Origin of the sequence: Vibrio sp. A1-1 (genome assembly GCF_021728175.1) — a bacterium.
GTDB classification, from domain to species: Bacteria; Pseudomonadota; Gammaproteobacteria; order Enterobacterales; family Vibrionaceae; genus Vibrio; species Vibrio diabolicus.
In genome coordinates, this window is sequence record NZ_JAKKCL010000018.1 from 57,672 (window position 1) to 99,429 (window position 41,758).

45 protein-coding genes, 1 tRNA gene and 1 rRNA gene (1 of these 47 running past the window's edge) are annotated in these 41,758 nt (G+C 44.7%); 22 read left to right on the plus strand and 25 right to left on the minus strand.

What is annotated here, in order from left to right:
• From mgtE to L3V30_RS20400, 11 genes are all read right to left on the minus strand, one after another.
• Window positions 1–673 carry the beginning of a magnesium transporter gene (gene mgtE, locus L3V30_RS20350; RefSeq protein ID WP_006742352.1) on the minus strand. The gene continues 686 nt to the left of window position 1, outside the view, so the window shows 673 of its 1,359 coding nt (coding positions 1–673); the start codon lies at window positions 671–673; its stop codon lies beyond the left edge, outside the window.
• Between the two features lie 148 nt (window positions 674–821).
• Window positions 822–1,097, minus strand: coding sequence for an HPr family phosphocarrier protein (locus L3V30_RS20355; RefSeq protein ID WP_005396244.1), 276 nt, complete (start codon window positions 1,095–1,097; stop codon window positions 822–824).
• 2 nt (window positions 1,098–1,099) lie between these two features.
• Entirely contained in the window at window positions 1,100–1,963 is an 864-nt protein-coding gene (gene rapZ / locus L3V30_RS20360) for an RNase adapter RapZ (RefSeq protein ID WP_006742353.1), read from the minus strand.
• 14 nt (window positions 1,964–1,977) lie between these two features.
• Window positions 1,978–2,424, minus strand: a complete 447-nt coding sequence (gene ptsN / locus L3V30_RS20365) for a PTS IIA-like nitrogen regulatory protein PtsN (protein WP_005381116.1) — start codon at window positions 2,422–2,424, stop codon at window positions 1,978–1,980.
• A 2-nt stretch (window positions 2,425–2,426) separates the two neighbouring features.
• On the minus strand, window positions 2,427–2,714 hold the full coding sequence (hpf, locus tag L3V30_RS20370) for a ribosome hibernation promoting factor (RefSeq protein WP_005381114.1): 288 nt from the start codon (window positions 2,712–2,714) through the stop codon (window positions 2,427–2,429).
• 24 nt (window positions 2,715–2,738) lie between these two features.
• A complete protein-coding gene (locus L3V30_RS20375) occupies window positions 2,739–4,208 on the minus strand; it encodes an RNA polymerase factor sigma-54 (RefSeq protein ID WP_074191853.1) in 1,470 nt (489 codons plus the stop codon).
• Between the two features lie 50 nt (window positions 4,209–4,258).
• Window positions 4,259–4,984 (minus strand): LPS export ABC transporter ATP-binding protein, encoded by a 726-nt coding sequence (gene lptB / locus L3V30_RS20380; protein ID WP_005396240.1) that lies wholly within the window; start codon window positions 4,982–4,984, stop codon window positions 4,259–4,261.
• A 1-nt stretch (window position 4,985) separates the two neighbouring features.
• Window positions 4,986–5,480 (minus strand): lipopolysaccharide transport periplasmic protein LptA, encoded by a 495-nt coding sequence (gene lptA, locus L3V30_RS20385; protein ID WP_005396239.1) that lies wholly within the window; start codon window positions 5,478–5,480, stop codon window positions 4,986–4,988.
• Window positions 5,461–6,024, minus strand: coding sequence for an LPS export ABC transporter periplasmic protein LptC (gene lptC, locus L3V30_RS20390; RefSeq protein WP_005396238.1), 564 nt, complete (start codon window positions 6,022–6,024; stop codon window positions 5,461–5,463). The genes lptA and lptC overlap by 20 nt, the downstream gene beginning before the upstream one ends.
• Window positions 6,025–6,110: 86 nt before the next feature.
• Window positions 6,111–7,082 carry an arabinose-5-phosphate isomerase KdsD gene (gene kdsD / locus L3V30_RS20395; RefSeq protein ID WP_005396237.1) on the minus strand — a complete coding sequence of 324 codons (972 nt, stop codon included), beginning with the start codon at window positions 7,080–7,082 and terminating at the stop codon, window positions 6,111–6,113.
• Between the two features lie 29 nt (window positions 7,083–7,111).
• A complete protein-coding gene (locus L3V30_RS20400; protein WP_005396236.1) occupies window positions 7,112–8,077 on the minus strand; it encodes a calcium/sodium antiporter in 966 nt (321 codons plus the stop codon).
• Between the two features lie 374 nt (window positions 8,078–8,451).
• Here L3V30_RS20400 and mlaF point away from each other — a divergent pair, with 374 nt between their 5' ends.
• The 8 genes from mlaF to L3V30_RS20440 all read left to right on the plus strand — a co-directional run bounded on the left by mlaF (window position 8,452) and on the right by L3V30_RS20440 (window position 13,893).
• Window positions 8,452–9,255 (plus strand): phospholipid ABC transporter ATP-binding protein MlaF, encoded by an 804-nt coding sequence (mlaF, locus tag L3V30_RS20405; protein WP_005396235.1) that lies wholly within the window; start codon window positions 8,452–8,454, stop codon window positions 9,253–9,255.
• The gene (gene mlaE, locus L3V30_RS20410) at window positions 9,245–10,036 is read left to right on the plus strand and encodes a lipid asymmetry maintenance ABC transporter permease subunit MlaE (protein WP_005396234.1); all 792 of its coding nucleotides are present in this window, start codon (window positions 9,245–9,247) and stop codon (window positions 10,034–10,036) included. Before mlaF ends, mlaE begins: the two co-directional genes overlap by 11 nt.
• Before the next feature lie 2 nt (window positions 10,037–10,038).
• Entirely contained in the window at window positions 10,039–10,527 is a 489-nt protein-coding gene (gene mlaD, locus L3V30_RS20415; protein ID WP_012841383.1) for an outer membrane lipid asymmetry maintenance protein MlaD, read from the plus strand.
• A gap of 2 nt (window positions 10,528–10,529) precedes the next feature.
• Complete coding sequence (mlaC, locus tag L3V30_RS20420) at window positions 10,530–11,168, plus strand: phospholipid-binding protein MlaC (protein WP_046873609.1); 639 nt, start codon at window positions 10,530–10,532, stop codon at window positions 11,166–11,168.
• A complete protein-coding gene (locus tag L3V30_RS20425; RefSeq protein WP_005396231.1) occupies window positions 11,168–11,488 on the plus strand; it encodes a lipid asymmetry maintenance protein MlaB in 321 nt (106 codons plus the stop codon). The genes mlaC and L3V30_RS20425 overlap by 1 nt, the downstream gene beginning before the upstream one ends.
• Before the next feature lie 3 nt (window positions 11,489–11,491).
• A complete protein-coding gene (ibaG, locus tag L3V30_RS20430) occupies window positions 11,492–11,746 on the plus strand; it encodes a BolA family iron metabolism protein IbaG (protein ID WP_005396230.1) in 255 nt (84 codons plus the stop codon).
• Between the two features lie 9 nt (window positions 11,747–11,755).
• A complete protein-coding gene (murA, locus tag L3V30_RS20435; protein ID WP_046873610.1) occupies window positions 11,756–13,021 on the plus strand; it encodes a UDP-N-acetylglucosamine 1-carboxyvinyltransferase in 1,266 nt (421 codons plus the stop codon).
• A 146-nt stretch (window positions 13,022–13,167) separates the two neighbouring features.
• Complete coding sequence (locus tag L3V30_RS20440; RefSeq protein WP_005381088.1) at window positions 13,168–13,893, plus strand: 1-acylglycerol-3-phosphate O-acyltransferase; 726 nt, start codon at window positions 13,168–13,170, stop codon at window positions 13,891–13,893.
• Window positions 13,894–13,978: 85 nt separating this feature from the next.
• On the opposite strand, the gene L3V30_RS20445 is transcribed toward L3V30_RS20440, so the two are convergent.
• From L3V30_RS20445 to arcA, 6 genes are all read right to left on the minus strand, one after another.
• Entirely contained in the window at window positions 13,979–14,368 is a 390-nt protein-coding gene (locus L3V30_RS20445; RefSeq protein WP_005381087.1) for a RidA family protein, read from the minus strand.
• Window positions 14,369–14,496: 128 nt separating this feature from the next.
• Window positions 14,497–14,958, minus strand: coding sequence for an aspartate carbamoyltransferase regulatory subunit (gene pyrI, locus L3V30_RS20450; RefSeq protein WP_005381086.1), 462 nt, complete (start codon window positions 14,956–14,958; stop codon window positions 14,497–14,499).
• Window positions 14,959–14,973: 15 nt separating this feature from the next.
• Window positions 14,974–15,903 (minus strand): aspartate carbamoyltransferase, encoded by a 930-nt coding sequence (gene pyrB, locus L3V30_RS20455; RefSeq protein ID WP_005397473.1) that lies wholly within the window; start codon window positions 15,901–15,903, stop codon window positions 14,974–14,976.
• Window positions 15,904–15,990: 87 nt separating this feature from the next.
• The gene (locus L3V30_RS20460) at window positions 15,991–16,086 is read right to left on the minus strand and encodes a hypothetical protein (protein WP_031780631.1); all 96 of its coding nucleotides are present in this window, start codon (window positions 16,084–16,086) and stop codon (window positions 15,991–15,993) included.
• A 99-nt stretch (window positions 16,087–16,185) separates the two neighbouring features.
• The gene (locus tag L3V30_RS20465; protein WP_237309675.1) at window positions 16,186–17,190 is read right to left on the minus strand and encodes an ornithine carbamoyltransferase; all 1,005 of its coding nucleotides are present in this window, start codon (window positions 17,188–17,190) and stop codon (window positions 16,186–16,188) included.
• A gap of 156 nt (window positions 17,191–17,346) precedes the next feature.
• The gene (arcA, locus tag L3V30_RS20470) at window positions 17,347–18,567 is read right to left on the minus strand and encodes an arginine deiminase (protein ID WP_006742359.1); all 1,221 of its coding nucleotides are present in this window, start codon (window positions 18,565–18,567) and stop codon (window positions 17,347–17,349) included.
• Between the two features lie 583 nt (window positions 18,568–19,150).
• Between arcA and rraB the strand changes: the two genes are divergently transcribed.
• Window positions 19,151–19,564, plus strand: a complete 414-nt coding sequence (gene rraB / locus L3V30_RS20475; RefSeq protein WP_005381081.1) for a ribonuclease E inhibitor RraB — start codon at window positions 19,151–19,153, stop codon at window positions 19,562–19,564.
• A 166-nt stretch (window positions 19,565–19,730) separates the two neighbouring features.
• Entirely contained in the window at window positions 19,731–20,531 is an 801-nt protein-coding gene (locus L3V30_RS20480; protein ID WP_237309676.1) for a hypothetical protein, read from the plus strand.
• 19 nt (window positions 20,532–20,550) lie between these two features.
• Here the strand turns inward: L3V30_RS20480 and L3V30_RS20485 are convergent, their stop codons facing one another.
• From L3V30_RS20485 to pepA, 5 genes are all read right to left on the minus strand, one after another.
• Window positions 20,551–21,456 carry a bifunctional helix-turn-helix transcriptional regulator/GNAT family N-acetyltransferase gene (locus L3V30_RS20485; RefSeq protein WP_237309679.1) on the minus strand — a complete coding sequence of 302 codons (906 nt, stop codon included), beginning with the start codon at window positions 21,454–21,456 and terminating at the stop codon, window positions 20,551–20,553.
• A 115-nt stretch (window positions 21,457–21,571) separates the two neighbouring features.
• Window positions 21,572–21,976 (minus strand): DUF2061 domain-containing protein, encoded by a 405-nt coding sequence (locus L3V30_RS20490; protein ID WP_237309681.1) that lies wholly within the window; start codon window positions 21,974–21,976, stop codon window positions 21,572–21,574.
• 202 nt (window positions 21,977–22,178) lie between these two features.
• Window positions 22,179–25,037, minus strand: coding sequence for a valine--tRNA ligase (locus L3V30_RS20495; protein WP_109170275.1), 2,859 nt, complete (start codon window positions 25,035–25,037; stop codon window positions 22,179–22,181).
• 96 nt (window positions 25,038–25,133) lie between these two features.
• A complete protein-coding gene (locus tag L3V30_RS20500; RefSeq protein WP_046873623.1) occupies window positions 25,134–25,583 on the minus strand; it encodes a DNA polymerase III subunit chi in 450 nt (149 codons plus the stop codon).
• A gap of 115 nt (window positions 25,584–25,698) precedes the next feature.
• On the minus strand, window positions 25,699–27,207 hold the full coding sequence (gene pepA, locus L3V30_RS20505) for a leucyl aminopeptidase (RefSeq protein WP_005397459.1): 1,509 nt from the start codon (window positions 27,205–27,207) through the stop codon (window positions 25,699–25,701).
• 200 nt (window positions 27,208–27,407) lie between these two features.
• Between pepA and lptF the strand changes: the two genes are divergently transcribed.
• Window positions 27,408–28,508, plus strand: coding sequence for an LPS export ABC transporter permease LptF (lptF, locus tag L3V30_RS20510; protein WP_006742363.1), 1,101 nt, complete (start codon window positions 27,408–27,410; stop codon window positions 28,506–28,508).
• Between the two features lie 3 nt (window positions 28,509–28,511).
• A complete protein-coding gene (gene lptG / locus L3V30_RS20515) occupies window positions 28,512–29,582 on the plus strand; it encodes an LPS export ABC transporter permease LptG (protein WP_046873614.1) in 1,071 nt (356 codons plus the stop codon).
• An 87-nt stretch (window positions 29,583–29,669) separates the two neighbouring features.
• On the opposite strand, the gene L3V30_RS20520 is transcribed toward lptG, so the two are convergent.
• Together L3V30_RS20520 and L3V30_RS20525 are read right to left on the minus strand one after the other, a co-directional pair.
• Window positions 29,670–30,149, minus strand: coding sequence for an RDD family protein (locus tag L3V30_RS20520; RefSeq protein WP_005397453.1), 480 nt, complete (start codon window positions 30,147–30,149; stop codon window positions 29,670–29,672).
• A 184-nt stretch (window positions 30,150–30,333) separates the two neighbouring features.
• Window positions 30,334–31,602 (minus strand): DUF2254 domain-containing protein, encoded by a 1,269-nt coding sequence (locus tag L3V30_RS20525; protein WP_005397451.1) that lies wholly within the window; start codon window positions 31,600–31,602, stop codon window positions 30,334–30,336.
• A 227-nt stretch (window positions 31,603–31,829) separates the two neighbouring features.
• On the opposite strand from L3V30_RS20525, the gene L3V30_RS20530 reads away from it, so the two are divergent.
• Together L3V30_RS20530 and L3V30_RS20535 are read left to right on the plus strand one after the other, a co-directional pair.
• On the plus strand, window positions 31,830–32,495 hold the full coding sequence (locus L3V30_RS20530) for an SDR family NAD(P)-dependent oxidoreductase (RefSeq protein ID WP_104969819.1): 666 nt from the start codon (window positions 31,830–31,832) through the stop codon (window positions 32,493–32,495).
• Between the two features lie 190 nt (window positions 32,496–32,685).
• A tRNA-Leu gene (locus L3V30_RS20535) sits at window positions 32,686–32,770 on the plus strand.
• A gap of 199 nt (window positions 32,771–32,969) precedes the next feature.
• On the opposite strand, the gene L3V30_RS20540 is transcribed toward L3V30_RS20535, so the two are convergent.
• A complete protein-coding gene (locus tag L3V30_RS20540; RefSeq protein WP_237309683.1) occupies window positions 32,970–34,253 on the minus strand; it encodes a carbohydrate-binding protein in 1,284 nt (427 codons plus the stop codon).
• Between the two features lie 247 nt (window positions 34,254–34,500).
• On the opposite strand from L3V30_RS20540, the gene L3V30_RS20545 reads away from it, so the two are divergent.
• The 8 genes from L3V30_RS20545 to L3V30_RS20580 form a co-directional block, all read left to right on the plus strand.
• Window positions 34,501–34,806 carry a PTS sugar transporter subunit IIB gene (locus L3V30_RS20545; protein ID WP_025767645.1) on the plus strand — a complete coding sequence of 102 codons (306 nt, stop codon included), beginning with the start codon at window positions 34,501–34,503 and terminating at the stop codon, window positions 34,804–34,806.
• Window positions 34,807–34,894: 88 nt separating this feature from the next.
• Window positions 34,895–36,229, plus strand: coding sequence for a PTS sugar transporter subunit IIC (locus tag L3V30_RS20550; protein WP_237309685.1), 1,335 nt, complete (start codon window positions 34,895–34,897; stop codon window positions 36,227–36,229).
• A 51-nt stretch (window positions 36,230–36,280) separates the two neighbouring features.
• Window positions 36,281–36,592: a PTS lactose/cellobiose transporter subunit IIA gene (locus L3V30_RS20555; protein WP_031780628.1), complete on the plus strand. Its 312-nt coding sequence runs from the start codon at window positions 36,281–36,283 to the stop codon at window positions 36,590–36,592.
• 10 nt (window positions 36,593–36,602) lie between these two features.
• Window positions 36,603–37,925 (plus strand): 6-phospho-beta-glucosidase, encoded by a 1,323-nt coding sequence (locus L3V30_RS20560; RefSeq protein WP_005397437.1) that lies wholly within the window; start codon window positions 36,603–36,605, stop codon window positions 37,923–37,925.
• Window positions 37,926–37,943: 18 nt separating this feature from the next.
• Entirely contained in the window at window positions 37,944–38,699 is a 756-nt protein-coding gene (gene chbG / locus L3V30_RS20565) for a chitin disaccharide deacetylase (RefSeq protein ID WP_006742368.1), read from the plus strand.
• Between the two features lie 105 nt (window positions 38,700–38,804).
• Window positions 38,805–39,803, plus strand: coding sequence for a LacI family DNA-binding transcriptional regulator (locus tag L3V30_RS20570; RefSeq protein WP_237309686.1), 999 nt, complete (start codon window positions 38,805–38,807; stop codon window positions 39,801–39,803).
• Window positions 39,804–39,931: 128 nt separating this feature from the next.
• Window positions 39,932–41,185 (plus strand): HD-GYP domain-containing protein, encoded by a 1,254-nt coding sequence (locus L3V30_RS20575; RefSeq protein ID WP_048626864.1) that lies wholly within the window; start codon window positions 39,932–39,934, stop codon window positions 41,183–41,185.
• A gap of 486 nt (window positions 41,186–41,671) precedes the next feature.
• A 16S ribosomal RNA gene (locus L3V30_RS20580) occupies window positions 41,672–41,758 on the plus strand; the annotation flags it as partial.

A 41,758-nucleotide genomic window follows, 5' to 3' on the forward strand; every position in this document is an offset into this window, starting at 1 on the left:
TAGCAACATCTGAATCACTGGTATCGACAGTGATCGCTTCGTCAGCATCTTCCATGATGTCGACAATTTTGACATCAGGCTGGGTCGTGATCAGCAGAGTAATGGGTAGTTCACCAATCAGTTTGCTTTCTTCATCAATGACATAAAGTGCATCCGTTGCTTCGGGTAGTTCACCTTTCATACGCAGATAACGTAAAACCACGTCCACATCTACGTCACCACGAATCGTGATAACGTCGGTGTTCATCAGCCCACCTGCAGTGTCTTCTGGGTAGGACAGGGCGGTTTCGACACGCAGACGGTCAGAGGAGTCCATTTGCGACAGGACTTCGCGTGACAGGTTGTCTGGCAAGCTACGCAGTACATAAGCCACGTCATCGGTATCCATGCCTTCTGTCGCTTCTGCAAGCGCTTCTGGTGCCATTTTGGATACGAGACTATCTTTGACGTCTTCGTTCAGTTCGTCGAGGATTTCACCGTAGTCTTCAGGGTCGGTGAGTTGCCAGAGAACTTCACGGCTTTTGCGTGGAGAGGCTTCTAAAAGGTGAGCTATATCCTCAGGTTCCATGTCCTGTAACTGACGACGAACATGGACGAAGCGGCCATTTTCTAGCGCTTCTGTGACTTCTTGGAGGGCTTGGTGAGCTTGGTCGAATTCAATTTGCTCTGCCATTCATTCCTCCCAATTCCTGATATTTACAATGCGTTGAATAATAACTTAATTCTAGGCGCCTTTTAATAACAACTTATGATACTAAGCAAATTTATTTATTGGCGCAGTCAGGGGAAGGGGAGTGAGAGGTAATAAAAAAGCGAGTAAATTACTCGCCTTCATCAAATTTATCTTCGATTAAGTGGCAAACGGCATCCAGTGCTTCTTCTGCTTGCTCACCCGCAGCGTGGATTGTGACGTACTGTCCTTGAGCAGACTCAAGCATTAATAAACCCATTACGCTGTCTGCTGTGGCGGTTTTGTCTTCTTCATTGTCGATAGTGATGACCGCTTCAAAGCTCTGGGCCAGTTCGACCAGTTTGACGGCTGCGCGAGCATGTAAGCCAAGGCGATTTTGAATCAATACTTTACGACTTAACTCCACAGCTACTCCTTAGTGTTTTTCTCTAGTGAGGTATGGCGAATTTGCACTTGGTGTCCTTTATTGGCGAAGTACTCACCGATTTGCTGAGTTAAGTACACCGAACGGTGTTTACCACCGGTACAACCTATTGCAACGGTCAAATAGCTGCGATTGTTTTTCTCGAGCAGAGGTAACCAATTCTCTATAAAGTTTTCAATTTGGTATTTCAAACTTAACACCGATTGGTGCTGCTCCAAAAATGCGGCGATAGGGGCATCCAAACCCGTAAGTGGGCGCAACGCTGGTTCCCAATGTGGGTTGGGCAAGAAGCGAACGTCGAATACGTAATCGGCATCGGAAGGCAGGCCATATTTGAAGCCAAAAGACTCAAATACCATAACAAGCCCTTTGCGATCTCTGCCTTCAACACGCATACGCACGGTTTCACTCAACTCATGCAAAGATTGTCCACTGCTGTTCAGTACAAGATCGGCATGCGCTTTAAGTGGTGTTAAAATTTCTTTCTCACGCTCGATGGCTTGGTCAAGGGAGAGAGAGGTGCCACCTAAAGATAAAGGGTGGATTCGGCGTGTTTCGCTGTAGCGTTTGAGTAGCGTTTCCTTATTGGCGTCCAAGAAAAGCACGGTCACATCAAGCTCTGTTTTCAACTGCTCCAGTGTACCAGTCAGTTCTTTTAGCTTTTTAGGGATATTGCGAATATCAATGCTTACCGCAACATTCTGCTTGCTGTCAGCAACAGAGTGAACAAATGCGTCCAGCAAATTCACTGGGAGGTTATCAACACAGTAATAACCTAAGTCTTCCAGTACGCGCAGCGCAATACTCTTACCGGCACCTGAGTGCCCGCTAACCACGATTAGTCGCATGATGTCCGTCCTGCTTATTGGTGAATCATGATGTCGTAAAGTTCTTCATCACTCTGAGCATTGCGCAGTAGTTTCAATACTTGCTTATCGCTCAGACGTTCTGCCATAGAGGATAGAGTCTTGAGGTGCTCTTTGCACTGTTCTTCTGGTACAAGGAGCGCAAAAAGAAGGTCGACAGGTCGATTATCAATCGCATCGAATTCAATTGCTTCATCACATTGCAGCAAGACAGCAATAGCCTTGTCGCTCGATTGCATTCTAGCGTGTGGGATCGCAATACCGTTTCCGATACCAGTACTGCCCATTTTCTCTCTGTTGAGCATGCACTCGAACAGTTCGGTAGAATCTTGGCCCGTTTGATCAGCCACGATGCGGCTGATCATTTCAAGGGCGCGTTTTTTACTCGTGCAGTGGACCGCACTCTTGGTGCAGTCCAATGACAGTATTTCGCTCAGTTGCATGATTAATGACTGTTTAGTTTTTCTTTGTGCTTATTGAGTTGGCGAACCAATTTATCTACCAGCGAATCGATCGCGGCATACATATTTTCGTCATCAGCTGATGCGTGGATTTCGCCTTGATTTATATGAAGCGTAGCTTCCGCGATTTGAGTGATTTTTTCAACTTTTAGTACAACATGTACTTGATTGATATGGTCAAAGAACCTTTCGAGCTTCTGAAACTTAGAATTTACATAGTCTTGCATTGAATCGGTAAGATCAACGTGATGGCCTTGAATATTGATTTGCATAGACTTTCCTTTTCAGTTAGTGCCTTATAATAGGCGTTTACGCTGACTTGAAGGGGCAATTCCCAAGGATTCTCGATATTTGGCTATCGTACGTCTCGCGACCTGAATCCCTTGGTCAGCCAGAAGAGCAGCAATCTTGCTATCACTCAATGGCTTAGCAGTATTCTCTGCTGCGACCAGTTTTTTAATGAGTGCGCGAATTGCTGTTGACGAACATTCTCCGCCGTTGTCAGTACTAACATGGCTAGAGAAGAAGTACTTCAATTCAAAAATGCCACGTGGTGTATGCATGAATTTTTGTGTTGTTACACGAGAAATCGTGGATTCATGCATGTCCACTGCCAAGGCTACATCATTTAGTACCATTGGCTTCATGGCTTCCTCACCATACTCGAAGAAATCTTGTTGATGTTCAACAATACATCTTGCAACTTTGAGTAGCGTCTCGTTTCTACTCTCTAAGCTCTTAATTAACCATTTTGCCTCTTGCAAATTGCTGCGGATGTACTGGCTATCCGCGCTATTGCCTTTGCCTAATTGAGCATATTGTTGATTAACTTTTAATTTTGGAACGCTATCTGGGTTGATAGAAACAGTCCATTTGCCGTTGTCTTTAAAAACGGACACATCTGGAATTACGTACTCGGTATCATCCGGTGTGATACGGCTACCGGGACGAGGATCTAATTGCTGGATAAGTTTGAGAACTTCACGGAGATCGGCTTCTTTCAGCTTAGTCTCTTTGATGACGAGCTTGTAATCACGGTTCCCCAGGTGATCAATATGATCCGCAAGAATCATTTTGGCTTCAGCAAGCCACGGTGTGTCTTCTGGGAAAGTCGCTAGCTGTAGCAGTAGGCACTCTTGTAAGTTGCGTGATGCTACACCGAGCGGATCGAACTGCTGAATACGTTTACGAACGGCTTCTACTTCGTCTAACTCAACCTCTTCGTTATCGAAGCTCTCATGAATTTCTTCAGGAGATAGGGTTAGGTAACCGTAGTCGTCAACAGCGTCAATAATCGCTAATGCAATCGTACGATCGGTTTCACTGAATGGTGTCAGGTCAAGCTGCCACATTAGGTAGTCATGCAATGATTCCGTGGTTTCGCCTTGGTAGACGGGCATATCATCATCAAGAGCTAAGCCAGTGCTACCGGTATTCGCGCTGTAGACGTCATCCCAAGTGGTATCGATTTCAAGTTCAGAGCTGATCTCTGACTTCTCAATTACGTCTGAACTGTCTGGAACGTCAATGTCTGCTGGTTCGTTAGCACTGTTGCTATCAGCAGCCTCGACCGCTGATTTATCTTCACCGTTTGCTAGAGGCTCATCTTGGCCTTCTTCAACTTCCAATAATGGGTTTGAATCCAAGGCTTCTTGGATTTCCTGTTGAAGATCGAGTGTCGACAGTTGCAGTAAGCGAATCGCTTGTTGCAACTGTGGCGTCATGGCTAACTGTTGACCTAGCTTGAGTTGTAATGAAGGTTTCATTCAGTGTTACTTACCTTGTAATGCTCAGAATCTTACCGTTCCTAATATAATCATAGACGGAATTGTTCGCCGAGATAAACTTGTTTCACCTGTTCATTATTGAGAACTTCTGCCGGAGTTCCCGATGCAATTAGGTGCCCTTGGCTTACGATATAGGCTTTTTCGCATACGTCCAGTGTTTCACGCACGTTATGGTCAGTGATTAACACTCCGAGGCCGCGATCGCGTAGATGCTCGATGATTTTCTTGATGTCATTAACCGAGATTGGGTCAACACCAGCGAAAGGTTCATCCAACAAAATGAATTGAGGGTTGGCTGCTAAAGCGCGAGCGATCTCCACTCTGCGTCGCTCACCCCCCGATAGTGCCATACCCGCACTGGTTCTGATGTGCTGAATGTGGAATTCTTCCAACAAATCTTCCAGCTTATCTTGGCGCTCTTCACGTGTCATTTCTTGACGAGTTTCGAGTACGGCCATGATGTTATCTTCCACCGACAGCTTACGGAAAATCGACGCTTCTTGCGGAAGGTAGCCAATCCCGAGACGCGAACGACTGTGCATCGGCAGAATACTGATGTCTTTATCATCAATGGTAATGGTGCCCTCATCTCGTGGCACCAAGCCGACAATCATATAAAACGAGGTGGTTTTACCTGCGCCGTTTGGGCCTAGCAGCCCAACAATCTGACCAGATTCAACTTCCAAGCTAACATCGGTTACGACTTTGCGCTTTTTGTAGCTTTTCGCCAAGTTTTTCGCACTCAGTACTGCCATATTAGTTCTCTATCTGATTGGGTTGCAAAATGGTCGTAACGCGCTCTTCCTTAGAGCTATCAGCGACTAGCTTTTGTTTACCAATTTGGTAACGAATCGAAGAACCTTTAATGGTGTTGTTGTCTTGTGCCAGTTGCGCTTGACCTTTCATGGTCAGTTCGTCTGTAGAAATACGGTAATCCAGCTCCACAGCTTGACCACTCAGTGTCTTACCATCGTCCATCAGCTGAGAAAACTTGGCAGGTTTACCAAATGCTTGAATCTGTTTGATGGCTTCGGTTTTAGGATCGCGCGTTACCACGATTCTATCAGCATCGATATTGATGCTACCTTGCTTAAGAGATACATCGCCTTTAAAGATAACCTGGTTACTCTTCATATCCACCTGTTGGGTGTCAGAGTTAATGTAAACCGGTTGTTGAGTATCCGACTTAAGTGCCAGCGCTTGAGGCGCCGCCAATACCAGTGCCAGTAGGCTAAGGTGTAACGGTTTCATATCGACCTTGAACTTCGTCTGTCAGAGTTGCGGTATGCTGCTTTAAGTTGCCTTGCATTGCGCCTCCAGTAGTTTCAAATTGTGGCCCAACCAACATGACCTGTTGATCGGCTTTAAAATCACGATTGGTTAGATTAATGACTAACTTGTCTGTTGCCATGGTATCAAAGCTCGCACCAGGCAGAAGATTTTGCATTAAGACCTTGTCATATAACGTTAAGACTTGGTCTTCATCTAACACGGCTCTTGTGGCCGTCACCTTCCATTCAATGACGCTACCTTCACGGTAAACCATCAAAGTCGGGTTATTAAAAATGGTATCTCCACTCTTAGCATAATGGTCTAAGTTCGTAGAGCGGATGATGTAACTGCGGACACCATCTTCACCATAGGTGATGTTTTCCAGTCCAGTACCACTGAACATGGGCAGTTCAGAATCTGGTGCTACTTGAATTGCGTCGTTGCCTTTTGGGGTCAGTAGGTAATAACCGCACCATGCGACAACGAAGATCAAGAGCAAATAAATAAGGCGAGTAAAACTCATATAATGAAGGCCTATCGTTTAGCTCAGTACTTCCCTGACCATTGCCTTTATTTGTGTAATAAATGATTTAAATGTTTGTGCTGATATTACATCACGCCAGCTTTTAGTAAATCGTGCATGTTCAGTGCACCCACAATTTTTTCGTCTTTACATAAAATCAGAGCGTTAATATTTTTATTCTGCATCAAGTTCAAACCTTCAACCGCTAGCATATCAGGGTGCGCTGTGGTTGGATTTGTCGTCATGACTTCGCCAATCGCGGTCGTATGAATATCAATGCGTTTGTCTAAGGTGCGACGTAAATCACCATCGGTGAATATACCAAGCATAGCATCGTGTTCATCGACGATAGCGGTCATGCCTAGCCCTTTTTCTGAAATTTCAAGCAGGGCATCACGAATCAATGCGTTTGGAGAAACTTTAGGTAACGCTTCTCCAAAGTGCATAATATCAGACAACTTAAGCAGCAGTTTTCTCCCTAACGCGCCACCTGGATGAGACAAGGCAAAATCTTCGGCAGAAAAACCACGCGCTTGAAGTAGGGCTACGGCTAATGCGTCTCCCATTACTAATGTGGCAGTGGTACTGCTGGTCGGTGCCAACCCTAGTGGACAAGCTTCTTGAGGTACCGTGATTTGCAGGTGCAAGTCAGACAGTTTTGCCATATTGGATTCTGGCTTGCCTGTCATGCTAATTATCTTGATGTTCAGGCGTTTTAATACCGGAAATAGAGACAGAATTTCGTTTGACTCACCAGAGTTAGAAATTGCGAGCACAATATCTCCAGGGCTGATCATGCCCAAGTCGCCATGTGCAGCTTCGCCAGGGTGAACGAAAAACGCAGAAGTCCCCGTGCTTGCCAGAGTCGCAGCAATCTTGTTACCAATGTGGCCTGACTTGCCAATACCCATAACGACTACTTTGCCGCTGTTGGAAAGGATCAGTTCGCACGCTTTCTCAAATTGATCATCAAAGTAGGTATCCAGCTCTTGCAGAGCAGCAACTTCGATATCAAGAACTTGTTTAGCAGCAGCGCGAAAATCAAATTGATTGGACATATCAGTTCTCTACTTATTTATCGTGGTAATTAAGCGGCCATGTTTGCGAATAAGTACACTTGATAACCTAGGAAGCATGCAAACAAGATTGCACCTTCAATACGGTTAATACTGCGTGATTTACCCAAACACATCGCGACAAGTAACAGTGAAACGCCTAACATGACCCAGAAGTCACGTCCCATCGCGTACTCACTCAGTACCGATGGATTAATGATGCCAGGAATGCCCATAACGGCCAGAATATTAAACACATTCGAGCCAATAATGTTACCGACGGCCATGTCGTCTTCACCTTTTAAAACACCAGCAAGCGATGCTGCGAGCTCAGGTAGACTAGTACCGATGGCAATGATAGTCAGACCGATGACAAGATCGCTCATGCCAAAATACTTTGCAATAATCACCGCGTTATCCACTAGCATGCTTGCTGCCAAAGGAAGCAGTATCAGGCCAATAACCACCCACATGATCGCTTTAGGGTTGCTGACGCCTTCTGGGATCTCTGACTCTTGGTCATCAAGAAAAACATCACCTGATTTTTGTTCTTTGCGGCTGATCTGCAACATAGCAAATAAAAATGCCCCAAAGAGTACAAACAATAAGACACCTTCATAAAAACCGAGATGGCTATTCCAAAGCAGAATACCGGCGAGTACTGTTACTGCAATCATTAATGGCAGTTCCCGGCGGATGACCGCGGAGCTAATCGACAGAGGCTTGATGAGTGCTGTAATACCTAGGATTAACGCGATGTTCGCGATGTTTGAGCCTAAAACGTTACCCACTGCAGTATCGGTTTTTCCGTCCCAGGCTGCGGTTGCAGAAACCATCATCTCTGGCGCAGAAGAGCCCATCGCAAGGATTGTCATGCCGATGACAAGAGGTGAAATACCGACGTTGCGGGCTATCGCTGCAGAACCAAAAACAAGTTTATCTGCACTCCATACGAGCAAAACAAGACCGACTATAAGCAACGCTACGGCTTCGAGCATGAGAATTCCTAAGTATTAAATAAGTAAAATGAATAACCGCTAATTTTGACCTTTTGCGGCCTAAAATGGAAGATAAACGACGAATAAATTAAAGGTTAGTAACGAAAATGTATGCAAATGTCGTTCATTTAAATCAGCAATTCTTGTCTAGGATTTAAACACTTTGCGCTGATTTGATCGTAATCCACAAAAAATTGCAGGTATATACTCGACTTTATTTAATTGAACAGTGCTTTAAATTCAAAGCCAATGTGCTTATGATTGCAGCCTAATAAATGTACCGACGTTACTTTATTAAACGTGAAACTCAACTCCGTTGTGTGTCTGGTTGATGATGCCGTGAGTTGCAACGCTCCGACAGTAGAAGAGATGATATGTCGAACAACGATTTAGTCACCGTGAACAACCTCACTTTTTCACGGGGAGAGCGCAAGATCTTTGATGGTATTGATCTGCATGTTCCTGAAGGCAAAGTGACGGCCATTATGGGACCATCGGGAATTGGTAAAACAACACTACTGCGTTTAATTGGTGGTCAGTTGTATCCCGAGCAAGGAGAGATCTGGTTTGATGGCGACAATATTCCCTCTCTCTCGCGTAAAAAACTCTACCATGCTCGAAAGAAAATGAGCATGTTGTTTCAATCAGGAGCTTTATTCACTGATTTGAATGTCTTTGATAACGTCGCCTTCCCATTGCGAGAGCATACGAATTTATCTGAAGAGCTGATTCGTACCATGGTGTTGCTTAAGCTTGAAGCCGTCGGTCTACGCGGCGCGGCACAATTGATGCCGAGCGAGCTATCGGGTGGCATGGCTAGACGCGCTGCGTTGGCGCGTGCGATCGCCCTGGATCCTGATTTAATCATGTATGATGAACCATTTGTCGGACAAGACCCAATCACCATGGGTGTCTTGGTTGAGCTCATTAGTAATCTAAATCAAGCGTTAGGTTTAACTTCTATAGTCGTTTCTCACGACGTGCCTGAAGTGATGAGTATTGCCGATTGGGTTTATCTGATGGCCGATGGCAAAATTATCGCTTTTGGCACACCAGAAGAGCTTAATCAGAATCCTGACCCTCGCGTTCAGCAGTTCTTACAAGGTGATGCAGATGGTCCTGTACCGTTTCGCTTCCCTTCTCAAAGTATCGAAAAGGACTTATTTGATGGTCGATAACTTTATGCATTTTGTCGCCTCACTAGGTAGACGAACGCTCTCCATCTGCGGAGCATTTGGTCGTGCGACTTTCATGCTGATTGGGGCACTGTTTACTAAGCCACAACCGCTCAAAAGCTTTCCTCTGCTCGTTAAACAACTTTATTCCGTAGGCGTCCAGTCTCTGGCGATTATCGTCGTATCTGGGTTGTTCATTGGTATGGTCTTGAGCCTACAAGGCTATGTTGTGCTGGTGGATTACGGCGCAGAGGGCAGTTTGGGTCAAATGGTGGCGCTCTCATTGCTACGTGAATTAGGGCCCGTTGTCACTGCACTTCTGTTTGCTGGTCGTGCAGGCTCTGCGTTAACTGCAGAGATAGGTTTGATGAAAGCGACGGAGCAACTCTCTAGCCTTGAAATGATGGCGGTAGATCCTTTGAAAAGAGTGATCGCGCCACGTTTTTGGGCTGGTGCTATTTCAATGCCATTACTGGCTATGATTTTCATGGCGGTGGGTATTTGGGGCGCCCAGCTTGTTGGTGTTGACTGGAAAGGTGTTGACCATGGCAGTTTTTGGTCAGCGATGCAGTCCTCAGTTGAACTAGGACAGGATATTGGTAACAGTATGATCAAGTGCTTTGCGTTTGCAATTACGGTTACTTGGGTCGCTCTATTTAATGGTTATGATGCTATTCCAACTTCGGAAGGGATCAGCCGAGCAACTACGCGCACTGTTGTGCATTCTTCTTTAGCAGTACTAGGACTAGACTTTGTACTGACCGCATTGATGTTTGGGAATTAATCATGCAACAAACACGTAAAACTGAATTATGGGTTGGCAGCTTTGTATTAGCGGGAATTTGCGCGATTCTTGTGATGATTTTTCAAGTTGCTGACGTAAAAAGCATTGGCTCTGGTGATACTTACACCCTCAAAGCTGAGTTCGATAATATTGGTAGTTTAAAAGTTCGCTCGCCAGTAAAAGTGGGTGGGGTTGTGATTGGCCGGGTAAGCAATATTTCGCTTAACCCAGATAACTTATTACCTGTTGTAACTCTATCGATCAATAGCAAATACAATCAATTCCCAGAAACGTCGAGCGTACAAATTTTGACGTCTGGCTTGATTGGTGAGCAATACATTGGTTTAGTACCAGGCTTTGTTTTTGACGATGAAGTCATGCTGGTCGATGGCGATACCATCGAAGACACCAAATCAGCGCTCGTGCTTGAAGACTTAATTGGTCAAGTGCTTTACAGCGTAGGTGGTTCAGACGATTCAAGTAAGGAATAACTATGTTAGCGAGATTATTACTTTCAGTTTGTGCTGTGTTTAGCGCGTTTGGTACAAGTGCAGCAGAAGTGGATAAAACTGAACCTTATAAGATGATGAAGCAAGTGGCTGAAGTCACTTTCGAAAGATTAAAAGCCGAGCAGCCGAAAATCAAACAAGACCCAGATTTACTTAAGGTGATTGTTGAAGAAGAGCTAATGCCTTACGTCAACTACCGCTATGCTGGGCTAAAGCTCCTAGGTCCAAACCTAAAAGGAGCGAAACGTGAGGATGTACTTGAGTTTATCGATGCATTTCGCGCGTATTTAATTGCTTCATATGCACAGGTGCTAACGCAATACAGTGACCAACAAATTGAATTTGGTCCTGAGCCTAGCATTGATGACTCTAAGCGTATCACCAGCATTAAAGTTGATATCATCGATACGCCGCGTCCAAACATCAAGCTTGAGTTCAAATTGCGTAAAGACAACAAATCTGGTGAGTGGGAAGCGTTCGATATGATTGCGGAAGGCATCAGTTTACTCTCTAGCAAACAGTCAGAATGGAATAGCAAAATTCGTCAAGAAGGCATTCTATCTGTCGCGAAAGATCTAGAGAAATTAGCTGCGGAACCGATTCGCTTTGAGGCGAAGAAATAATGGCCCAGACTCCCGCTCAGTGGCAATTAGATCAAAACATTCTTAAGCTAACAGGGGCACTTGATAGAGATACAGTGCCCTCATTGTGGGCGTATGCTCAGCAATGGCAACCAGCTCAAGCTGAGCTGGAATGCTCGTTAAAAGAGATAGAGCGCGTCGACTCTGCAGGAATGGTGATGTTAATCCACTTATTAGAGCATGCAAAAAAGCAAAACTGTCATATAATGCTCAGTTTCGTGCCGGCGCAACTGCGCACTTTGTTTCAACTGAGCAATGTTGAATCTTTAGTGGCCAAACACATACAGAATTATCAGGGGTAAATTGTGGATAGCGCAAAAGTACAACAGTTATTAGAAGAAGCACTAAACCTTCAAGAAGTGCATGTAAAAGGTGAAGGTAGCCACTATGAGGTGGTTGCTGTTGATGCTTGTTTCGATGGAATGAGCCGCGTTAAGAAGCAGCAGTTAATTTATGGTCCTCTGATGGAATACATCCAGCGTAACGACATTCACGCATTATCAATTAAAGCGTTCACACCAGAAGAGTGGGCTCGTGATAAGAAACTGATGTCGCTTTAAGGTTTATTGATGGAAAAGTTTCGAGTTATTGGGTCAGATAAACCACTCGTTGGTGAAGTGACCATTTCCGGTGCAAAAAACGCAGCACTGCCGATTTTATTTGCGTCTATCTTGGCGGAAGAGCCTGTAGAAGTGGCAAACGTGCCACACCTTCGTGATATCGATACAACCATGGAACTGCTTAAGCGTTTAGGCGCGAAAGTAAGCCGTAATGGTTCTGTTCACGTCGATCCAAGTAGCATTACTGAATACTGCGCACCGTATGATTTGGTGAAAACCATGCGTGCTTCTATTTGGGCTTTGGGTCCGCTCGTAGCGCGATTTGGTCAAGGTCAGGTTTCTCTACCTGGCGGTTGTGCTATCGGTGCTCGTCCTGTAGATCTGCATATTTCTGGCCTAGAGCAGCTTGGCGCAACGATTACGCTTGAAGATGGTTACGTTAAAGCTGAGGTTGATGGTCGTCTAAAAGGTGCGCACATCGTGATGGATAAAGTCAGCGTAGGCGCGACGATCACCATCATGTGTGCTGCAGCACTTGCTGAAGGCACTACAACGCTAGACAACGCGGCGCGTGAACCTGAAATTGTAGATACAGCGGATTTCCTAAATAAGCTTGGTGCAAAAATTTCTGGTGCAGGCACAGATACGATCACGATTGAAGGTGTTGAGCGCCTAGGTGGTTGTAAACACAACGTGGTTGCCGACCGTATTGAGACGGGAACATTCCTTGTCGCTGCTGCGGTATCTGGCGGTAAAGTAGTATGTCGTAATACTAACGCTCATTTGCTTGAAGCGGTTTTAGCCAAGCTAGAAGAAGCTGGCGCGCTTGTCGAAACGGGTGAAGATTGGATTTCAGTTGATATGACTGATCGCGAGCTGAAAGCAGTGAGTGTACGTACAGCGCCGCATCCAGGCTTCCCGACCGATATGCAAGCGCAATTTACGCTACTAAACATGATGGCGAAAGGCGGCGGCGTGATCACTGAGACTATCTTTGAAAACCGCTTTATGCACGTACCAGAACTCATGCGTATGGGCGCGAAAGCCGAGATTGAAGGCAACACCGTTATCTGTGGTGATGTTGAGTCATTAAGTGGTGCGCAAGTCATGGCAACCGACCTACGAGCTTCGGCTAGTTTGGTAATTGCGGGCTGTATTGCTAAAGGCGAAACCATCGTTGATCGTATTTACCATATCGACCGCGGTTACGACAAAATCGAAAATAAACTGGCTGCACTTGGCGCAAATATTGAGCGAGTGAGCGAGGCAAGTTAAACTGCACCGCAGGTAACTTGGATATCAAGAGAGCCGAAACCTGAGTTTCGGCTTTTTTATATCACTCTCATGACCATAGTTATCCTTTATGGAAAGAGAGAAATTAATAGCTGTATCTGGCAAAAGCCGGTTCCTGGAGAACAAGAATGATTGCACTGTTACGTGTATTTGCTGTCGCTATCTTTGCGATTGTTATGTTTATTGGTGGTTGTGGTTACTGCCTATTAAGCCCCCGAAACCCTAAGCACGTTTTCACTTTTGGCCGCTTGTTTGCCAAGATGTCTCGTGTATTTGGGATTAAGTTAGAGCTGCGTATCCCTGAAGATGCGTATTCACGCGGCCAACATGTTTACATAGCTAACCACCAAAACAACTGGGACATGTTTACTGTTTCTGCTGCTGTGACTCCGAAAGTTGTGACAGTAGGTAAAAAGAGCTTGGCTTGGATGCCACTGTTTGGTCAGCTTTACTGGCTTACGGGTAACATTCTGATTGACAGAGCGAATCGCTCGAAAGCAAAAGGTACTATCGATCAGGTAGTGAGCAGCATGAAAGAAAGTGATGTTTCGGTGTGGATGTTCCCGGAGGGAACGCGTTCTCGTGGGCGTGGTCTGCTGCCATTCAAAACAGGTGCTTTTCATGCAGCAATTGGAGCAGGCGTGCCAATCATTCCTATCGTATGTAGCTCGACGAATAAAATTAAGCTGAACCGTTGGAACAATGGTCATGTGATTGTTGAAATGCTACCTCCAATCAGCACTGAAGGCTATGGTAAAGAGGGCATTCGCGAGCTAGCGAATATCTGTCGTGAACAGATGAAAGAGAAGCTTGAATCGTTAGATGAAGAAGTCAAACAGCGTAATGCTGCTTAAGTTTTACTGCGATATCATCACGAAAAGACAATAAAAAACGGGTAGCCTGAGCTACCCGTTTTTTTATGTTTGTCAGCAAGTGCAATTATTTGCGAACTGCAATTGCTTCAATCTCGATACCAACATCTTTCGGTAGGCGAGCCACTTCTACACAAGAACGTGCAGGGTAGTTTGCTACGCCGTGCTCATCAAAGAACTTGCCGTAAACTTCGTTCACCGTGCCAAAGTCGTTTAGGTCTTTAACAAAAACCGTTAGCTTCACGATATCTGACACTTTAAGGCCTGAAGATTCAACCACAGCCTTTACGTTTTCTAGAGACTGACGAGCTTGCTCTGCGATATCAGCAGACACTTCACCTGTCGCTGGGTTTACTGGGATTTGGCCTGAAGTAAGAACCATGTTACCTAGATCTACGCCTTGAACGTAAGGACCGATTGCTGCTGGTGCAGATTCAGTGTGAAGTACTTTCGTCATTTGATTTTTCCATCAGTTGTAGGGAATAAAGATTCTCAGTTTGCCTCTAAACCCGTGGTAGGTAAAGAGTAAAATACCCCGGCATTGCGGGGTATTTTAAACGTATCACGCCCAGTCGTACGGTGTGTTTATCGTTCGGTTACGATCTCACGTGAGAACACTTTCTCGCAGTACTTACACTTTAGGCGGATTTCTTGTTTCTTTTCGAATACGCTAAAGCTGCTTTCTACTGGCTCATTGTGAGAAATACAGTTTGAATTTGGGCATTCGAAGACATCATTGATGCGCTCTGGAAGCTCTAACGCGAGCTTTTTCACCACTTCATAGTTTTCGATTTGGTTCACGGTCGCGTGAGGAGCATACAGCGCCAACTTGCTCGCTTGCTCTTCATTAATAAACACATTTTCGATTTTGAGTAGATCTTTATGACCGAGTGCCGATGATGGCAAGTTCAGACCAATCGTAACGCGCTGTGATGAATTGTGCATATCGAACAGTCTTAATACTTTGATGCCGATTTGCGCAGGGATGTGGTCGATGACTGTGCCATTTTTGATTGCTTCTACCTGCAATTGAGTTTCTTTAGCCATGGGTTTTCTCCTCGATTACAGTGTTTCGTTTAGAACAAGCGCCAACAGTGCTTGGCGAGCGTATACGCCATTTTGAGCTTGCTGGAAGAAGTAAGCATGAGGCGTTTTATCAACATCGGTTGTGATTTCATCCACACGTGGTAGTGGGTGGAGTACTTTTAGATTTTCGCGCGCCCCTTCGAGTAATGCAGCTGTCAAAATATACGCCGATTTAATGTGCGCGTACTCCGATTCGTCAAAACGTTCTTTCTGTACTCGTGTCATGTACAGAATATCCAGTTCAGGAATCACGCTCTCCATGTCCGTGTGTAGGCTATATTGAATGCCAGCTTCGTCTAGCTCTTCGCAGATGTAATCTGGCATTGCCAATGCTTCTGGTGCAACAAAGAAGAAGCGGATGTTATTAAACTTCGCTAATGCTTGAGTCAGTGAGTGCACCGTGCGGCCATATTTTAGGTCACCGACGAATGCGACGTTCAAGTTGTCTAGACGACCTTGTGTTTCCGCGATGGTATATAGGTCGAGTAGCGTTTGAGTTGGGTGTTGGTTTGCACCGTCACCAGCGTTGATCACTGGCACGCCATTTGAGAATTCAGAGGCCAAGCGAGCGGCGCCTTCTTGTGGATGGCGCATCACAAAGGCATCGACGTAAGAAGAGATGACCTGTACTGAATCTGCGAGTGTTTCGCCTTTTTTCGCCAGAGAGGTATTACCATCATTATCAAAGCCAATCACGTCACCACCAATGCGTTGAATCGCCGTTTCAAACGATAAACGTGTACGTGTTGATGGTTCAAAGAAACAACTGGCAACGACTTTGTTTTTAATCAGTTCTGGTCGAGGTGCTTTTTTAAGGCTGCCTGCTGTTTCTACGATAAGTTCCAGTTCTTCACGTGAAAGCTCTGGAATAGAGATGATGTGCTTCTGGTAAAGCGAGTTCGCCATGATCTTCTTCCCTATAACATTGATGACTACATCCAAATTGCCGAAAGGAATTTTGGACATAAAAAAACCTCCCCAAATGGGGAGGTTTTAAAATTCAATAGAATTAACGAAAATAACACCACGTAAGCGTAGTCGCTTAGCTAGAGCAAATCGCGTTTTCATGTCGGCAATTAGCTTGGTCATTTCTTAATCCTCAGACAAATTGCCGAGCATTATACGCTTAACTTTCGTGAGCGCAAGCGATTACATCATGGTTTTTAGCGGCTGTTTTGGCTTGCTAGTTTAGCTTCCTAATGTTGCTACCATCACGGCTTTGATAGTGTGCATACGGTTTTCAGCTTCGTCGAATACGATGGAGTATTCTGACTCAAATACCTCTTCTGTTACTTCAAGGCCTTTCATGCCGTATTTTTCAGCGACTTCTTTGCCGACGGTGGTTTCATCATTGTGGAAAGCAGGAAGGCAGTGCATGAATTTCACATGTGGATTACCCGTTTGCTTAATCACGTCCATATTGATTTGATATGGTGTCATTAACGCTACACGTTCATCCCATGCCTCGGCAGACTCACCCATAGACACCCAAACGTCGGTGTATAGGAAATCACAACCTTTCACACCTTCCTCCACGCTTTCAGTTAATGTGATTTTTGCACCAGTTTGCTGCGCGATAGTTTGGCAAGTTGCCACCAGATCTTCTTCAGGCCAGAACGCTTTTGGCGCGACAAGGCGAATATCCATGCCCATTTTAGCAGCACCCACCATGAGCGAGTTGCCCATATTGTTGCGTGCATCGCCTAGGTAAGCGAAGATCATTTCATGCAGCTGTTTACCACGGCCATGCTCTTGCATGGTCAGGAAGTCAGCAAGGATTTGGGTAGGGTGGAACTCATCAGTCAAACCATTCCACACTGGAACACCAGCATAAGTGCCAAGCTCTTCAACAATGGATTGGCCAAAACCGCGGTATTCGATGCCATCATACATGCGGCCAAGTACGCGTGCGGTGTCTTTCATTGATTCTTTATGGCCAATCTGAGAACCAGAAGGGCCGATGTAAGAGACTTGAGCGCCTTGATCAAAAGCTGCGACTTCAAACGCACATCGGGTACGAGTCGAAGATTTCTCAAAGATGAGTGCAATGTTTTTACCTTGAAGTGTCTTCTGCTCTGTTCCTGCATATTTTGCTTTTTTTAGCTCTGCAGACAGTTCGAGCAAGAACTGGATTTCTTTGGTTGAGAAATCCAATAGCTTCAAAAAGTTGCGGTTACGTAAATTGAAAGCCATAGCTCGTCCCTTAGTACGTGTGATTGAATTAATAGAATGCATTAAAACATATAAATGCTTTATTTGTGAATAATTATTTTTTCGTGAAACTAAAAAAGGTTGATGCACTCACATCAACCTTAGTTTTTATTCATTTAATGTAAAAGGACGAATTGGTTATATATCGTCTCGCTCTATCGGACAGCTCATGCAGCGGGCGCCACCACGGCCACGGCCAAGCTCGTTACCTGGGACTGTCAGTACTTTGATACCAGCTTTGTCGTATTTTTCGTTGGTGTATACATTGCGTTCGTAACCAATCACAACGCCCGGTTTTACGGTAAGAACGTTATTGGCGTCATTCCATTGTTCGCGCTCAGCTTCATAACTGTCACCACCCGTGGTAATGATTTTCAGCTGATCTAAGCCAAGAGCAGATTCAATCGCATGTAGGTAGTTATGAGATGCTTCAACATGCATTTCACCATTGCCTTTTGGTGTTAAGCGCCATGTGTCGAGATCTTTGCGCATGATCTCTGGGTAAACAGAGAAAGTGTCCACATCCATATGGGTCATAACGGTGTCTAAATGCATGCATGAACGGTGTTTAGGCAGATCAATCGCAATCACTTCGGTCGCTTGTCCTGCCTTAAACAGGCTCGCTGCAAGGTTTTCTACACCTTGCGCGGTCGTGCGCTCAGACATACCAATAAGCACCGCACCTTTACCGATAACCAACACATCACCGCCTTCGACATTCGCGTTATCGTAATGCAGATCATCATCACCGAAGTATTTGATAAAGTCTTGGCCAGCAAAAATTGGGTGCCAACGATAAATCGCACGTAAGTGGTTTGTTTCACGTTGGCGTGCAGGCATCATCATTGGGTTGAGCGATACACCACCATAAACCCAGCATGAGGTATCACGCGTAAATAGGTGGTTAGGTAGCGGCTCAATAACAAAATCCAGCGGACGCTTCATTTTTGGCAGCATAGAAGATGAGGTGATCGGCAGCTCTGAGTAAGCTAAGCCACCTAAAAAGATGCTGGCAAGGTGTTCATCATCCATTTCTGAAAAATATTGGCGCAGGTCTCGCGCAAAGGTTGGCCCGTAACGAAAGTCAGAAATCTGAGTATCTAGCAGCCACTGTTTTGCTTCTGGAACGGCGAGGGTTTCGACCAGTAAATCGTGGAGGAGAAGCACTTCTACATCTTGATCGCGTAGCGTGCGTGCGAACGCATCGTGCTCTTCACCTGCCGCTTCTACAGCAAGAACATCATCAAACAGTAATTCATGACAGTTTGATGGAGTTAAGTGGGTTAGGGCGCGCTCTGGGCGATTTAATAGAACTCGTCGAAGTTGACCAACTTCTGATCCAACGTACAGCTTGCTCATTTTGTATCCTTACAAATTTTCCAGCCGTTAGTTATGACAAGCTTCCTAGAAAGATGCAAATCACTACACTTTGTCTATATTCTGAGTTTTTGTTATTTTTTAGATTTTAGTTTTGTCTGTTTTGCTGCTTAAGTCTTGGGTTGGGTTTTAATTCTATTTAGTGAAATGTGGAGAGCGTGCGTTTTTATTCTAATTTTCCCATTGAGAAAGAATACATGCATAGTGCATAAAACGTGCATTTTTATTCTAAATTATGCATTATTGAAGTGAATTTATTCGTTATGCTTCTTCGTTTTACACGTGAGTGTATTCAAGAAAGCGCCATAAACACGCACAGAAAGAGAAAATAACCGCATTAAGTGTCAGTTAGGATGTTCTGAATATTAAAAAATGCCATTTTTTGTTAATTTTTTGTTTCTTTGCATGGTCGGTTTAATATTTATATTCAAATAACCGATAAGAATCGCGGTGGTATGATGTTTGTTTGTGGCTTTTCATCGCAATCCATGCCATATTTCACCGGATCAGCATACTCAGTATCGGGTATAGTGTTTCTATCAAGTAACTAATCTGGAGCCAAAACATGTCTCACGAAGATGAATATCTATCAGTAGAAGAATTAATTGAGATTCAAAAGGAAGAGACTCGCGATATCATTGCAGCATTGCTAGAAGATGGCAGCGATCCAGATTCGCTATACGAAATCGAGCACCACCTGTTTGCAGAAGATTTTGACACGCTAGAAAAAGCGGTAGTTGAAGCATTCAAGATGGGCTTTGAAGTGCTTGAAGCGGAAGAAACTGAAGATGAAGATGGCAACAAGTTGCTTTGCTGTGACGCAACCATGGAATCAGCATTAGACGCAGAAGCCATTGATGCGCAAGTTGAAAAACTGATTCACTTGGCAGAAAAATACGACATCATCTACGACGGTTGGGGTACGTACTACGAAGGCGAAGATGCGCTTTACCCTGAAGAAGATGAAGACGACGAGTAATCAGAGCTCACCTCTTTTAGAAAAACCAGCGTTTAACGCTGGTTTTTTTATACCTTGAAAATGGCATCCAACAACAGATGAATGTGGAGGTGATAAATAATTCACATTGAGTTTATAGGGGATTTCTCCCTATAATGCGTGAAAATTGATCTAGCGCAAGGTGTATATGCAACTCTCACTCGCCGGTTTATGGCAAGTCTCTCCACTGACGGACCTCTCGATTCCACAGGATGACATCACTTTTCCCGCCCCTTTAAGTCTAGTCCTGCCTGATGAATTGACGGAGGAAGCGATCCGTCAACAAGAATGGCACCTGATGCATGACATTGAAGTGGATGAGGCGATGATGGCATTTCCTGCAGTGGAAATGGTAATGGGTGGTGTTGATTACCATGCGGAGGTACGTTTGAACGGCGTGGCTGTGTTTGATTGTGATGGCTCGCAAAGTGTGTATAAGAAAGACATTCGCCCATACATGCAAATGGGGCGTAATCGCTTTGAGATATTGTTCCTAGAGGAAGAAGAAGATCTTTTATTCGATGAGGATAAGCCAGAGCTGTGCCCGCTTTCTGAACATCAATATAAGAAAAGTGATGAGCGACTGGGCGTGTGGCAAGAGCCGTACTTGCAGTTTATTCGCAACGTGCGTTTAGAGCGCGTGGCAACCGAGCAAATTTGGCACCATGGTGGCGGGTGTGAATTTAAGGTCGATTTGTATTACCAGACATTTGCGCCAGGACTAGTGTCAGCAGCGGTAAAGTTTAATGGCATGACTTACCATATCCCTATTGATGTCCGAGCGGAGCATGCGAGCGCTTTATTCCAGATTGAAGCGCCAAAGTATGCTGATCTTAATGACCCTGATCCAAATGATCTCTATCAGTTGTCTGTTGAATTGGATGGGCAACGCCAAAACTTCACTGTTGCATTGAGCCAGGAGCTTTGCGTTACCCATGTTGTGCTTTAACGTCTGATAATATTTTTTATTACAGTACCTTAAGCATTACGACTTCACATGCATCATGCCCTGTTTGTCCAAGCGGGGCATCGAGATGCTCAAAGCCTAGCTTTTCATACAAGCCTACCGCCTCTCTTAGACATTCGGTCGTTTCTAAATAGCACTGCTGATACCCAAACTGTTTCGCCAGTTGTAAGCTCAATGCGACGATGCGTTTGGCTAAACCGTGTCCTCGTGTTTGAGGTAAGAAGTACATCTTTTGCAGCTCACACACATTTGGCTCACCAGCTAAAGGGGCAAAGCCACCGCCACCAACGATCTCTCCGCGATGTTCAATGACCCAATAGGCGGCGCCGCATTGATTGTAAACCGAATACATATCATCAAGCGTTGGATCTGCCACACCATAACCTTTGTCTGCGGTTAAGCCGTATTCAGCAGAGACTTTACGAATCACATCTGCGACTTGCGGGTTGTCTGCTTTAGTAAGAGGTCGAAGAACGTATTCCTCAGCCTGACACACTTTTGTTAGCCCTTTTAGGTAAGTCTCTAGACCAAGTTTGAGTTGTTCTTGCTCACAGTCATCAAGTTGTGTAAGCAACTGCTCAAAAAAGCTGTTTTGCTGTTGGTCTAGTTGCGCTAACGCCTGCTGTCCTTGAATTGTGAGCACTACGAGTTGGCTTCGTTTATCTTTCGGGTTTTCGATGCTCTCAACCAAACCTAATTTAATCAAACCAGTAATGGTGCGGCTTGCATTGGACTTGTCGACACTAAGCTGCTGCGCCAGTTGGTTGATGGTCAATGGCTGCAATTGGATTTCACCTAATGCGTGCGCTTGTACCGGGGTAAGAGCGACATCGCCGCATTGTTTATCGAGCATACCAAGCAGTCGGACGGCTTGACGGGAGTAGTGTCGGAGTTGACGAGCGTTCATTATCACTTACCTCTAAAAATAAAGTTGCGCACCGCAATTAAATTAATTGCGGTGCGCAACTTTGTCAATGATAAATGTCATTTGGCTCGTTAGGAGACGTAGTGAGCCTCCATGTTTAAGCGTGGTGATGTAAACAAAACTGCGGTGCTGGAGTTTTTGCTGATGATTTACGCATCCATACTTTCTCGTGGAAGTAGTAAGCCACCGTATTCAAACTCGGCTCTAGCATCGCCATTACGCCGCCGACAAATGCATCACCTGTTAGTAAGTAAACCACGGTAAAAGCGACGCTGAAGTGCACGGTCGCAAAGCTTGCGGTTTTTAATTTGGTCATCCACTGACGAGCTTTAAGTGCTGGGACTTTTGCCCATGCCTTTTCATGAAAGTAGAAGGCTACGGTGTTCACTGAAGGCTCAATCATGGCAATTAAACTACCAATTAAAATGTCGCCTGTGAGTACGTAAGCGACACTAAATGCGATAGTCAAATGCAGTGCTGCGAAAGTTAGTGTCTTTTTCATGATAATTACTCAATCGTGTTTGTTTCGATGAGTTTATTATCGATAATAATTCTCATTAATGCTAATGGATGATGAGTATTGTTGCGATAGGGGAAAGCTATTGATGATGGTTTTTGGTGAAAGATATACAAAAAAGGTTGACCATGATGGCCAACCTTTGGATTCAAAGTGAGAAGTGTTAGTTCTTCTCTTTCACTGAGGCTTAAAGTGCAGCGATCGTTGTCTTCTGCTCTTCTAGCTTAGCTAGTGTCTCTTTGTAGCCTTCAAGCTTCTCACGCTCTTTAGCAACAACCGCTTCAGGTGCTTTCGCTACAAAGCCTTCGTTGCCCAGTTTGCCTTCGATACGCTTGATTTCGCCGTGCGTCTTCTTGATTTCGCCATCTAGACGAGCAAGCTCTGCATCTTTGTCGATCAAACCCGCCATTGGGATCATCAGCTCAGACTTGCCAACCAGTGCCGTTGCACACGCAGGGGTCTCTTCGCCGGCTTCAAGCACGCGTACTGCTTCTAGCTTCGCTAGAGACATCAATACTTGTTTGCTTGCTTCTAGACGAGAGGCGTCTTTCTCATTCGCTGCTTTCAGCATAACGTCTAGAGGCTTGCCAGGGTTGATGTCGTACTCTGCACGTAGGTTGCGGATGCTAGTGATGAACGCTTTCACCCACTCGATGTCGTCTAGCGCTTCTTGGTGGAAGTTCGCTTCGTCGAATTGAGGCAGCGTTTGTAGCATGATTGTCTCGCCCTCAACACCGTCAACTAGTGGCTTGATGCTTTGCCAGATAGTTTCTGTGATGTAAGGAATCACTGGGTGAGCCAGACGTAGCGTCTTCTCAAGTACCGTGATTAGTGTACGGCGAGTACCACGCTGTTGCGCTTCAGTACCTTTCCATAGAACGGGTTTAGTTAGCTCTAGGTACCAGTCACAGAATTGGTTCCAGATGAATTCGTAAAGTGTGTTTGCAGCCATATCTAGACGGAAGTTGTCGATATGGTTGTTGAACGCTTTCGCTGCGAGTTCAAACTGAGACTCGATCCACTTGTCTGCTAGTGAGTACTCGATCTCACCTTCACCAAAACCACAATCTTGCTCTTCTGTGTTCATCATTACGTAACGGCTTGCGTTCCATAGTTTGTTACAGAAGTTACGGTAACCTTCAAGACGCTTCATATCCCAGTTGATATCGCGACCTGTTGATGCCATTGCTGCAAGAGTGAAACGCAGTGCGTCTGTACCGTATGCTTCGATACCGTTTTCAAACGTCTTACGAGTGTTTTTCTCGATCTTCTTCGCTAGCTGAGGCTGCATCATGTTGCCACAACGCTTCTCTACTAGAGACTCTAGGTCGATACCATCGATCATGTCGATTGGGTCAAGTACGTTACCTTTCGACTTCGACATCTTGTCGCCGTTTTCGTCACGGATTAGGCCGGTAACGTAAACTGTCTTAAATGGTACTTGTGGTTTGCCATTTTCGTCTTTCACGAAGTGCATGGTCATCATGATCATGCGCGCAACCCAGAAGAAGATGATGTCGAAACCAGTTACTAGAACGTCTGAAGGGTGGAATACTTTCAGATCGTCAGTTTGCTCTGGCCAACCTTGAGTACCGAACGTCCATAGTGCAGAAGAGAACCATGTATCCAGTACGTCTTCGTCTTGGTGCAGTTCAATGACTGACTCTAGGTTGTTGTTCTTACGAACTTCTTCTTCAGTGCGACCTACGTAAACATTACCTTGGTTGTCGTACCAAGCTGGGATGCGGTGACCCCACCATAGCTGACGAGAGATACACCAGTCTTGAACGTCACGCATCCAAGAGAAGTACATGTTTTCGTATTGCTTAGGAACGAATTGGATGTCGCCGTTTTCTACTGCTTCAACTGCTGTTTTCGCTAGAGGCGCAGTACGTACGTACCATTGGTCAGTTAGCATTGGTTCGATAACCACGCCACCACGGTCGCCGTAAGGAACTTGTAGATCGTGATCTTTTACTTCTTCAAGTAGACCTAGCTCGTCGAATTCAGCAACGATAGCTTTACGAGCGGCAAAACGCTCCATACCGTGGTATTTAGCTGGTAGCTCAGTGCTGTAAGCGTCGCTTGCTTCGCCGTTAGTGTTGAATACTTCTGCTGCGTCGCGGATGTTCGCGTCGAAAGTCAGAATGTTGATCATTGGTAGCTGGTGGCGCTTACCAACTTCGTAGTCGTTGAAGTCGTGCGCAGGTGTGATTTTCACACAGCCAGTACCTTTTTCCATATCTGCGTGCTCATCGCCCACGATTGGGATGCGACGATCAACGATAGGAAGGATGATTTCTTTACCGATAAGATCTTTGTAACGTGGATCTTCTGGGTTAACTGCAACACCCGTATCGCCTAGCATGGTCTCTGGACGAGTCGTTGCAACAACGATGTAGTCTTTGCCATCCGCTGTTTTAGCGCCATCTGCTAGTGGGTAGCGGAAGTGCCACATGTTGCCTTTAGTGTCTTTGTTCTCTACTTCTAGATCTGAAATCGCTGTGTGTAGCTTTGGATCCCAGTTAACCAGACGCTTACCGCGGTAGATTAGATCGTCTTCGTATAGACGTACGAATACTTCTTGAACGGCGTTAGATAGACCATCGTCCATCGTAAAGCGCTCACGATCCCAGTCTACAGATGCGCCAAGACGACGAAGCTGCTTAGTGATAGTGCCGCCAGATTCGCCTTTCCATTCCCAGATTTTGTCGATGAAAGCTTCACGACCGTAATCGTGTTTTGTTTTGCCTTCTTCTGCAGCGATCTTACGCTCAACAACCATCTGAGTTGCGATACCAGCGTGGTCAGTACCTACTTGCCAAAGGGTGTTTTTACCCTTCATACGTTCACAACGGATAAGCGTATCCATGATCGTATCTTGGAACGCGTGGCCCATGTGTAGGCTACCAGTGACGTTCGGTGGCGGGATCATGATGCTGTATGATTCTTTAGTAGTGTCACCGTGTGGCTTAAAGTAGCCTTTCTCTTCCCAAGTCTGATACAGAGCTTGTTCGATTGAAGTTGGGTTGTATGTCTTTTCCATAGCGCTCTTTTAATGGATACGTTGATGGTTGAATCTTAGTCAATCTTTATAAGTGAGGGATCTTAACAAGATCGCCTTAACTATAAGGATTGACCGTTAAGGATATTGAATTTCGATCGTTTGCAGCTGGTAACCTGCTTGACGGTAAATTTTATATCTTTCTCTTGCGAGTTGTTTAGCTTTTTCTTCGCAGGGCACGAAGTCTACCACTTGAGCAAACTTGTTCGCAAAGGTTGTCTCATTTTCCGCCAAATTAATTACCAATTGACGATTCCAAGACGGCTTTACACCGTTATGGCCGATCTCAATATTGGTGGCGTATTTCGGTCCCTCGCCTACGAGGTTATGTGCCATGAACTTGTCTGCATCAACTTGCCAAAAGGCTTCAGCGAGCTGCTCGGCGTGTGGTTTGTCTTGGCAGTTTAAATACACTTTAGCGCCTTGGCGGGCAAAGTGCTGCGCCAAAAACACAATGTACTCTTCAAAGCCAGCCACCGTTGCTTGCGGGCTCTCTTCGTTAATGATGTAGAAGGTTGCAGTTTGCATCATTCTCTCACTTGCCTTGGGTCTCTTCCTAAGACCATCTTAAATCCCATTTTCATTTTAGAAAATTAGGATAATAAAAAAGGGCCTTGCGGCCCTTTTAGATTTTGTTCAGAAATTACTCTTCTGTCTCTTGGCCGCTGCGGTTCAAAAGGAATTGGACAAGCATTGAGACAGGACGGCCCGTTGAGCCTTTCGCTGCGCCTGATTTCCACGCAGTACCTGCGATATCGACGTGTGCCCAATTGTACTTCTTCGCGAACTTAGATAAGAAGCAACCCGCAGTGATAGTACCAGCAGGACGGCCACCAATGTTTGCCATATCCGCAAACGGGCTCTTTAACTGCTCGTGGTACTCATCTGCCATTGGTAGACGCCATGCACGGTCACTCGCTTGCTCTGAAGCGTTAACTAGCTCATGAGAAAGAGGGTTGTGGTTAGAGATAACGCCACTGATGTGGTGGCCTAGTGCGATAACACAAGCACCAGTTAGGGTTGCAACGTCAACCACGCAGTCTGGTTCGAAACGCTCTACGTAAGTCAGTGCGTCACAAAGAACAAGACGACCTTCCGCATCCGTGTTCAGAACTTCTACAGTTTGACCAGACATTGTCGTTAGGATATCACCTGGACGGTAAGCGTTGCTGCCTGGCATGTTTTCACAGCCTGCTAGAACACCAATAACGTTAATTGGTAGGTTTAGCTTCGCTAGCGCTTTCATTGTACCGAATACCGATGCCGCACCACACATGTCGTACTTCATCTCATCCATACCTTCGCCCGGTTTTAGAGAGATACCGCCTGAATCGAAGGTTAGACCTTTACCTACTAGCACAATAGGTTTTGCATCTGAGTCAGGGTTACCTTTGTACTCGATGATAGACATCATAGATTCGTTTTTAGAACCACGACCGACTGCTAGGTAAGAGGTCATACCCAGTTTTTCCATCTCTTGCTCACCAATGATTTTGGTGGTTACGGTTTCGTAATCGTCCGCTAGACGACGAGCTTGAGAAGCAAGGTAAGCTGGATTAGCTACGTTTGGCGGCATGTTGCCAAGGTCTTTTGAGGCTTTGACACCTGATGCGATAGCTAGACCATGAGTGATTGCTTTTTCACCCAAGTTTAATTCACGACGCGTTGGTACATTGAAAACAAGCTTGCGCAGTGGGCGGCGAGTCTCAGGTTTAACGCTCTTGAATTGATTAAATGTGTATAGACCATCTTTAGTCGCTTCTACAGCCTGGCGCACTTTCCAGTATGTATCACGACCCTTAACATGCAGTTCAGTTAGGAAACATACCGCTTCCATTGAGCCTGTCTCGTTAAGTGTGCTGATCGTCTTTTGAATGATTTCCTTGTACTGGCGCTCGCCAAGTTCACGCTCTTTGCCGCAACCGACAAGTAAAACGCGCTCTGACAAAACACCTGGTACTTGATGCAGTAGCAGCATCTGACCAGGTTTACCCTCTAGATCACCACGGCGAAGTAGTGAACTGATGTAACCGTCACTGATTTTATCAAGTTGTTCGGCTACTGGAGAAAGGCGACGTGGTTCAAACACACCAACAACGATACATGCGCTACGTTGTTTCTCTGGACTGCCACTTTTTACACTGAACTCCATGCGTACTCCTACATCCTGAAGACAAATTGCTCTAAATGTTAGATAATGATCGCTTACTTGTTGAATTTTAGCTCCAGGTTTACATGCAGAGCTGATTAAGCGACTAACATCTAGTTTATAATTTTTAAAAAAATAAATGGTTCAACGGGAAACTATAGTGATTCGACCAAAAAAACAAGTTTTGTATAGGTAATTTCAGCGTGATTATTGTTAGATATTTGATCCGCGAAACACTCAAGAGCCAATTTGCGATTTTTTTCGTACTTTTTTTGGTGTTTGTAAGCCAGAAATTCATAAGTGTTCTTGCTGATGCTTCTGATGGGGATATTCCTGCTGGATTGATTTTCTCGATTGTTGGTTTGAATATGCCAGCAATGGGGTTGTTAATGCTGCCTTTGAGTCTGTATATCGGCATACTGATCACCTTTGGTCGCCTGTATGCAGAGAGCGAAATTGTCGTTATGAACGCGACAGGTATTGGTAACAAATTCCTGGTACAAGCGGCCTTGTACTTAGCACTGATTACTTCTGCTGTGGCGGCTTTCAATGCATTGTGGTTATCGCCGTGGTCTCAAGACCGTGTTGAGCAACTTTATGAACAAGTGGCGGCAGAAAACAGCGTTGACTTGCTAAAGAAAGGGCAATTCCAAGGCACGCCAGATGGTTCATCGGTTGTGTTCATTGATGACATTAAAGACAATACATTGAGCAACGTTTTTGTCGCGCAGATGCGCCCGAGAGATTCAGTGTTACCGAGTGTGATGTTCTCGTCTTCTGGTGAAGTAAAAGAACTGTCGGACGGCCGTCAGGTCATCACCATGAAAGAAGGCACGCGTTATGAAGGAGTACCTACTCGCGTTGAATATATGATCACAAAATTCGATGAATACGAAGGCGTTATCGGCCAGCGTGAGGTCAAAAAGAAAGGGCGAGATTGGGAAGCGTACCCAACGGTCGATTTGATTGGACACCCAGACCCAGAAGCGCAAGCAGAGCTGCAATGGCGCATTTCGTTATTTGTGTGTATTCCACTCTTAACGATGTTGGTTATTCCTTTGTCAGCGGTGAATCCGCGTCAGGGACGATTTGCCAAAATGGGGCCCGCGATTCTTATTTATCTAGCGTATTTCCTGGCGATTAGTGCAACAAAATCTGCATTAGAAGATGGTGACATTCCGGCGGCAATCGGCATGTGGCCTATTAATGCGATGTTACTGATTGTCGCAATCATGGCCAATATGATGGACAGCGTTGCTGCTCGACGAATAAAAGACAAATTCCGTAAGAAGAGGCTCGCGTAAGCTGTGTTCAAAATCTTAGACCTTTACATCGGTAGAACCATCATCTCTACCACTGCCTTGGTTTTAGCGACGTTTGTTGGCTTATCGGGCATCATCAAATACGTAGAACAGTTACGTAAAGTAGGGCGAGGCGTGTATGACCTCACTCATGCGTTGTACTTTGTGTTGCTCAGTGTGCCGCGTGATATCGAAATGTTCTTCCCAATGGCAGCATTACTCGGTGCCCTTATTGGTTTGGGTATGTTGGCGTCAAGCTCTGAGCTGGTGGTGATGCAAGCTGCTGGTTTCTCAAAGTTGGATATAGGGTTATCCGTGCTCAAAACGGCGGTGCCACTTATGCTTATCGTTATGACGTTAGGGCAATGGGGCGCTCCAGAAGCACAAAAGATGGCGCGTGACTTACGTGCGTTTGCGATATCGGGAGGTAGTATTGTCTCAGTTCGTTCTGGAGTTTGGGCTCGTGACGCAAACGACTTTATCTTTATAGGTAAAGTCGAAGACGACAAGCTTTATGCTTTAAATATGTGGCGTTTTGATGATGATAAGAATCTACAAAAGGTTATCTTTGCTGAAGAGGTCGACTATCAACAAGATAACAATTGGTTGATGCGAGACGTACAAATCACGGATATGAAAAATGAAAACGTGATTTCGAAGCAAGACATCGAACAGATGGAATGGCATACGTCATTGGCTCCAGATAAGCTAGCTGTGGTGACGGTAAAGCCTGAAGAGTTATCACTGAGCGGTTTGTATGATTACGTGACCTATCTGAAAGCATCAGAGCAAGATGCGTCTCGCTATGAATTGGCGTTTTGGCGTAAGTTGACACAGCCGCTTTCAATTGCCGTGATGATGTTGATGGCGCTATCGTTTGTTTTCGGACCACTCAGAAGTGTGACCATGGGGGCAAGGGTATTATCGGGTGTGGTTGCCGGGTTTACTTTTTATATATCCAGTGAGTTCTTTGGCCCATTAAGCTTGGTATATGGCATATCCCCAGTGTTTGGTGCATTGGCTCCGAGTCTGGTGTTCTTAGCCATTGCGATTGCGCTGCTGAGAAGAAAGCTGTAGCTGAAGGATCACCGAATAAACCATGCTTCATCGGATAAAGTGTAAAAGGAAGGCATTATGCCTTCCTTTTTTGTATTCCCGGATAAGTTAGTTTGCCTTAGGCAACACAACAACCTCTGTTTTTGCCCAAATGTCGTGGAAACCACGTTTCTTGGGATCAATCGGCACAGTCAGGTTTGCCAAACCAAAGCCAGATGTTGCAATGCGGATCAGGGCTTGAGTGACTGTAATCGGCGCACCGTCTTTGGCATTGCGAACTCGAAGTTTCCAAGCGCGCATCCCAAGTGTTTGCCCTGCTCGCGTCCAGAAGAAGACAAAGAAGTATATCCACACAACCGCAAGATACAGTGTAAATAGAGGGCTTAATACAGGGTGCTTTCCGAGCATATCAGCGGCATCTGCGTACTCGCCGTAGCTCAACAGCCCTGCTGCATTTAGTGCAAATACAACGGCCATAACAATACCTGCGGCCATCATTTCAATTGCGATAATAATCAATGTGTCGTAAATCAACGCTGCAAGTCGACGAAAGAGACCAGCAGGTGGAAGAGTTGTAGACGTTGTCATTATTCCATCACTTACCTTAAAAATTGTGCGTCAGAATATAGATTCCCTCACCAAGAGAAAAGAGACCTAACGCACAGAGTCTTTAATTATGCATAAACGAAGTGACTTTTCTGCTGTGTGTTATGAATATATACCATGATGTACAAGGCCTTTCGGTAACCTATTTCAACTGAATTTTACTTGCCTAACCATTAGCTTTTTGGTCTGTAACTAGATTAGACAGATGAGAGAGTTGGTGTTTCTCATCTTCGGTATAATGCTGGCTCAAGGAGAGCTCTAAAGCTTTTTCTGATAGCTTGGTTGCAGGTGATAAAAACAACTTGGGGTGCATACTAGAAAGAGCCAGCAAGGCTTTTTGTAGGCGAATCTGTATTTGGAGTTGCGCTGCACCATCGTGCGCGATTGGCAAAAAGACATCATCAAACAAATCCTGGCAGCTCAATGCGGGCACAAATAGCCTAGGGTATCGAGTTTTGGTAGGCGGCTCGCTGAGTAACTCTCCCCATAATGAAAGCGCTCGTACAGAACGCCCAAGAACATCAATCGCGGTACCGTTATCATTCACGGCGGGGGAGAGAGCTCGTGAGGCGATCTCCGCCATGACGACTAATCCAAAACGAGGATCTTGATCATAGGAACGCTCCGTTCGAATCGTGAAGGCCGCAGTTATTTCGTTTTCGTCTGGCAACGCTCCACAAACCCAAGCCAATGGTTGACTCACATACACAAAACTTCCTGGTTGTCGTTCAAGATAGATGGTGCATTGGTTTGCTTCAGCAATACTATCGAGATGATGCATATCAACATGCTGTAAGTAGCCAATTTCTTGGCTGAAAATAGGCTTGCTTCCTCTGGGTTTATGTTCTGGATGGCTCCATGGGTGAGCGCCTAGCCAGCGTTCCCGACCACGTTTTCTTATCGCATCTAACAAAGCTTGTTCCACGTAGGAGGTAGTTTCACTGACTCTCCCTAGTACGGAAAGGTGCTGAATCCAACGTAGCAAGGTGAGTATGATCATCACGATCACGGCGATGGTAACGATGAATAGGTAAATTTGTGCTTGTTGATGATAGGCGCCAATGCCTAGCGCGATAATGCCTACCAAACTAAATAGAAAAGAGCCAAGAAAGGTCGCCAAAGCATTTTGTGTTGTGCTGTCTTCCATCAACAGTTTTGTCGCTCGCGGCGTTACCCCTGCACTAGCGGCACTGTACGCTGAGACCATTATATTGAGCGAGAATGTGGTCACCGCAAGCATGGAAGTCGCGAGGATATTTAATATGTTGTTAAGCAAATCCTTACTGACGTTGATTGCAGGAGGCAGAGTAATGAACTGGTTTAAAACAATGGATATTAGGGCGGTGGCGACAGCAAGTAAGGCATAAAGTGATGTGCGAACCCACAATTTGCGCGTCATTTGCTTCAGTAACCATTGCCATTTTGACCCAGTCATTCGCATGCTCCTATTCAGTTCTTACTCGAAAGTCGATAGAAAATTCAGAAAGTTATTCTTGCTTAAGCATAGGTTAAATCTTCCTCGTTCTACTTGGAATTTCATGCATCATGAGAGTAAGAAAGCCGCTTGCTTCAAAGAACGGTGTTCTTGAGGTGTGAATTACCAAGATTCTGTTACCTTAATTGATAGATACATTAAAAGTATGTGATAGAAAAGAGGTAGCCATGATTGTAATTACAGGTGCAAGTAGCGGTTTAGGGGCAGAGCTGGCAAAGCGTTATGATGCGGAAGACAAAGAGACGTATATCATAGGAAGAAACACAGAAAAACTATCCGCATTAGCTAAACAACTCTCTCATAACGTCGGATATCAAGCTTGCAACCTCTCACTGCATCAAGATGTGAAACACCTATTTGATGGGATGAAACAGCCGCCTGAAATGGTCATTCATAGTGCAGGAAGTGGTTATTTTGGCGAACTGGAAGAGCAGGAGCCGGAAGAGATTCAAAAACTGATTGATAATAACCTGAATTCTGCGATTCATGTGTTAAGAGAGTTAGTAAAGCGTTACAAAGATCAACCGATAAAAGTGGTCATGATCATGTCCACAGCCGCTCAACAACCAAAAGCGCAAGAGTCTACGTATTGTGCTGTGAAGTGGGCTGTCAAAGGATTAATCGAGTCGGTTCGTTTGGAGTTAAAAGGAAAGCCGATGAAAATTATCGCGGTTTATCCTGGTGGTATGGATACGGAATTCTGGAAGACAAGCGGCAACACGATGGACACGAGTCACTTCATGCAAGCGGAAGATGCTGCCGAGATGCTCCATACGGCTTTGTCGAGCATTGGGAATGGTTATGTTTCTGATATTACAGTGAATAGAATTTAAAAAGAGTTGCGTATACTCATTTTCACCTAGATCAGTAGTAGGAAATGGAGCGTACGTTTCTTTTCAGTACAGCTTTGTCATACTTTGTGGCGAAATTATCAGCAAACGATAGTTATTTAAGGTATTTCTGCTTGCGCAGGTCAAAAGCTTCCGTATAATGCCAATCATCAAAGGGCAATAGCCCAAAGATGCCGGTGTGGTGAAATTGGTATACACGACGGATTCAAAATCCGTTGCCTTCGGGCGTGGCGGTTCAAGTCCGCCCACCGGTACCATAATTCATATGATAAAGCCTCGACGTAAGTCGGGGCTTTGTTGTATCTAGGGTTTGTGAATTCAAATCCAGCGTGGCGTCAGGAATGCCAGGCCCAGTCAGTCCACTCTTTACTGCTTTCCATTTTTACTTTTCTAAAAATAAAAAAGCGCGAGGGATTACCTCGCGCAAGCTACTACATGATAATAGTAGGGAACAGCTTATAGAGCTGTGAACAAGGTGTTCTGTGAGTCAGGTGTCCAATCGGCTTGAGAGACGTGTGGGACGTTGACGAGATAACGTTTGCCAGAGTACGTCACTACATCTCCCTCTTTATATGAAACATTCACTTCCCAATTTGTTGCCGGATCAGCATTGGTCCAAAGGCTAGAGGTTGGGGAAGGTGCCCAGTCCTGCTGTGCGTTATGGCTGGTCACTGCTTGGTAAACGGTGCCTAAATGTAGGACGTAGTCGCCAGCGTTGTAGCTATGACCAACTTGCCAGTTTGGTGTGTAGTTATCCATCGTATCGAATACATAGCCAGCTTGTTTTGCTAGTCGGATAAATTCCGCTAATTTAGGTAAATTCTTGGTTGCACCCATTCCTCGCTTACCATCTTCAAACAAAAACTCATGCGTTAGAATAATGACCTTGTCTGCGTGGAGTGGTGTACCACATGGAAACTCTTGTGCTTTTGAGTTGATCGGGTTGATGGTGGTAGGAGCACAGTTGTTCAATGCTGCATCTACGTAACCTAGGAAAGGTTCTGCCTCTGTTAGACTGTTGGCTGGCATTGCTATCCCCCAGTTTTCAGGTGCCCAATCTACATCCCAACCATGTGTTTGATAGCCTTTATTAGCCAGAATGTTTTGTACCGCAATTGAGGCTTTCACACTGTTTGATGGGTCGTTGATATTACAAACGTAGCCTGGTTCCCAAGGTTTAAAGTTATCAGACGTTGCACATAATCCATCTGCTTTGAAGTCTTTAGTCACGCGCCAGCCGTTGGTGTAGGGCAGTCTAGCAAACTCTGTTGCCTTATAATTCGGGTAGCTTGTAATGTTAGGCAAATACTTCTCTAACACAGATAAGTTTTCCGTAAACATTGAGGCATCGTAAACAGGATCTTGGTACGAGTTAAGCTGGTGGTCGCCGGTAGCATTACATTCTGCTGCGCTATTAGGTCCAAACTCATCAACGCAGTTATGAACCATATGATCGTAACTATGGTTCGCGACAATATGACCAGTGTCTAATGCGAGCTTTAAGGCTTCTAGCGAACGGTCTTCATTCTCATCACCAATTCCGTCTAAGTGCCAAGCATTAAAGTAAAACGTCGCTTTGATATCTTCTTGGTTAAGTACTTGAATAACGTCAATAGAAGCATTGATTGGTCCATCATCAAACGTTAGATAAATGGTGCCTTTAGAGTCGGTTTGAGCAAATGAGTATTGTGATAGTGCGGCACTTACAAGCGTTGCAATAGCCAATTTATTAAATTTCATTCTCTATTCCTTTTTAGAAATTAATAACGACGTTGTCAGTAGTAATATATTGATAATTTGAAACCTAATGTAGTGTCTTAATTTATTTCCTGACTTTTATCCTAGACCTAAATAATTACTAAAAAACAGGTCGTATTTTCTAAATTGGGATAGTGTTCACGAATAATGCAACCGGTTGCGCTTTTTTGTCTTGGTTATTTTTGCTACAGTTTTTGCAGGTTGAAATTTACACAACGGGAGTAAGGCTATGAAAAAGATCCTTTTATGCTGTAGCGCAGGGATGTCAACCAGTATGCTTGTTAAAAAAATGGAGCAAGCTGCTGAAAATAAAGGAATTGAGTGCAAAATTGATGCGATGTCAGTGAATGCATTTGAAGATGCAATTAAAGAGTACGATGTTTGTCTTCTCGGGCCTCAAGTACGTTTTCAGCTAGAAGAGCTAAGAAAAACGGCGCAAGAGCATGGTAAAAACATTGATGCGATTTCTCCTCAGCATTATGGAATGATGAAGGGAGAGGAAGTACTAGAGCAAGCATTAGAATTAATTAACTAAACCATAGTTTTAAATTAAAAAAGATAACTGTACATCAAATATAAATATTTGATGCGGGATTCTTTTGCCTAAAATAAGGATGGATTCTATGAAGCTTTATGACGCAATTATAGGCGCAGTCGAAAAGCATATAGCCCCTATAGCAGCAAAAGTGGGGAATCAGCCCCATGTTCGAGCAATGAGAGACGGTTTTATAGTTGCAATGCCGTTTATTATTGTCGGTAGTTTCATTTTGATTTTTGCATTCCCACCATTTGCCGAAGACACGACCTTTACTTTTGGTCGAATTTGGCTCGATTTCGCCACCACACATTTTGATACCATAATGATGCCCTACAACATGTCGATGGGGATCATGACCATTTTTGTTTCGCTCGGCGTTGCTTATAGCTTAGCTAAGGCTTACAAGATGGATGGGATCACGAGTGCTGTATTGTCGCTGATGTCTTTTTTACTCATCGCGGCCCCTGCTAAAGATGGCGCGTTGTCTATGTCACATATGGGAGGAACAGGGATCTTCACTGCTGTGATGTGTGCATTCTTCTCGGTAGAGCTCTACCGTTTTATGAAAAAACACAACATTACGATTCGCATGCCAGAGCAAGTTCCACCGGCGATTGCACGATCATTTGAAGTACTGTTACCAGTCTTAGCGATATTCATTACCTTATATCCACTTAGCCTTTTCGTGCAAACCCAGTACGACATGTTGATTCCAGATGCGGTCATGGCAGTTTTTAAGCCTTTAATTAGTGCGTCTAACTCATTGCCTGCCATTATTGGCGCTCTATTGCTTTGCCAACTACTTTGGTTTGCGGGTATCCATGGTGCTGCAATTGTTGTGGGGCTGCTTTCTCCAATTTTCTTGACCAACATTGGTGCCAACATCGAAGCCTTTGTTGCAGGTGAACCGATTCCAAACGTATTTACTCAGCCTTTCTGGGATTTTTACATCTTTATCGGTGGCTCTGGTGCAACACTTGCTCTTGTTATGCTGATGTCATTTAGCCGTTCTGTTCACCTTAAGAGTATTGGTCGAATGAGTGCGGTGCCTGGCTTCTTCCAAATCAATGAACCTGTGATCTTCGGTAGCCCAGTTGTGATGAACCCGACCTTGTTTATCCCGTTCGTCTTCGCTCCAGTCATCAACGCTACGATAGCGTACTTTGCTGTGCATGTCGGCTTTGTGGGTATGGGGGTCGCTACAACGCCTTGGACAACACCAGCACTGATAGGTGCTTCGTGGGGTAGCGGTTGGACCTTTTCTCCAATATTGCTCGTCATTGGTTTATTGATTCTTGATCTAATTATCTACTTCCCATTCTTCAAAATGTTTGAGAAGCAAATGTTGGAGCAAGAACTACCAACGACGAAAGAAACTAAGGATGAGACACAACCTTCAGGTGAAGGTGTTACTGCTTAACGGTGCTTAATGGGCCGCAATTACCGCGGCCCGATTTTCGGAGAGAAAATGATGGAACAAGAATTGGTTGTGATGGAGATCATCTGTAATGCTGGCGAAGCCAGAAGTTTGAGCTACGAGGCGTTGCGTTTATCTAGAGAACAAGATTTTGATGCGGCTGAGGAGAAGCTCTCTCAAGCAAGAGAGTGCATTAACAAAGCCCACTTAATTCAGACTCAGTTGATTGAGGAAGATCAGGGGGAAGGGAAAGTCCCGATGACGTTAGTGATGGTACATGCTCAAGATCACTTAATGACCACGATTTTGGCTCAAGAAATGGCTGTAGAAATCGTTGCACTGAACAAAAAAATCTCGAACAAATAAGGGGAGAAAAATGTCTAGAGAGGCGATCAAACTTGCCATTATTGGCGGTGGTAGTAGCTATACCCCTGAACTGGTTGAAGGGGTTATTAAGCGCTTAGAATATTTACCCGTTAAGAAGATTCATTTTGTGGACATTGAGTCAGGAGCTGAGAAGCTTGAGATTATCAAAGGTCTAGCGCAGCGAATGGTTGATAAAGCAGGTGCAAAGATTGAGATAAAAGCAGACTTTGATCGTCGTGCTGCGATAAAAGATGCGGACTTTGTGATGACGCAGTTCCGTGTGGGTGGCCTTGCTGCTCGTGCTAATGACGAGCGAATTCCAATTAAATACGACGTCATCGGTCAAGAAACAACAGGCCCAGGTGGGTTTGCTAAAGCACTGCGAACCATCCCGGTTATTCTTGATATATGTAAAGATATTGAAGAGTTGGCACCCAATGCATGGATGCTCAACTTCACCAACCCTGCGGGTTTGGTCTCTGAAGCCGTCAGTAAGTACACCAAAGTAAAGAGTATTGGTTTATGTAATGTGCCGGTTTCGATGGAAATGATGATCGCAGAAATGATGGAGTGCGAGCCAAAAGAGCTACAACTTGAGTTTGCCGGATTAAACCATCTCGTTTGGGTGCACAAAGCATGGCTCAATGGAGAAGATATTACTCAAACAGTATTAGAGAAAGTCGGTGATGGTGCTAACTTCAGCATGAAGAACATCTGGGAAGAACCGTGGGATCCCGCATTTCTAAAAGCGCTGGGGGCGATACCATGTCCTTACCATCGTTATTTCTATCAAACCGATGCTATGCTCGCTGAAGAGAAACAAAGCGCGGGTGAAAAGGGCACTCGTGCTGAGCAGGTAATGGAAACAGAAAATGCGCTATTCAAGCTCTATCAAGATCCTAATCTCGATCATAAGCCGAAAGAGTTAGAAGAGCGGGGTGGGGCTTATTATTCAGATGCATCACTAAACTTGGTTGATTCAATTTATAACAATCGTAATAGTATTCATGTTGTTAACGTCTTAAATAACGGAGCGATTAACGGCCTCCCTGACGATGCTGTGATTGAGTGTAGCGCGGTGATTGGTAGTTGGGGCGCGAAACCTCTTGCGGTTGGTGAGCTGTCAAACAATATCAAAGGACTACTCTATCAAGTCAAAGCATATGAACAGTTGACAATAGACGCTGCTGTTGAAGGTAATTATGACAAAGCGCTCATGGCACTAACCAACAACCCATTGGTGCCTGACATTGGCCGTGCCAAGTCAATTCTGGATGATATTCTGGCGGTGAACGCTCCGTATTTACCTCAATTTAAACTAACGACGTTGTAGTACTAAGGAAGCACGCCAATGAAAGTCATTTTTAATGCTGATGATTTTGGTTTAACGAGAGGTGTAAATAACGGCATCGTAAAAGCTCATCAGCAAGGTGTTGTTCATTCAACCACCATGATGGTCGGTATGGATGCTGAGAAACATGCTTTAGAGTTGGCTCGCCATAATCCAGACTTGAGAATTGGCGTTCATCTTAGGTTTACAGCGGGAGTGCCTCTAACTGGGCACCCTAATTTGACCAACGGTCGAGCGCATTTTATCAAATACGACGAACTGTGGGGTAAGCAGGACTTCGAAACTCAGGTCATTTATGACGAAGCAAAAGCTCAGGTGGAACATTTTTTATCGCTTGGGTTAGAGCTAAGCCACTTAGATAGCCATCATCACGCGCATACTCACCCTCAAATTTTGCCCGTTATTAAAGAGGTAGCGAGTGAATACCGAGTGCCACTGCGGGGCACTGGCTTGTGTCAAGAATCGATGACAACAAGGTATGTCTTTACTGACGAGTTTTACGATCAAAAAGTAAGTTTAGATGGTTTGATGGCGCATTTATTGAGTCTAAAGACAAACTATGATTTGGTTGAGGTGATGTGCCACCCGGCAGAGGCCGATCAAGCGCTGATTTTAAAGAGTGGTTATGCGCTTCAGCGAGAGCTAGAGTTACAAGTTCTAACCTCTCCCATTTTAAAAGAACAGTTAGCTCAACATGGTATAGCTGTCACGGATTACTCTGAGCTCGTTTCTACCAATCAAATGGTCGGTGTATGATTAAAGGCTGCCAGCTTCGCCCCCTATAAGCACCTTACGAATTGCTGGCAGCCGTTCTACACAAACGGATATTTAATAACAATTGCAGTTGGACCCAATAGCATTATGGCAAGGATTAAAGATGTCGCCGAACTCGCCGGTGTAAATCGCTCTACCGTTTCTCGAATCATTAATGGGGAGGGGAAGTTTCGCGAAGAAACTCGAAAAAAAGTAGAGCAAGCTATGGCGCAACTGAATTATCGCCCGAGTGCGATTGCTCGTTCACTCGCAACCTCATCCAGTAATATGGTTGGCTTATTGGTGACTTACTATACGGGGGGCTTCTTTGGAGAGATGATGGAGCAGGTTCAGACTGAGCTGGATATTCATAAAAAGTTTCTGATTACCGCTCAAGGACATCATTCTGCAGAAGGTGAAAAGGAAGCCATTCAGCGTTTTAATGATCTGCGTTGTGATGGCTATGTCCTCCATAGTCGTTATTTGTCAGATGATGATTTACGTGAATTAGCAAAACAGCCTACGCCTTTCGTTCTTCTGGATCGCTATGTTGAAGGAATAGAAGAGCGTTGCGTTACTTTTAATCATCATCATGCAAGCCGTATTGCCGTCGAGCATCTTTTAGTTGGTGGTCATAGAAAAATCGCCTGTATTACCGGTCCATCCCAACGTCATAATAGTTTATTAAGAAAGCTTGGGTACGTTGACGCGATGAAGGATGCAGGTATCGATATTGACGAAAGCTGGTGTGAAGAAGGGAATTATGGTCGGCAAAGTGGTTATGATGCAATGGCTGCAATTTTACAACGACACCCTGAAGTTACTGCAGTCTTTTCTTGCAGTGAGGAAATGACGGTCGGTGCAATGCAGTACTTACACGAGCACAATATTTCAGTACCGGAGCAAATCTCTTTAACTAGCTTTGACAGTGTCGACCTTTGTGAAAGCCTTTATCCTACAGTGTCGGCAGTGCACTTTCCTATCAGTGATATGGCCCGTGTAGCGGTACAAACATTAATGGGATTAGTCAAAGGTCAAGAAATAATAGATAAGCCAACGTTCGAGGCTCAGCTTAAAATACGCAAAGCAGATCGAACCTTAAAGTAGCTTGCTTTTGCTCATTAAATGAGTAATTAGAAATGACCATCTGATGTTTTGATACTTACTGATGAATTTATTCACAAAATTTACTAGTATTCTAACTCTCTTAGGCAACGTAAATCAGTAGTGAATAAGTGGCAGCCATTAAACTTACGGTCGATCGTATTCAACCCGGATTACATATCCGTCTTCCGCTAAAGTGGAACGATCACCCTTTTCTACTCAATAGTTTTAAGATTAAAGATCAAGAACAAGTCGAGATGATCCGTCACCTCGGTGTAAAGTTCGTTTACTTTAATCCAGAGCAAAGTGATGCCGCACCACTTCCAGTCGACCAGATACAAGCTGATAGAGTAACGAATGAAGCGTCGCTAGATCATGAAACTCAAAAACTTTGGCAAGAAAAACAAAACCGCATAGAAAAGTTAAGTGCGTATCGTCGACGCGTTATTCAGTGCGAAAAAGAGTTTGAGCGCTCTCTTGCGCGTATGCGCTCAGTCATGACGAAAATTCGCAATCGTCCAACAGCTGCCGTTGATGAAGCAAAGCTTCTTATTGAAGATATCGTCGAGAAGTTAATGTGTGATGATAATGTCACTCTACATCTGATGAACGGTAAAAATGAGTTTGAAGATATTTATTTCCATTCGTTGAACGTTGCTGTTATCGCCATGATGATTGGCCGTGCTAACGGGTACTCAGCTGCGCAGTTGAAAGAGCTTTCATTTTCAGCGCTATTCCACGATATCGGTAAAATAAAAATTCCTACCGCAATATTAAGAAAGCAAGCACCGCTGACGGAACCAGAAATTAACTACTTAAAGTTGCACACCAAATATGGAGTAGACCTTGCGAGTCAAATAGAAGGTTTTCCCGAGGTTGCGAGAGTTGTGATTGCACAGCACCATGAACTAAGAGATGGGTCTGGCTATCCCAAAGGTCTGAAAGGAGATGAGATCAACGAGTTTGCTCAAATTATTGCTGTAGCTAACGCATTTGATAACTTGTGTCATACACCTATAGTCTCAGAGCAAAAAATTCCTTATACCGCACTCTCTCATTTATATAAGAACTGTAAACACCTATATAAAGAAGAAAACCTGAATATCCTGATTAAGTTTATGGGCGTGTTTCCTCCAGGCACTGTGGTTCAGCTTTCCAATAATATGGTGGGCTTGGTTATCTCAGTGAATGCATCGCATCTATTATTCCCAAATGTATTGGTTTACGACCCATCAGTGCCAAGGACGCAGGCGCCAATCATTGATCTTGCATCAAAGGATATAAAGATAGTTAACGCGGTTCATCCGTCTAAATTGCCGGAGAAAATCAAAGAGTATCTTAATCCGCGTTCACGCATTTCTTACTTCTTCGATAGTGATGAGTAGTTATCCACATATTTTTGTGGGTAAGCTGTAGAAATCTTGAGTGTTATTTCGGGGTAATTTTGAGGTTGGATGGAAAGTATCCACTTGGCATGTTTTTTTAGAAAAAATGTATTTTTAGTATTGCCAAAGAAAATCTTATCCCTATAATGCGCATCCATCGACACGGCAGACGCCACAAGGCTTCAGCAGGGTCGAAGAGGTAAAAAGGTTCTACGAAAAATTAGTTGAAAAAAGTGTTTGACACTAACAACCAAATCGCTAGAATGCACCTCCGCTTTGAGAGAAAACTTATCGAAAAGCAAGCTCTTTAACAATATAGACCTATCAATCTGTGTGGGCACTCGTTGATGATAATCCAATTAGAAACTTCGGTTTCAAATTAGGTTTCAATGAAACGAAGTGACCATTGAATCTTCGGATTCAGCACAGTCAATTCAAACATTACGTTATGTAATGTTCAGTATTCATTGAGCCGAACAAAATCTTAAATTGAAGAGTTTGATCATGGCTCAGATTGAACGCTGGCGGCAGGCCTAACACATGCAAGTCGAGCGGAAACGAGTTATCTGAACC

Bases quoted from the DNA above. Each gene is read 5' to 3' on its own strand.
- L3V30_RS20480 (WP_237309676.1), top strand. From the start codon at position 19,731: ATGCAACTCTCACTCGCCGGTTTATGGCAAGTCTCTCCACTGACGGAC.
- mlaE (WP_005396234.1), top strand. From the start codon at position 9,245: ATGGTCGATAACTTTATGCATTTTGTCGCCTCACTAGGTAGACGAACG.
- rraB (WP_005381081.1), top strand. From the start codon at position 19,151: ATGTCTCACGAAGATGAATATCTATCAGTAGAAGAATTAATTGAGATT.
- L3V30_RS20540 (WP_237309683.1), bottom strand. From the start codon at position 34,253: ATGAAATTTAATAAATTGGCTATTGCAACGCTTGTAAGTGCCGCACTA.
- arcA (WP_006742359.1), bottom strand. From the start codon at position 18,567: ATGAGCAAGCTGTACGTTGGATCAGAAGTTGGTCAACTTCGACGAGTT.
- lptA (WP_005396239.1), bottom strand. From the start codon at position 5,480: ATGAAACCGTTACACCTTAGCCTACTGGCACTGGTATTGGCGGCGCCT.
- chbG (WP_006742368.1), top strand. From the start codon at position 37,944: ATGAAAGTCATTTTTAATGCTGATGATTTTGGTTTAACGAGAGGTGTA.
- L3V30_RS20445 (WP_005381087.1), bottom strand. From the start codon at position 14,368: ATGACGAAAGTACTTCACACTGAATCTGCACCAGCAGCAATCGGTCCT.
- rapZ (WP_006742353.1), bottom strand. From the start codon at position 1,963: ATGCGACTAATCGTGGTTAGCGGGCACTCAGGTGCCGGTAAGAGTATT.
- L3V30_RS20550 (WP_237309685.1), top strand. From the start codon at position 34,895: ATGAAGCTTTATGACGCAATTATAGGCGCAGTCGAAAAGCATATAGCC.
- L3V30_RS20490 (WP_237309681.1), bottom strand. From the start codon at position 21,976: ATGAAAAAGACACTAACTTTCGCAGCACTGCATTTGACTATCGCATTT.
- kdsD (WP_005396237.1), bottom strand. From the start codon at position 7,082: ATGTCCAATCAATTTGATTTTCGCGCTGCTGCTAAACAAGTTCTTGAT.
- L3V30_RS20545 (WP_025767645.1), top strand. From the start codon at position 34,501: ATGAAAAAGATCCTTTTATGCTGTAGCGCAGGGATGTCAACCAGTATG.
- L3V30_RS20465 (WP_237309675.1), bottom strand. From the start codon at position 17,190: ATGGCTTTCAATTTACGTAACCGCAACTTTTTGAAGCTATTGGATTTC.
- mlaD (WP_012841383.1), top strand. From the start codon at position 10,039: ATGCAACAAACACGTAAAACTGAATTATGGGTTGGCAGCTTTGTATTA.
- L3V30_RS20500 (WP_046873623.1), bottom strand. From the start codon at position 25,583: ATGCAAACTGCAACCTTCTACATCATTAACGAAGAGAGCCCGCAAGCA.
- hpf (WP_005381114.1), bottom strand. From the start codon at position 2,714: ATGCAAATCAATATTCAAGGCCATCACGTTGATCTTACCGATTCAATG.
- L3V30_RS20495 (WP_109170275.1), bottom strand. From the start codon at position 25,037: ATGGAAAAGACATACAACCCAACTTCAATCGAACAAGCTCTGTATCAG.
- L3V30_RS20425 (WP_005396231.1), top strand. From the start codon at position 11,168: ATGGCCCAGACTCCCGCTCAGTGGCAATTAGATCAAAACATTCTTAAG.
- lptC (WP_005396238.1), bottom strand. From the start codon at position 6,024: ATGAGTTTTACTCGCCTTATTTATTTGCTCTTGATCTTCGTTGTCGCA.
- pyrI (WP_005381086.1), bottom strand. From the start codon at position 14,958: ATGGCTAAAGAAACTCAATTGCAGGTAGAAGCAATCAAAAATGGCACA.
- L3V30_RS20520 (WP_005397453.1), bottom strand. From the start codon at position 30,149: ATGACAACGTCTACAACTCTTCCACCTGCTGGTCTCTTTCGTCGACTT.
- pepA (WP_005397459.1), bottom strand. From the start codon at position 27,207: ATGGAGTTCAGTGTAAAAAGTGGCAGTCCAGAGAAACAACGTAGCGCA.
- L3V30_RS20555 (WP_031780628.1), top strand. From the start codon at position 36,281: ATGGAACAAGAATTGGTTGTGATGGAGATCATCTGTAATGCTGGCGAA.
- pyrB (WP_005397473.1), bottom strand. From the start codon at position 15,903: ATGGCGAACTCGCTTTACCAGAAGCACATCATCTCTATTCCAGAGCTT.
- L3V30_RS20530 (WP_104969819.1), top strand. From the start codon at position 31,830: ATGATTGTAATTACAGGTGCAAGTAGCGGTTTAGGGGCAGAGCTGGCA.
- L3V30_RS20460 (WP_031780631.1), bottom strand. From the start codon at position 16,086: ATGACCAAGCTAATTGCCGACATGAAAACGCGATTTGCTCTAGCTAAG.
- L3V30_RS20560 (WP_005397437.1), top strand. From the start codon at position 36,603: ATGTCTAGAGAGGCGATCAAACTTGCCATTATTGGCGGTGGTAGTAGC.
- L3V30_RS20375 (WP_074191853.1), bottom strand. From the start codon at position 4,208: ATGAAACCTTCATTACAACTCAAGCTAGGTCAACAGTTAGCCATGACG.
- L3V30_RS20525 (WP_005397451.1), bottom strand. From the start codon at position 31,602: ATGACTGGGTCAAAATGGCAATGGTTACTGAAGCAAATGACGCGCAAA.
- lptB (WP_005396240.1), bottom strand. From the start codon at position 4,984: ATGGCAGTACTGAGTGCGAAAAACTTGGCGAAAAGCTACAAAAAGCGC.
- L3V30_RS20570 (WP_237309686.1), top strand. From the start codon at position 38,805: ATGGCAAGGATTAAAGATGTCGCCGAACTCGCCGGTGTAAATCGCTCT.
- murA (WP_046873610.1), top strand. From the start codon at position 11,756: ATGGAAAAGTTTCGAGTTATTGGGTCAGATAAACCACTCGTTGGTGAA.
- L3V30_RS20485 (WP_237309679.1), bottom strand. From the start codon at position 21,456: ATGAACGCTCGTCAACTCCGACACTACTCCCGTCAAGCCGTCCGACTG.
- L3V30_RS20440 (WP_005381088.1), top strand. From the start codon at position 13,168: ATGATTGCACTGTTACGTGTATTTGCTGTCGCTATCTTTGCGATTGTT.
- L3V30_RS20400 (WP_005396236.1), bottom strand. From the start codon at position 8,077: ATGCTCGAAGCCGTAGCGTTGCTTATAGTCGGTCTTGTTTTGCTCGTA.
- ptsN (WP_005381116.1), bottom strand. From the start codon at position 2,424: ATGCAACTGAGCGAAATACTGTCATTGGACTGCACCAAGAGTGCGGTC.
- mlaC (WP_046873609.1), top strand. From the start codon at position 10,530: ATGTTAGCGAGATTATTACTTTCAGTTTGTGCTGTGTTTAGCGCGTTT.
- mlaF (WP_005396235.1), top strand. From the start codon at position 8,452: ATGTCGAACAACGATTTAGTCACCGTGAACAACCTCACTTTTTCACGG.